Source organism: Collinsella sp. TF09-1AT, from assembly GCF_003436895.1.
Classification (GTDB): domain Bacteria; phylum Actinomycetota; class Coriobacteriia; order Coriobacteriales; family Coriobacteriaceae; genus Collinsella.
In genome coordinates this window covers 230,686-288,356 of record NZ_QSRC01000003.1, presented here as the reverse complement: position 1 = coordinate 288,356, position 57,671 = coordinate 230,686, and the positions used below count along the sequence as shown (strand labels likewise).

54 protein-coding genes (2 of these 54 only partly in view) are annotated in these 57,671 nt (G+C 59.3%); 22 read left to right on the top strand and 32 right to left on the bottom strand.

Annotated features, from left to right (window positions below; translation table 11 throughout):
• The 3 genes from DXC90_RS04440 to DXC90_RS04430 all read right to left on the bottom strand — a co-directional run.
• Positions 1–549, bottom strand: the 5' end (the start) of a protein-coding gene (locus DXC90_RS04440) for a phosphoglucomutase/phosphomannomutase family protein (protein ID WP_117734922.1). 852 nt of this gene lie to the left of the window's left edge; 549 of the gene's 1,401 nt are visible here — the first part of the coding sequence; the start codon lies at positions 547–549; its stop codon lies off the left edge, out of view.
• Positions 550–707: 158 nt separating this feature from the next.
• A complete protein-coding gene (locus DXC90_RS04435) occupies positions 708–1,601 on the bottom strand; it encodes a homocysteine S-methyltransferase family protein (RefSeq protein ID WP_117734921.1) in 894 nt (297 codons plus the stop codon).
• A 10-nt stretch (positions 1,602–1,611) separates the two neighbouring features.
• Positions 1,612–2,034, bottom strand: coding sequence for a metal-dependent transcriptional regulator (locus DXC90_RS04430; RefSeq protein ID WP_035138800.1), 423 nt, complete (start codon positions 2,032–2,034; stop codon positions 1,612–1,614).
• Positions 2,035–2,154: 120 nt separating this feature from the next.
• Here DXC90_RS04430 and pepT point away from each other — a divergent pair, with 120 nt between their 5' ends.
• Positions 2,155–3,402, top strand: a complete 1,248-nt coding sequence (pepT, locus tag DXC90_RS04425) for a peptidase T (RefSeq protein WP_117734920.1) — start codon at positions 2,155–2,157, stop codon at positions 3,400–3,402.
• Positions 3,403–3,653: 251 nt separating this feature from the next.
• Here the strand turns inward: pepT and DXC90_RS04420 are convergent, their stop codons facing one another.
• From DXC90_RS04420 to DXC90_RS04340, 17 genes are all read right to left on the bottom strand, one after another.
• Positions 3,654–4,886 (bottom strand): LCP family protein, encoded by a 1,233-nt coding sequence (locus DXC90_RS04420; protein WP_117734919.1) that lies wholly within the window; start codon positions 4,884–4,886, stop codon positions 3,654–3,656.
• A gap of 12 nt (positions 4,887–4,898) precedes the next feature.
• Positions 4,899–6,182: a UDP-N-acetylglucosamine 1-carboxyvinyltransferase gene (gene murA / locus DXC90_RS04415; protein WP_117734918.1), complete on the bottom strand. Its 1,284-nt coding sequence runs from the start codon at positions 6,180–6,182 to the stop codon at positions 4,899–4,901.
• An 88-nt stretch (positions 6,183–6,270) separates the two neighbouring features.
• On the bottom strand, positions 6,271–6,663 hold the full coding sequence (gene atpC, locus DXC90_RS04410) for an ATP synthase F1 subunit epsilon (RefSeq protein ID WP_006235718.1): 393 nt from the start codon (positions 6,661–6,663) through the stop codon (positions 6,271–6,273).
• A gap of 3 nt (positions 6,664–6,666) precedes the next feature.
• Positions 6,667–8,121 carry a F0F1 ATP synthase subunit beta gene (atpD, locus tag DXC90_RS04405; protein WP_006235717.1) on the bottom strand — a complete coding sequence of 485 codons (1,455 nt, stop codon included), beginning with the start codon at positions 8,119–8,121 and terminating at the stop codon, positions 6,667–6,669.
• Positions 8,121–9,029 (bottom strand): ATP synthase F1 subunit gamma, encoded by a 909-nt coding sequence (gene atpG / locus DXC90_RS04400; RefSeq protein WP_117734917.1) that lies wholly within the window; start codon positions 9,027–9,029, stop codon positions 8,121–8,123. Before atpG ends, atpD begins: the two co-directional genes overlap by 1 nt.
• A gap of 5 nt (positions 9,030–9,034) precedes the next feature.
• Positions 9,035–10,633, bottom strand: coding sequence for a F0F1 ATP synthase subunit alpha (gene atpA, locus DXC90_RS04395; protein ID WP_117734916.1), 1,599 nt, complete (start codon positions 10,631–10,633; stop codon positions 9,035–9,037).
• Positions 10,633–11,109 (bottom strand): FoF1 ATP synthase subunit delta, encoded by a 477-nt coding sequence (locus DXC90_RS04390; RefSeq protein ID WP_006235713.1) that lies wholly within the window; start codon positions 11,107–11,109, stop codon positions 10,633–10,635. The genes atpA and DXC90_RS04390 overlap by 1 nt, the downstream gene beginning before the upstream one ends.
• Positions 11,099–11,701 carry a F0F1 ATP synthase subunit B gene (gene atpF / locus DXC90_RS04385; RefSeq protein WP_117635548.1) on the bottom strand — a complete coding sequence of 201 codons (603 nt, stop codon included), beginning with the start codon at positions 11,699–11,701 and terminating at the stop codon, positions 11,099–11,101. Before atpF ends, DXC90_RS04390 begins: the two co-directional genes overlap by 11 nt.
• 15 nt (positions 11,702–11,716) lie before the next feature.
• Positions 11,717–11,911, bottom strand: a complete 195-nt coding sequence (locus DXC90_RS04380; protein WP_022094262.1) for an ATP synthase subunit C — start codon at positions 11,909–11,911, stop codon at positions 11,717–11,719.
• A gap of 124 nt (positions 11,912–12,035) precedes the next feature.
• Positions 12,036–12,839, bottom strand: a complete 804-nt coding sequence (gene atpB / locus DXC90_RS04375) for a F0F1 ATP synthase subunit A (RefSeq protein WP_022094263.1) — start codon at positions 12,837–12,839, stop codon at positions 12,036–12,038.
• A 3-nt stretch (positions 12,840–12,842) separates the two neighbouring features.
• Positions 12,843–13,154 (bottom strand): hypothetical protein, encoded by a 312-nt coding sequence (locus DXC90_RS04370; protein WP_117734915.1) that lies wholly within the window; start codon positions 13,152–13,154, stop codon positions 12,843–12,845.
• 281 nt (positions 13,155–13,435) lie between these two features.
• Entirely contained in the window at positions 13,436–14,083 is a 648-nt protein-coding gene (upp, locus tag DXC90_RS04365; RefSeq protein ID WP_117734914.1) for a uracil phosphoribosyltransferase, read from the bottom strand.
• A 123-nt stretch (positions 14,084–14,206) separates the two neighbouring features.
• Complete coding sequence (gene glpK, locus DXC90_RS04360) at positions 14,207–15,748, bottom strand: glycerol kinase GlpK (protein ID WP_117734913.1); 1,542 nt, start codon at positions 15,746–15,748, stop codon at positions 14,207–14,209.
• Between the two features lie 13 nt (positions 15,749–15,761).
• Positions 15,762–16,505, bottom strand: coding sequence for an L-threonylcarbamoyladenylate synthase (locus DXC90_RS04355; protein WP_117734912.1), 744 nt, complete (start codon positions 16,503–16,505; stop codon positions 15,762–15,764).
• A 134-nt stretch (positions 16,506–16,639) separates the two neighbouring features.
• Complete coding sequence (locus DXC90_RS04350; protein WP_128620077.1) at positions 16,640–17,131, bottom strand: type II toxin-antitoxin system HicB family antitoxin; 492 nt, start codon at positions 17,129–17,131, stop codon at positions 16,640–16,642.
• Positions 17,098–17,283 carry a type II toxin-antitoxin system HicA family toxin gene (locus DXC90_RS09850; RefSeq protein WP_089573106.1) on the bottom strand — a complete coding sequence of 62 codons (186 nt, stop codon included), beginning with the start codon at positions 17,281–17,283 and terminating at the stop codon, positions 17,098–17,100. The genes DXC90_RS04350 and DXC90_RS09850 overlap by 34 nt, the downstream gene beginning before the upstream one ends.
• A gap of 68 nt (positions 17,284–17,351) precedes the next feature.
• Positions 17,352–18,602, bottom strand: coding sequence for a HemK/PrmC family methyltransferase (locus tag DXC90_RS04340; protein ID WP_117734911.1), 1,251 nt, complete (start codon positions 18,600–18,602; stop codon positions 17,352–17,354).
• 36 nt (positions 18,603–18,638) lie between these two features.
• Here DXC90_RS04340 and DXC90_RS09445 point away from each other — a divergent pair, with 36 nt between their 5' ends.
• Positions 18,639–18,935, top strand: a complete 297-nt coding sequence (locus DXC90_RS09445) for a hypothetical protein (protein WP_147326605.1) — start codon at positions 18,639–18,641, stop codon at positions 18,933–18,935.
• 461 nt (positions 18,936–19,396) lie between these two features.
• Here the strand turns inward: DXC90_RS09445 and prfA are convergent, their stop codons facing one another.
• The 7 genes from prfA to DXC90_RS04305 all read right to left on the bottom strand — a co-directional run bounded on the left by prfA (position 19,397) and on the right by DXC90_RS04305 (position 27,116).
• Complete coding sequence (prfA, locus tag DXC90_RS04335) at positions 19,397–20,464, bottom strand: peptide chain release factor 1 (protein ID WP_006235697.1); 1,068 nt, start codon at positions 20,462–20,464, stop codon at positions 19,397–19,399.
• Between the two features lie 229 nt (positions 20,465–20,693).
• Positions 20,694–22,109 (bottom strand): M20/M25/M40 family metallo-hydrolase, encoded by a 1,416-nt coding sequence (locus DXC90_RS04330; protein WP_117734910.1) that lies wholly within the window; start codon positions 22,107–22,109, stop codon positions 20,694–20,696.
• Positions 22,110–22,181: 72 nt separating this feature from the next.
• On the bottom strand, positions 22,182–22,967 hold the full coding sequence (locus DXC90_RS04325) for an amino acid ABC transporter ATP-binding protein (RefSeq protein ID WP_117734909.1): 786 nt from the start codon (positions 22,965–22,967) through the stop codon (positions 22,182–22,184).
• Positions 22,968–22,989: 22 nt separating this feature from the next.
• On the bottom strand, positions 22,990–24,138 hold the full coding sequence (locus tag DXC90_RS04320) for an amino acid ABC transporter permease (protein ID WP_117734908.1): 1,149 nt from the start codon (positions 24,136–24,138) through the stop codon (positions 22,990–22,992).
• Positions 24,139–24,147: 9 nt separating this feature from the next.
• Entirely contained in the window at positions 24,148–25,074 is a 927-nt protein-coding gene (locus DXC90_RS04315; RefSeq protein WP_117734907.1) for a transporter substrate-binding domain-containing protein, read from the bottom strand.
• 165 nt (positions 25,075–25,239) lie between these two features.
• Complete coding sequence (locus DXC90_RS04310) at positions 25,240–26,133, bottom strand: aldose 1-epimerase family protein (protein ID WP_117734906.1); 894 nt, start codon at positions 26,131–26,133, stop codon at positions 25,240–25,242.
• Positions 26,134–26,246: 113 nt separating this feature from the next.
• A complete protein-coding gene (locus DXC90_RS04305; protein WP_117734905.1) occupies positions 26,247–27,116 on the bottom strand; it encodes a hypothetical protein in 870 nt (289 codons plus the stop codon).
• A gap of 250 nt (positions 27,117–27,366) precedes the next feature.
• Here DXC90_RS04305 and DXC90_RS04300 point away from each other — a divergent pair, with 250 nt between their 5' ends.
• The 4 genes from DXC90_RS04300 (at position 27,367) to DXC90_RS04285 (ending at position 32,650) form a co-directional block, all read left to right on the top strand.
• Entirely contained in the window at positions 27,367–28,605 is a 1,239-nt protein-coding gene (locus DXC90_RS04300; RefSeq protein ID WP_233502154.1) for an MFS transporter, read from the top strand.
• Positions 28,606–28,841: 236 nt separating this feature from the next.
• Positions 28,842–30,167, top strand: a complete 1,326-nt coding sequence (locus DXC90_RS04295) for a 6-phospho-alpha-glucosidase (protein ID WP_117734904.1) — start codon at positions 28,842–28,844, stop codon at positions 30,165–30,167.
• A 24-nt stretch (positions 30,168–30,191) separates the two neighbouring features.
• Positions 30,192–31,772, top strand: a complete 1,581-nt coding sequence (locus DXC90_RS04290; protein ID WP_117734903.1) for a PTS transporter subunit EIIC — start codon at positions 30,192–30,194, stop codon at positions 31,770–31,772.
• Between the two features lie 77 nt (positions 31,773–31,849).
• Positions 31,850–32,650, top strand: coding sequence for a MurR/RpiR family transcriptional regulator (locus DXC90_RS04285; RefSeq protein WP_117734902.1), 801 nt, complete (start codon positions 31,850–31,852; stop codon positions 32,648–32,650).
• A gap of 192 nt (positions 32,651–32,842) precedes the next feature.
• Here the strand turns inward: DXC90_RS04285 and DXC90_RS04280 are convergent, their stop codons facing one another.
• Together DXC90_RS04280 and DXC90_RS04275 are read right to left on the bottom strand one after the other, a co-directional pair.
• Positions 32,843–34,405 (bottom strand): PTS transporter subunit EIIC, encoded by a 1,563-nt coding sequence (locus tag DXC90_RS04280; protein ID WP_117734901.1) that lies wholly within the window; start codon positions 34,403–34,405, stop codon positions 32,843–32,845.
• An 82-nt stretch (positions 34,406–34,487) separates the two neighbouring features.
• Positions 34,488–35,813: a 6-phospho-alpha-glucosidase gene (locus tag DXC90_RS04275; RefSeq protein WP_089573127.1), complete on the bottom strand. Its 1,326-nt coding sequence runs from the start codon at positions 35,811–35,813 to the stop codon at positions 34,488–34,490.
• A gap of 298 nt (positions 35,814–36,111) precedes the next feature.
• On the opposite strand from DXC90_RS04275, the gene DXC90_RS04270 reads away from it, so the two are divergent.
• The 9 genes from DXC90_RS04270 (at position 36,112) to DXC90_RS04230 (ending at position 44,914) form a co-directional block, all read left to right on the top strand.
• The gene (locus DXC90_RS04270; protein WP_158550216.1) at positions 36,112–36,861 is read left to right on the top strand and encodes a MurR/RpiR family transcriptional regulator; all 750 of its coding nucleotides are present in this window, start codon (positions 36,112–36,114) and stop codon (positions 36,859–36,861) included.
• 824 nt (positions 36,862–37,685) lie between these two features.
• Entirely contained in the window at positions 37,686–39,224 is a 1,539-nt protein-coding gene (locus tag DXC90_RS04265) for an ATP-binding cassette domain-containing protein (protein ID WP_117734899.1), read from the top strand.
• 360 nt (positions 39,225–39,584) lie between these two features.
• A complete protein-coding gene (locus DXC90_RS04260; protein WP_117734898.1) occupies positions 39,585–39,908 on the top strand; it encodes a hypothetical protein in 324 nt (107 codons plus the stop codon).
• 154 nt (positions 39,909–40,062) lie between these two features.
• Entirely contained in the window at positions 40,063–40,278 is a 216-nt protein-coding gene (locus tag DXC90_RS04255) for a hypothetical protein (RefSeq protein WP_117743463.1), read from the top strand.
• A 447-nt stretch (positions 40,279–40,725) separates the two neighbouring features.
• A complete protein-coding gene (locus tag DXC90_RS04250; RefSeq protein ID WP_147326604.1) occupies positions 40,726–41,670 on the top strand; it encodes a hypothetical protein in 945 nt (314 codons plus the stop codon).
• 239 nt (positions 41,671–41,909) lie between these two features.
• Positions 41,910–42,359 carry a Rep family protein gene (locus DXC90_RS04245; protein WP_255413363.1) on the top strand — a complete coding sequence of 150 codons (450 nt, stop codon included), beginning with the start codon at positions 41,910–41,912 and terminating at the stop codon, positions 42,357–42,359.
• A 63-nt stretch (positions 42,360–42,422) separates the two neighbouring features.
• Positions 42,423–43,028 (top strand): hypothetical protein, encoded by a 606-nt coding sequence (locus tag DXC90_RS04240; protein WP_117734894.1) that lies wholly within the window; start codon positions 42,423–42,425, stop codon positions 43,026–43,028.
• A gap of 72 nt (positions 43,029–43,100) precedes the next feature.
• Positions 43,101–44,306, top strand: a complete 1,206-nt coding sequence (locus DXC90_RS04235) for a site-specific integrase (protein ID WP_199406611.1) — start codon at positions 43,101–43,103, stop codon at positions 44,304–44,306.
• A gap of 161 nt (positions 44,307–44,467) precedes the next feature.
• The gene (locus DXC90_RS04230) at positions 44,468–44,914 is read left to right on the top strand and encodes a low molecular weight protein-tyrosine-phosphatase (RefSeq protein ID WP_117734892.1); all 447 of its coding nucleotides are present in this window, start codon (positions 44,468–44,470) and stop codon (positions 44,912–44,914) included.
• A 161-nt stretch (positions 44,915–45,075) separates the two neighbouring features.
• Here the strand turns inward: DXC90_RS04230 and DXC90_RS04225 are convergent, their stop codons facing one another.
• Positions 45,076–45,405, bottom strand: coding sequence for a TIGR04076 family protein (locus DXC90_RS04225; protein ID WP_199406610.1), 330 nt, complete (start codon positions 45,403–45,405; stop codon positions 45,076–45,078).
• Complete coding sequence (locus tag DXC90_RS04220; protein ID WP_117734891.1) at positions 45,398–46,222, bottom strand: PfkB family carbohydrate kinase; 825 nt, start codon at positions 46,220–46,222, stop codon at positions 45,398–45,400. The genes DXC90_RS04225 and DXC90_RS04220 overlap by 8 nt, the downstream gene beginning before the upstream one ends.
• Before the next feature lie 548 nt (positions 46,223–46,770).
• On the opposite strand from DXC90_RS04220, the gene DXC90_RS04215 reads away from it, so the two are divergent.
• The 3 genes from DXC90_RS04215 to DXC90_RS04205 are packed head-to-tail and all read left to right on the top strand — an operon-like array spanning position 46,771 to position 51,026.
• Positions 46,771–47,277: a MarR family winged helix-turn-helix transcriptional regulator gene (locus DXC90_RS04215; RefSeq protein WP_117734890.1), complete on the top strand. Its 507-nt coding sequence runs from the start codon at positions 46,771–46,773 to the stop codon at positions 47,275–47,277.
• On the top strand, positions 47,270–49,114 hold the full coding sequence (locus DXC90_RS04210; protein ID WP_233502153.1) for an ABC transporter ATP-binding protein: 1,845 nt from the start codon (positions 47,270–47,272) through the stop codon (positions 49,112–49,114). The genes DXC90_RS04215 and DXC90_RS04210 overlap by 8 nt, the downstream gene beginning before the upstream one ends.
• On the top strand, positions 49,107–51,026 hold the full coding sequence (locus DXC90_RS04205) for an ABC transporter ATP-binding protein (RefSeq protein WP_117734889.1): 1,920 nt from the start codon (positions 49,107–49,109) through the stop codon (positions 51,024–51,026). The genes DXC90_RS04210 and DXC90_RS04205 overlap by 8 nt, the downstream gene beginning before the upstream one ends.
• A 236-nt stretch (positions 51,027–51,262) precedes the next feature.
• Here the strand turns inward: DXC90_RS04205 and DXC90_RS04200 are convergent, their stop codons facing one another.
• Positions 51,263–52,141: a LysR family transcriptional regulator gene (locus DXC90_RS04200; RefSeq protein WP_117734888.1), complete on the bottom strand. Its 879-nt coding sequence runs from the start codon at positions 52,139–52,141 to the stop codon at positions 51,263–51,265.
• Positions 52,142–52,373: 232 nt separating this feature from the next.
• Between DXC90_RS04200 and DXC90_RS04195 the strand changes: the two genes are divergently transcribed.
• From DXC90_RS04195 to DXC90_RS04180, 4 genes are all read left to right on the top strand, one after another.
• Positions 52,374–53,255 (top strand): SDR family NAD(P)-dependent oxidoreductase, encoded by an 882-nt coding sequence (locus DXC90_RS04195; RefSeq protein ID WP_117734887.1) that lies wholly within the window; start codon positions 52,374–52,376, stop codon positions 53,253–53,255.
• A 66-nt stretch (positions 53,256–53,321) separates the two neighbouring features.
• Positions 53,322–54,578 (top strand): MFS transporter, encoded by a 1,257-nt coding sequence (locus DXC90_RS04190; protein WP_117734886.1) that lies wholly within the window; start codon positions 53,322–53,324, stop codon positions 54,576–54,578.
• Positions 54,579–54,645: 67 nt separating this feature from the next.
• The gene (locus tag DXC90_RS04185; RefSeq protein ID WP_117734885.1) at positions 54,646–55,686 is read left to right on the top strand and encodes a Gfo/Idh/MocA family protein; all 1,041 of its coding nucleotides are present in this window, start codon (positions 54,646–54,648) and stop codon (positions 55,684–55,686) included.
• A gap of 411 nt (positions 55,687–56,097) precedes the next feature.
• Positions 56,098–57,671 carry the 5' portion of a Tex family protein gene (locus tag DXC90_RS04180; RefSeq protein WP_117734884.1) on the top strand. It continues 574 nt past the right edge of the window, so only the first 1,574 of its 2,148 coding nucleotides appear in the window; it begins with the start codon at positions 56,098–56,100; the stop codon falls past the right edge of the window.

The following is a 57,671-nucleotide window of genomic DNA, read 5'->3' as shown; positions in this document are numbered from 1 at the left end:
TGCACCGCCCATGGGATCAACCACCACGCGCAGGTGCGCGGCGCGGATGGCTTCGGCATCGACAAACGATGCCACCGCCTGCATATAGTCAGGAATGATATCCGCGGTGCGATATTGCCCCTCGATCCCCATTGGCTCGGGAGCCATGGTCTCTTCGAGCTCTTCGATGACATCCTGGTTGGCGGTCGAGCCGTCACCCATGCGAATCTTGAGGCACAGATAACCCTGCGGATGATGGGACCCCGTCACCATGAGCGCGCCGCACGCCTCACCGTCATACGCCGCCGCCCACGTAAGGGCGGGGGTCGGAACAGGCCGAGATGCGAGCACTGCGTCCAATCCGTGATCGGCAAGCACGCCTGCCGCAAGCTCAGCAAACTCGCGCGCCTGCGGCCGGGTGTCGAACCCTATATATACTGTTTTGCCGGGACTGATCTTTTGCCACAACTCGCCGACGGCATCGGCAATGCGGGCAACGTTGTCGACGGTAAAGTCGTCGTCGACGCGGGCGCGCCAACCGTCAGTTCCAAAATGAATTATCGCGCACACGCGCAGACACCTCACAGTGTTTGGATCATGGTACGCATGAGGTATACCCGCAGCACGCACTCGGCAACCTGTCGGCACCAGCATTCACCATTTGGGCAAATGCTGCCGAGGACATGCAAGCAATAAAAAAACCGCCCCGTATGGAGCGGTTTTGCCCTTTATATATCGAGCGCCTCGGCCATCGCTGCCGTAGTGATTGCCGTGGTTCCACAGCAACTGCCCACCATTGCGGCACCGGCATGTCTCCATTCGATGCATGCGCGCGCGAAAGCTTCTGGGTTCTCGTGCCATACGGGGCCATCCTGAGTCTGGACCGGATCGCCCACGTTGGGACGCACCGTGACGGGAGTAGTCGCCGATGCAACCATCCTGGGCACCGCCGCGTTCGCGGCCGCAAGCGAACAGCAATTAACACCAACCGAGTTTGCGCCGTGTTTTTCGGCGTACAAAACGGCCGCCTCGATGTTGAGGCCATCGCCCAACAGGTCGCCTTTATCGTCAACGACAAAACTCACCAGGACAGGCATGCCGTCGGCGGCATCTCGGGCGCCGGCAAGCATGGGCTGCAAATTACGGATAGACGTCACCGTCTCGATCAGCAGACCGTCAACACCAGCATTGAGCAAGGCGTGCGTCTGTTCGCGCGCAATGCCTCGGATTTCACGATACTCGACAGAGTCTTCGGCAAACCACTCGATACCGATCGGGCCCATCGAGCCCAGTAGCAGCTGAGGGTGCGCCTGGCGGGCATCGTCGACGGCCCCGCGATTGACCTCCGCCACGGACGGCGCAATCTGATCGTGCTTGAGGGCATAGCTTGATGCCTGAAAGGTGTTGGTAATGAGCACCTGCGCGCCGGCGGCGACATACAAGCGATGAATACGAGAAACGGTCTGCGGCTCTGCCAGATTCCAAAACGCCGGTGGAATGTCGGCGGCATCGTACTCACTCAACAGAACACTGCCCATGGGGCCCTGCGCCAACAAGGTCTCGCTCGACAAGCGGCGCGTAAGTTCCTCGGCACCAAAGCGGTTGTAATAACTCGTATCCATATATATCCCGCTATTCCTCGACGCTGATTCCCTGCTTTTCGAGATAGGCGAGCCAGCGGTTCATCGTGTCCTCGGAAAGCGCATGCTCCATCATGCAGGCCTCGGAATCGGCTCGCTCAAATTCGACACCGAGCTCCTGAACCAAAAACGTGCGGATGAGGCGATGACGGTACCAGATAGCCGTACCAACCTCGCGGCCGCGATCGGTCAGGACTACCTTGCCGTAGTGCGATTGCTCGACAAGTTCGGATGCTTTGAGCGCCGAAACCGCTTTATTGACCGATGCCTTGGAGACGCCAAGGCGCTGCGCGATGTCGACCGATCGCACGCCGTTGGTTTCCCCCTCTTCGCTTTCAATGCGAACCATGCACTCCAAGTAGTCTTCGTTCGCCACCGTCAGATGTAGTTCGCGCGAGCTATTTGTCGTATCCATGATCTTCCGTCCCTTCTGCATTCATTGGCTGATTCTACCCCATCCAAGCGTCGCGGTATGCCGTGGCATACCGTGCTAGAGTTCTTGTTGCACACGACGACCAAGATTGGAGCGGTCTTTATGGAAAACACCACCACGAACCCCGATGTCCTCGAGCGCTTTTTGCGCTACGTCCAGATCAACACGCAGTCCGAGGATGCAAACTGCGACCAGGTACCCTCGAGCGCCGTTCAGTTTGACCTTGCCAACGTGCTGGCTGAAGAGCTGCGCGAGCTTGGTGCGGAAGATGCCCACGTGACCGAGCACGCCTATGTCTGCGCACATATCCCCGCAAGTGTGGGCGCTGAGGACAAGCCTGCCCTGGGCCTGATCGCCCATCTCGACACCACCGAAGTTGCACCGGGCGCCGGCGTGAAGCCGCACATCGTGCACTACGAAGGCGGCGACCTGGTCTGCGGCACGGTTGACGGTAAGCCCGTTGCCATGAGTACCGCCAAGCTTCCCGCCCTGAACGACCTCGCGGGTGAGGACCTGGTCTGCAGCGATGGCACCACGCTGCTGGGCGCGGACGACAAGGCAGGTGTCGCCGAGATCATGTCGCTTGTCGCGCGTATCGCTCAGGACCCTTCTCTGCCCCATCCCGCACTCGGCATTTGCTTCTGCCCTGACGAGGAGATCGGCCACGGAGCCGAGCTGTTGGATATCGATACCTTTGGCTGCAAGTACGCCTACACGGTCGACGGTGGCCCCATCGGCGAGCTGGAGTGGGAGTGCTTTAACGCCGCTGAGGCGACCGTCCGCTTTGAGGGCCAGTCCATCCACCCGGGCGACGCCAAAGGCCGTATGGTCAACGCAGGCAATCTGTTCTGCGACTTCAACGCGTTGCTCCCCTACGTGCAGCGCCCGGAGTATACGGAAGGCTACGAGGGCTTTTATCACCTTGAGGGTGTATCTGCAACCGTCGATCACGCCACAGCGCGCTATATCGTCCGCGACCATGACGCCGCCAAGTTCCAGCAGAAACTCGACCTTATTGATGCAGCCGCCTCGATGCTCAACCAGCGCCTGGGTGAGGAGCGCGTGACGGTCGAGATTCAGCAGCAGTATCGAAATATGGCCGAGATCGTTCGTGACTATCCCGAGCTTATTGATGTTGCCAAGGAAGCCTACCTTGCCTGCGGCGTTGAGCCCCAAGTGCTGCCGATTCGCGGCGGCACCGACGGCGCGCAGCTGTCGTTCCGCGGTCTGCCCTGCCCCAACCTTTCCACCGGCGGCTATTGCTACCACGGCGTCAACGAGTTTGTCCCGGTCAGTTCGCTCGTCAAGATGACCGACGTTTTGCAGGAGCTCGTCGCCCGCTTCGCATAAGCCTGGCTGCATAAGCCCAAAAGACGAACCGCCCCGTCCTCTACAGAGAACGGGGCGGTTTTTGATACAAGGGAAGTAGTCAACATCGCAGGTTGAGCCAACGTCAGCGAGCGACGTCCAAGGCGAACAAGTTGGCATGAAAAAGGCAGGGCATTGACCTTCTGGTCATGCCCTGCCTTTTGAATGACAAATTGTCGCCTTGGGCGGCGCGCAGCGTCGAGCCGTTACGGCGTTTGGTAAAACGCCGTAACTTAGTAGTTGGCTTCGTAGCCGTTACCGTCGCCGGTGGGCTCTTCGTAGTAGTCCGAATCGCTCGAATCGCTTGAGTCATCGGAATCGTCAGAGCTGACCGATGAGGTTGCGGTACCGTTTGCGTAGTCGTCAGACGTGTTGTTGTTCAGGTCGCCGATCGTAGAGCTGGAACCGTCGGAAAGACCCATGGTGTTGGGACCCTTGGGATCCTTGCCGGCATCGACACGCTCCATCATTTCCTTGAGCTCGTCCTCGTAGACAAAGACGTAGCTCACACCGTCGATCATGGTGCTGTCGTCGGCGTACGAGGGCAGGTTGGCCGAGTAGATACCGTCGACGTCCATACCGCGCATGGCGTTGACCGTAGACACGATATCCTGAACGCTCATATCGGTTACGAGCATATCGGACAGCGAATTAACCAGGCCAAAGATCTTCGTGGCATCGAAGTTATTGAGAATCTGGTTGGCAAGGGCGCCAAGCACCTGACGCTGGTGGCGCATGCGCGTGTAATCGCCGTCGGCATAGATGTAGCGGCAGCGGGCATAGGTAAGGGCGGTAGCTCCGTCCATATGCTGCTGACCAGCGGTAATCTTAATATCCAGGTGCTCGGGGTCGTCAACATCATCGGTTGCGTTAATGTCGATACCGCCAACCGAATCAATCAGCGCCTGCATACCGTCGAAGCTGACCTCGGCATAGTGGGAAATCTGAACACCGCACAGCTCGTTGACCGCCTCGACCATGGCTTCGGCGCCGCCAACGGTATGGCAGGCGTTGATCTTCATGGTCTCGCCCTTGTACACGACCCTGGTATCGCGCGGAACGGAAATGAGCGTCGCCTGCTTTTGCGTGGGGTCGATGCGTGCCAAGATAATCGAGTCGGCACGATACGTATCCTCGCCCGGACGGCCGTCGGTGCCAAGAAGCAGCACGTAGAACGGATCCTTTGCCTCATCGGTGTCAACCAGAACCCGACGCAGATTGTCGGTAATGACATTAGAATCGCCGAGCTTGCCCATAATGGTGGCAAACCACAGGCCGGCAGCGGTAGTGGCACTCAGCAGCACGCCAAGCACGACAATGAGCGCGACGTGACGAATCGTGTGGCTACGACGGCGCTGGCGGGCGCGCTCGGAATAGCGAGCGACGTTGTCGCGGCTGTAGATCTTGGCCTGCGCACCAGTCGAGGGTCTTCGGGTGTTATCCGCCAGGGGCTTCTTGTTAAACATAGGCAACCTGCATTAGTAGATGACGGGATCGGGGACGGTGGCATGTTCGACATGCGCGCCAAGCGCCTGCAGCTTTTCGACAAACTGCTCGTAGCCACGTTTGATGTGATGGATGGCAGAGACCTCGGTAACGCCGTCGGCGATAAGACCGGCAACCACAAGCGCCGCGCCGCCACGAAGGTCGGGCGAGGTGACCTGTGCACCCGAGAAGCCCTTGACGCCATGAATCATGGCATGATGGCTCTCGATACGAATGTCGGCACCCATGCGCACCAGCTCAGAGGCAAACATAAAGCGATTCTCGAAGATGTTCTCGGTAATAACGGAACTGCCGTCGGCGAGGGCGGAGAGCACCATAATTTGTGCCTGCATGTCGGTCGGGAAGCCGGGGAACGGAAGCGTCTGGATGTCGACCGGCTTGATGCGCTCGGCGCGATTCACGTGAACGCCGTCGTCAGTACGCTCGCAATCGATGCCCATGAGCTCCATCTTCTTGAGCACCATGCCCAGATGGATGGGGCAAAAACCCGTGACGTCGACACCGCGATCGTCAGCCATCAGCGCACCGGCGACGATAAAGGTACCGGCCTCGATGCGGTCGCCCACCACGCGATGGGTAACGGGATGGAGCTCTTCCACGCCCTCGATGGTCACGACAGGCGTACCGGCGCCGACAATCTTGGCGCCCATTTCGTTGAGCATGTTGGCGAGATCGACGATCTCGGGCTCGCGGGCGGCATTGTCGATAACCGTGGTGCCCTGTGCGCGCACAGAGGCCATGATGAGGTTCTCGGTCGCACCGACACTGGCAAACTCGAGCGTGACGGTGGTGCCGCGCAGGCCCTGAGGCGCGCTGGCGTTGATGTAGCCGTGGGCGGTATCAAACTCTACGCCCAGGGCCTCAAGACCCAGAATGTGCATATCGATCTTGCGAGCACCCAGGTTGCAGCCGCCCGGCATGGCGATCTTGGCGCGATGGAAGCGACCCAGCAGGGGTCCCATGACGGCGGTGGAAGCACGCATCTTGGCAACGAGCTCGTAGGGGGCCTCCCAAGAATCGGCCTGAGAGGTATCGATCTCGAGCGTGTGCTCGTCGAGAACATCGATCGTAGCGCCCATGCCCTTGAGCACCTTGCCCATCACGTGGACATCGGAAATATCGGGCACGTTCTGCAGCGTCGTCTTGCCCGGCGCCAGAAGCGTTGCCGCCATGAGTTTGAGCGCGGAGTTCTTGGCACCCGAAACGGGCACGGAGCCTCCGATGGCATGGCCACCCTCAACGCGGATAATATCCAAGGTCTACCCTTTCAAAAAGCATGCCCGGGGTGGCTGGGCCATCCCGGGCATGATGTGTTCGCAAATGGTCGAACGTTAAATCGTTTGACTATTGGGCAAGCTTGAGCTTACACCATGCGATTTCATTATAGAGGTAGGCGCGGCGTGCATCATCCTCCGACAAATTACCCAGCTTCTCTTCAAAACCTTGAATATCAGCTTTAAGCTTGTCGGCATCGACGGTCGCCAGATCGCAAGCGCGCTCGGCGAGAACGGTCACGACATCGTCCGCAACCTGGGCATAGCCGCCGGCCACGGCAAACGTGTGGTCGACAGTGCCCATGGCCTTATCGGAAACGCGAACGTAACCGCGGTCGATCGTGCAGATCTCGCTGGAGTGAGCAGGCAGAACGCCAAACTCGCCATCCGTGGACGGAATCGACACAAACGCAGCGTCGCCCTCATAGGCGCAGCTCACGGGGCACACGATGCGGATACGCATAACCTACTTCTCCCCCATCTTGCGGGCGCGCTCGCGCACGTCCTCAATCGTGGAAGCATAGCGGAAAGCCTGCTCGGGCAGGTCATCGGCCTTGCCGTCGACAATCTCGGCGAAGGAGCGGACGGTATCCTCGACGCGGACGTAGACACCGGGGTTGCCGGTGAACTTCTCGGCGACGTGGAAGGACTGCGAGAGGAACTGCTGAATCTTACGAGCGCGGTTGACCGTAAGGCGCTGCTCCTCGGACAGCTCGTCCATACCCAGAATGGCGATGATGTCCTGAAGGTCGGAGTACTCCTGTAGGAGCTCCTGGACCTTGACGGCGACACGGTAGTGCTCCTCGCCGACGATCGAGGGATCGAGAGCGTCGGAGGAAGACGCGAGCGGGTCGATAGCCGGGAACAGGCCGAGCGACGAAATGCTACGCGAAAGAACCGTGGTGGCGTCGAGGTGCGTAAACGTCGTGGCAGGCGCCGGGTCGGTCAGGTCGTCTGCGGGGACGTAGACAGCCTGGACGGAGGTAATGGAGCCCGTCTTGGTCGAGGTAATGCGCTCCTGGAGGTCGCCCATCTCGGTTGCCAGCGTGGGCTGGTAACCAACGGCGGACGGCATACGGCCCAGCAGTGCGGAAACCTCGGAACCTGCCTGGGAGAAGCGGAAGATGTTGTCGATGAACAGCAGAACGTCCTGGCCGCGATCGCGGAAGTACTCAGCGGTGGTAAGGCCGGCCAGACCGATGCGAAGACGCGCTCCGGGCGGCTCGTTCATCTGACCATAGACCAAGCAGGTCTTGTCGATAACGCCAGACTCGCTCATCTCGAGGAACAGGTCGGTGCCCTCGCGGGTACGCTCGCCGACGCCGGTGAACACCGAGGTGCCGCCGTGCTCCTGGGCGAGGTTGTTGATGAGCTCCTGAATCAGAACGGTCTTGCCGACGCCGGCGCCGCCGAACAGGCCCGTCTTGCCGCCACGGATGTAGGGCTCAAGCAGGTCGACGGCCTTGATGCCGGTCTCGAAGATCTCGGTCTTGGTGGTGAGCTCGTCAAAGCGGGGCGCTGCATGGTGGATGGGGTAGAACTCCTCCACCTCGGGCATGGGCTTGCCGTCGACGGGCTTGCCCATGACGTTCCAAATGCGGCCGAGCGTCTTGGGACCAACGGGCATCTTCATGGGCTCACCGGTATCGGTGGCGATGAGGCCGCGCTGCAGGCCGTCGGTCGAGGACATGGCGACCGTGCGGACGACGCCGCCCGGAAGCTGACTCTCGACCTCGAGGATCGTGCTCAGATGACCGATCGGGGTCTCGGCCTCGACCGTGAGCGCGTTGTAGATCGGGGGCACCGCGCCGTCAAACTTGACGTCGACGACAGGGCCGATGATACGCACGATGCGACCATCACCGGCAGTCGTCTTCTTGGTGGCTTCCTCGACCGCAAGCTTTACGGTGTTATTAGCCATTACTGTTCCTCCAATGCTGAGGCTCCGCCGACGATCTCGTTAATCTCGGTCGTGATCGAAGCCTGGCGCACGCGACTATACGTGCGGGTAAGGGTCGAGATGATCGCGGTGGCGTTTTCCGTCGCGGAGTGCATGGCCTTGCGGCGTGCACCCTGCTCGGCAGCCGCCGAATCGATCAGGGCCTGGTAGATGACCGTCAGGATATACGACGGTACAAGCTTGCCGAGAACATGCTCGGGAGAGGGCACGAACTCGAACGTGGACGAGATGCGCTTAGGGGCGTCGGTCTCGTTCTTACGCGGACCGTGGGCCATAGCGATCATCTCGGGGTCGAGCGGCAACAGATGCTCGACGCGAAGCTCCTGATCCACGCGGTTCTTTGCGTGGTGGTAGACAAGCTCGACACGGTCAAGCTCACCGGCACGATACGCATCGCAGATATGAGAGGAGATCATGCGGGCCTGATTGAAATCGGGCTCAGAGGAGTTGCCCTCAAAGTGCATGATGACGTTTGCGCGGTCGCAAAAATACGTGGCCGGCTTGCGCCCGCACGCGATGATCTCGCACTCGATGCCGTCGTTCGCCCAAGAAGCGGCGAGCTTTTCGGCCGTACGCTCCACTGTCGTATTGAAACCGCCGGCAAGGCCGCGGTCCGAGGCAATGACGACAATCAGGCCATGCTTGACGTTCTCATGCTTCTGCAGCATGGGATCGGTGCCCGAACAGGAGGCGTCGCCGGCGACCGTCAACATGACGTCGGTCAGCGCCTCCTTATAGGGCTCGGCCTGCTTGGAGCGATCGAGGGCACGACGGATCTTGGCCGTAGAGACCATCTCCATCGTGCGCGTGATCTGCTTGGTCGTGGTAACCGAGGAGATTCGCTTCTTAATGTCGCGAAGGTTGGCCATAGGGCTTAGTTCTCCTCTGATCCAGAAACATCCGAATGGTGCTTGGCCATGAACTGCTGCTTAAAGTCGCCGATGACGCGCAAGAGCTCAGCCTTGGTGTCATCATCGATCTTCTTGGCGCGAACCTTGTCGAGCAGCAAGCCAAAGCCATTGTCCATGTACTCGATGAGCTCGGCACGGAAAGGCAGCACGTCGGCGATCTCCAGGTCGTCCAGGAAGCCCTCGTTGCCAGCGAACAGCGCAACGATCTGCTCGCCAACCTCAAATGGTTTATAACGCGGCTGCTTCAGGAGCTCGGTCATGCGGGCACCATGGGTCAGCTGCTTCTGAGTAGCCTCGTCAAGGTCGGAGCCGAACTGCGTAAAGCCGGCGAGCTCCTGATACGAAGCGAGGTCCAGACGGAGGTTGCCGGCGACCTGCTTCATGGCCTTGGTCTGCGCGTCGCCACCAACGCGGGACACGGAAATGCCCACGTCGACTGCCGGGCGCTGACCCTGGAAGAAGAGCTCGGACTGCAGGTAGATCTGACCATCGGTAATGGAAATGACGTTGGTCGGAATGTAGGCCGAGACATCGCCGTCCTGGGTCTCGATGATCGGCAGGGCCGTCATGGAGCCGTAACCGTTCTTCTTGGACATCTTGACGGCACGCTCGAGCAGACGAGAGTGCAGGTAGAAGATGTCGCCAGGATAGGCCTCGCGTCCGGGCGGACGATGCAGCGTCAGCGACATCTGACGGTAGGCCACAGCCTGCTTGGACAGGTCGTCGTAGATGACGAGCACGTGACCGCCGGGGTTGGTCTCGTTGGCGGGCTTACCATCCTCGCCGTTGTACATAAAGAATTCGCCGATAGCGGCACCGGCCATAGGCGCGATGTACTGCATAGGGGCGGAATCGGCAGCGGTGGCCGAAACGATGATGGTGTAGTCGAGCGCACCGTGCTGAGCGAGGGTCTCGCGGATGTTGGCAACCGTGGAGGCCTTCTGGCCGATGGCGACATAGATGCAGACCATGCCCTTGCCGCTCTGATTGAGGATAGCGTCGATGGCAATGGCGGTCTTACCGGTCTTTCGGTCGCCGATGATGAGCTCACGCTGACCACGGCCGATAGGCACCATGGAGTCGATAGCCAACAGGCCGGTCTGAACCGGCTCGCACACCGGGGTACGGTCGATGACACCGGGGGCCTTGAACTCGATGGGACGACGGTGCGTGGCGACGATGTCACCCAGGCCGTCGATAGGCTGGCCGAGCGGATTGACGACGCGGCCAAGCATAGCACGGCTCACAGGGATATCCATAATGCGGCCAGTGGTGCGGCACTCGTCGCCTTCCTTGATGGAGTCGACGGCACCAAACAGAACGGCGCCGACCTCGTCACGGTCAAGGTTTTGGGCAAGGCCGAAGACGGTCTCACCGGTATCGGAGCTCTTGAACTCCAGAAGCTCGCCTGCCATGGCGCTCTTGAGGCCGGAGACGCGCGCGATGCCGTCGCCTACCTCGTCGACCGTTGAAACCTCATGCGTATCGACCGTCGCGGAGAGACTCGTGAGCTGCTCCTGCAGTTTCTTGGCGATATCCTGGGCATTGAGGGTTTCGGACATTAGGCTTCACCTCCGTACGAATTAGCAGAGTTTGCGAGGGTCTCCTGCGCGATGCGCAGCTGCGTCTTGACGGAAATGTCACGACGCTCGCCGCGGGCCTCGAGCACCAGGCCGCCCACGATAGACGGGTCGACCTGCTCGATAAGGAATACCTTGCGGCCGAAGTCCTGCTCGCATTTCTTAGTGATGGTTTGACGCAGCTCGTCGTCGAGCGGGATCGCCGTGGTGACGGTCACGCCCACTACATCCTCGTCTTCCTCGGCAACATACTTAAAGGCAGCTGCCACCTTGGGAAGAAGGTCGAGCTGGTCGCGCTTGGACATGGTGTCGAGCACGGCGATGATCTCGGGGCTGGCAGAAGCCAAGCGCTCGATCATCTCGAGGTCCTCGAACACATGGTTCTCGGCCTTGGCGGCTTCCAGAAGGGAGCGCGCATAGGTCTCGAGCACCTTGTCCTGATAGCGGCTAGTCGGCATTCAGGCTACCTGCTTCCTGGATGTAGCGCTCGATGAGCTTCTTCTGCTCGGCCTCGTCCTCGAGTGCCTCGCCCACGATCTTGGTGGCGACGGCAACGGACAGGTCGGCGATGGAGCTCGCGGCACCGGCGTAGATGGACTTGCGCTCGTCCTCGACAGTCGTATGGGCCTTGGCGATGATCTCCTCTGCCTCCTTGTGAGCAGCCTCGATGATACGGGCGCGCTCGGACTCGGCGTCCTTACGGGCCTCGAGAACGATGTCGGCAGCCTGACGACGGGCGTCGGTGACGATCGAGTCGGACTCAGCACGCTTGGCGATAGCCTCCTGCTTGGTCTTCTCGGCCTCGTCGAGGCTCTCCTCGATCTTCTTGCCGCGCTCCTCCATGGTTTTCATGATGCCCGGCAGGGCGACCTTGGCCAGCACGATCCAGATAATCAGGAAGGCGATAAGCGCCGGGATGAACTCCGCCATCTTAGGGATGAGGATGTCCGCACCGGCAGCGCCGTCCTCGGCGAACGCGGAAACCGGCATGAGCAGCGCGGCCGCGGACGCGGAGAGTGCGATCGCGCTCTTCTGGGATGAAAGATTCATACTTGACGCTCCGTGCTATTTAACGATCAGCGCGACAACGAAGCCGATCAGAGCCAGAGCCTCGCCGAAGGCGGAGCCCATGATGAAGACGGTGAACACGCGGCCCTGGACCTCAGGCTGACGGGCCATAGCACCCGTAGCACCCAGAGCAGACAGGCCGATAGCAAGACCAGCGCCGATAACACCGAGACCGTAACCGATAACTCCCACGATTCCTCCTTTGTCGTGCGTGTCTTATTTCACGCAGGATAACCTTTTTATAACTGCCGGGCTCCATGGGTACGGGCACCGGCGGTTTAACGAATTGCCTTACCTTTAAGACGCGAACGGAAGACTACTCCTCCTCCGCGACCTCCTCTGCCTCAGAGACATACACGGCGGTAAGGACTGTGAAGACGTAAGCCTGGATGGCGCCGACCACAAGCTCGATCGCATAGATCAGGATGAGGATAGCAAGCCAGGCCAGCGAAGGCAGGGCACCGACGGCGTGGGCCGCGGAAACCTGCTGAAGCAGCGGCTGCATGAACATGCTCGCCATGATGGCGAACGAGCCCATGACCACGTGTCCTGCGAACATGTTGCAGAACAGACGGACGGCGAGTGTGATGAGGCGCAGGAAGGTCGAGAAAAGCTCGACGACCCACACAAGCACGTTCATCGGGAAGCTCACGCCCTGCGGGGCGAGGCTCTTGATGTAGCCGATCACGCCGTGAGCCTTGCATCCGTAGTAGATGAAGTACACGAAGGCGAAGATGGCGAGCGCGGCGGTGGAGCCGATTGCGCCGGTGCCGGGCTTCATTCCCGGGATCAGGCCGATCATGTTATTGATCAGGATGAACAGGAAAAGCGAGCACAGGAACGGGAAGTGCTTCTTCCAGTTCTCACCCACGACGCCCTTGCCGATATCGTTCTCGACGTACTCGATGATGTACTCGAAACCGTTGACGAAGAAGCCCTTGGGAACTAGGGTCTGCTTCTTCTTGAACACGGCCAGGACGATCAGGAGCACGATCGTGGAGACGATCAGCCAAAACGAGTACTGCGTGATGCCGCAGCTCAGATCGCCCACGACAGGAGTGGAGCTGAACTCGCTAACCAGATGATTAATCTCATCAGGCAGCTTTTCAAAAATTTCCACGACTTACCTTTCGACCTCATGAGGATCTCGCAGCGCCTTGGCGACGCGAACCGTGCAGGCGGCCATAAAGGCCACGAAGCCGATCGCCTCGCCCAGGAGGAACATGCGAAATGCCTCTCCGAACAACACAAACACAACCAAGGTAAAGACGAGCAGGGCGATTGCCGAGACCGCCAGACTCACCATGCCCTTGAGCATGTCCGCATTCTGCTTATCGTCAAGAACCGGCTTGAGCGTAAAAACAAAGGGAAGAAAGGCGACCGCGCCCGCGATGACGCCTGCAACGATAGCAAGCAGATCGGCTATCTGAAACACTGGCGTCCTCACTTTCCTTCTTTAACGCTTCCCAGAACAGTTCCCGCCAAACATTGGTGACTATTGTACGAGCCAATGGCTAAAGTACAACCGAAAAAGCATCGGTTAATACTCACCTGTTCGTTTTCTTAAGACCTTCTTTATGTCGCAGGTAGGTAATACGTTTTTCTCGAACCCCTCTGGGCTAAACGTCCGTTAACAGGAGTGCGCGTGGACGTCTTTTGCTCGCCCGCGCGCACCATTTCTTCGTATTTGTGACCGTAGCCGACAAGGCCCGACGACTAGAGCGTGCCGTAGATGCGGTCGCCGGCGTCGCCCAGGCCGGGAACGATGTAGGCTGCCTCGTTGAGATGATCGTCGATGGCGCACGTATAAATATGTACGCCGGAGTCCTTTTCGGTCAGCGACTTGAGACCCTCGGGCGCGGCGACGATGCACAGCATGCGGATGTCCTTGACACCGCGCTCGCGCAGGTAGCTGATGGCCATCTCGGCCGAACCGCCCGTGGCGAGCATGGGGTCGACGACCAGGCAGGTGCGCTGGTCGATATCCTTGGGCATCTTGCAGTAATACTCGTGCGGCTCGTGGGTAACCTCGTCGCGCTCCATGCCGATGTGGCCCACGCGAGCGGAGGGCACCAGGTCGAGGATGCCGTCGACCATGCCAAGGCCCGCACGCAGGATGGGCACGATGGCGAGTTTCTTGCCGGCGAGTTGTTTGAACGTGGCGGTAGTGATGGGGGTCTCGACCTCGACGTCTTCCATAGGCAGGTCGCGCATGGCCTCGTAGCCGTCAAAAAGCGCGAGTTCGCGCACGAGCTGGCGGAACTGGTTGGTGCCGGTGTTTTTGTCGCGCAGGATCGACAGCTTGTGCTGGACGAGCGGGTGATCGACAAGCGTCACACGGGACGCGTCGTAGGTGACGGTCATGGGTTGATTGCCCCTTTCGTTGCGGCCGCAAAACGGCCTTGCTGACAAGGCGCGCAGCAATGTTGCCGCCGAACGCCAAGCATTAGTTTAGCGGTTTATTGTATCGAGCAGCCCATCGCAGCCCTACTGTGCGGTACTGAGCGAGCGCTTGACTGCATCACGCCAGCCCGCAAGGTTTTGCTCGCGGCGCTCGGCAGACATGTGGGGAAGGAAGGTCCTAACGATCTGGGCATTTTGCTCCAGCTCTTCTAGGTCTTCCCAATAGCCGACGGCAAGACCCGCCAAGTACGCGGCACCGATTGCCGTGGTCTCCACCGTCTCGCATTGCAGCACGGGGATATCCAGCAGGTCGGCCTGGAATTGCATGATGAACTCGTTGCGCGAGGCACCGCCATCGACAGACAGGCGCTCGATCGAAAGCCCCACGTCCTGCTCCATGGCGCGCAGCACGTCGTAGCTCTGATATGCCATGGATTCGCAGGCGGCACGTACGATGGTCGCACGGCTCGAGGCGCCGGTCAGACCGCACACGATACCGCGAGCATGCGGGTCCCACCAGGGAGCACCCAAACCCGCAAAGGCGGGAACGAAGTAGCAGCCCTCGTTGTCGTTAATCGAAGCGGCGAGTTGTGCCGACTCGCTCGCGCTCGAGATGATGCCCATGTTGTTGCGAAGCCAGTTCATGGTGGAGCCGGCAGCGAAGATGGAGCCCTCGAGTGCATAGCTGATCTTCCCGTTCGCAGCGATACCGATGGTGGAGACCAGGCCGTTCTTGGATTCGACGATCTCGTCGCCGGTGTTCATGAGCATAAAGCAACCCGTGCCATAGGTGTTTTTGGTCTGGCCGGGACGGAAACAGCAGTGACCGAACAGCGACGCCTGCTGGTCGCCCGCCACGCCCATGATGGGCGGCGTGTTGGTCATGATGTCGCTCGCGACGCGGCCGTAGTCGCCCGAGCTCCAGCGAACCTCGGGCATCATGGAACGTGGAACGTCAAAGAGCGCCAGCAGGTCGTCGTCCCAATCGAGCGTATGGATATTAAAGAGCGCCGTGCGGCTGGCATTGGTGTAGTCGGTGGCAAAGACCTGGCCGCCGGTGAGGTTGTAGATGAGCCAGGTGTCGATGGTGCCAAACATGAGGTCGCCCGCCGCCGCGCTCTCGCGTGCGCCGTCGACGTTGTCGAGAATCCACTGCACCTTGGAGGCCGAGAAATACGGGTCGAGCGTGAGTCCCGTGCGGGAGCGCACCAACTCCTCGCAACCCTGTTCAACCAACGCGTCGATTGCCGGCGCGGTACGGCGGCACTGCCATACGATGGCGTTATAGATCGGCTGACCGCTCACGCGGTCCCAGACCACCGTGGTCTCGCGCTGGTTGGAGATGCCGATGGCGGCAATGCGGTCGGAGTGGATACCGCTCTTAAACTGGACTTCCATCATGACGGCGATTTGACTGGCGAGGACCGCCATGGGGTCTTGCTCTACCCAACCGGGACGCGGAAAACTGGTTTTGACGCTGCGACGCGCCTGCGCGACGATGCATCCGTACTCGTCGACGATGGTCGCAAGTACCGAGGTGGTGCCGCAGTCGAGCGCCATGATGTAGGAACCGCCAAAGTTAAACGAGGCATCTTCCATGCCCAGGCTGCCCAGATTCAACGACATCGCTTACACCTTTCTATTGCATCGGGTCGGACAGGACCCGTTCGATCTCTGATGCGGGAAGTGCGCCTTGGCGCAGGATCTGGAGCCCGCCGTGCTGGAACGACACGATGGTCGAGACGTCGCGACACGGGGTCTCACCGGCGTCGACGGCAACATCGACCCCCTCCAGGATGCGACCCTCGACGGCGGCAAAGCTTGCCGGCGAGGGCGCGCCGTGCGTATTGGCGCTCGTGCAGGCAAGGGGACTGCCGCAGGCGCGGATGAGCGCCTGGACCACGGGAGAGGCCGAAGCGCGCAGGGCCACGGTGTCGTCGGCAGCGCGCATAAAGGTCGGCACGCAGGGGGCTGCCTTAATCACGATAGTCAGGGCTCCCGGCCAGCATCGTCGCGCGAGTACGCGGGCATCTTCCGGGATATCCACGCCATAGCGGTCGAGCGCTTCGACGCCATCGACCAGCCAAGCGACGGTTTGCGTGAGTTCACGTTGCTTGAGAGTGAAGATGCGGCGGTAGCCGGTACCGAGCGCAGGGACCGCGGCGCCATTGACGGTGGCTTGCGGGTCGCATGACCACGACGGGAACTCGCTTGTATCTTGGGGGACGGCATCGGAGAAGGCTTTAACTGCCACGGCGACACCGTAGACGGTCTCGGTCGGGATCAAAGCCAGGCCGCCGCGGCCGAGCACCTCGGCAGTGCGCTCGACGGCAAGCCGATGCGGCTCGCGCGTTCCCTCGTATACCCGATAGACCGTCTGCATGTGTATGCCAGCCCCTTACGCTCTGGTGCAAGTTTGTTTACTGTGGGGCATTCTCGCACGAAACGTTCAACCTATTTGCCCAGAGCGCATGTTGGTTTGGTGAGCGGCTCTAGTAGTCGGTGAAAGTGAGGGGGTTATTGGACTGCGACGAACTTCTTTGGCCTGCCGGCGTGGCGTTCTTGGGCGGCGTAGCGCTCGATGCTGTCTATCGTTATCATCCGACGGCCGTCGACGAGTTCAACATCGAGCTTTCCGGCTTTGACCAGCGCGGTAATCCGCGGAGCGGAGACTTTGAGGTCCAGCGCTGCGTCTTTAAATGTTCGGCACGCCGCTTCCCGAGCGTCCTCGTGGTCGATTTCGACTGAAAGGGCCACGACCTCGGCCGAGCGTTCGTACCCTGCCGGAGTCAAACCGTTGTTGAGGTCGTCGGCCAAAAACGCCATCAGTGCCTCGGTGGCATGGGCAATCGCTTCTTCGCGCGTATCGCCATCGGCAAAGGCGCCGGGAATCTGCGGGAAGCTGGCGCAGTAACCGTCGTCTTCTTTTATGAGAACGCAGTCATAGGTAAATCGCTGCCTCATTTTGCCTCCAACTACCATCCAGCTTGGCGACGAATACTTGCCCACGTGCCCTTCTTTGGTCGATCGCCACCAGAGCCGTTCACGGTGACAACACGGTCACCAGAAACATACTTAGCATGACTACCGACTTGCGCGACCTTCACGAATCCATCGTGCTTGAGTAGGGCAATGATTTCCCGAAAGGTAGGAGGTTGCATGGGCCGACCTCTTTCAGCCGTCCTAATTATAAACTAATTTATAATTTTTGCTAACCAGTTAATAAATATTACTGGCGCTGTTTGGGCTCGGTGACGATGGCTCGGACGATGCGGGGGCGATCGGTGAGGTCGTGGACGATGCGCACGTCCGACAGGCCCGCTTGGCGGCAGAGCTCGGCCGCAGCGTCGAGCGCGCCCTCGTAGAGCTCGCAGGCAAAGAGGCCGCCGGCGCGCAACATGTAGGGCGCCGCGTTGAGCAGGCGGCGGAAGATATCGAGGCCGTCGGCGCCACCCTCGAGCGCCAGATCGGGCTCAAAGTCCTTGACCTCGTGCGGCAGCGAGCGCATGACATCGGTGGGGATGTAGGGCGGGTTGGAGACGAGTACGTCAAAGGTGCCCCACTCTTCACGGGGAATGGAGCTCACCAGGTTTGTGAGGCTGAAGGCGACCTCATCTGCCGTGAGCCCGAGCGCATCGCGGTTTTTGGTGGCCAGATCGATGGCGCGCAGCTCGATATCGGTAGCGGTGCAGGTAACGTGGCCGCGTCGCTCCCAGGCAAGCGAGAGCGAGATGCAGCCCGTGCCGCAGCCGACCTCGAGAACGCGGGCGATGCGGGGCTCGGTTGGAGCAGGCGCAGCGGCATCCTGAGCTGAAGCCATCTTCTGATCGGCACCCTCGATGGCGATGCCGTATTCGTCGAGCTCGGGCTCGGCGGCTTTTGCGGCTTCGGCTTCTGCTGCCTGCGCGGCGGCTTCCTCGGCCTCGCGATCGGCTAGTTCCTCGGCATAGGCACGGCTACCCAGCACGTCGCTGCCTAGCGCCGCCTCATCGGCAGCCGTCAGGTTAGCGGCACGGCGCTCGGCGGTCGCGCGTTCGTCTGCCAGCGCGGCCTCGGCTTTGCGGGCCTGCTCGACCTCATCGTTCCAAGGCAGCTCAACACGCTGACGGGCGGCGGCCTCGGGGCTCAGCACCTCGGCATCCAGATAATTGAGGACTTCCTCGACGAGCATCTCGGTCTCGGGGCGCGGAATGAGCACACCGGGGGCGCACGCGACGTCGATCATGCGAAACTGCGTGCTGCCCGTGATGTATTGCAGCGGCTCGCCCTTAGCGCGGCGGACAACGGCCGCGTGCATGGTCTCGAGCTGGGCCGCGTTAAGCGTCTCGTCCATGCGCATATATAAGTCGATGCGTGCCAAACCCGTGGCAGCGCACAGCAGCCACTCAGCAGAAAGACGGGGGTGCTCCTCACCACGCTCGGCTAGGTACTCCTTGGTCCACTCAAGACAACGCTTGATGGTCCAGATCTCGTTTGCCATGGGGCCCTCCCCTCTTAAGCGCCGGGCGGCGCGCGAATGTCGGAGCAGATTGTACGCGAGGCCAGCGTTTGGCAAGGGACGATTGAAGGCGATTATCGACAATCAGCCCAGATTTTTACTTGGAACCTGCCCGAAGTGTTCATTCGTCGACGTCTAAATCTGCATCCGTCAAGTTTTTGGCAAGGTTGCCCCAAAACTGACCAATATCTAACCAAGAACTTGCCAAATCACTTGACGCGCGACGCATCAAAAAATGCACTGCAGCTTCTTGGACGATTTTTTGAGCAATATTTTCGGCAGAAGATGCACGACGCAATTTCTTTGAGCAGGTAGCTGGCTTAATGGCCATCAAAGCCGATTGAATAACATCTCAAAGCAATGTGCCCAACCCAGTCATTGGGGACGTTCTTATACGACTAGCTATCGGGGACAGTCTTCGTAGCCAGCCGCGAAGGACCGTCCCCATCTGCCGGCCTTTAGGGACAGTCCCCAACTGCCGGCACAAAAGGAGCGTCCCCAACTGCCAGGTGCCGCAAGAATATCCCTTTTGACTAGTCATTTAAGAACGTCCCCAATGACTACCTTGGAAACCCCGCAGGTTGAGCATACCGCATCCGGAGCAAGGCAACGCTGCAGGTAGAGGACGGACAGCGAGCGACGTCCAGGGCGAACAAGTTGGCATGAAAAAGGCAAGGCATAGACCTTCTGGTCATGCCTTGCCTTTTGAATGACAAATTGTCGCCCTGGGCGGCGCGCAGCGTCGGCTGGCCCGCCGTTCGGTAGAACGGCGGAACCTACACAGCTTGTGCCAGCTTCTCGGCTCGCTCGGCGGCGGCGAGCGCCTCGATGACGGTGCCGAGCTGATCGCCCAGAAGGACGCCGTTGTAGGTGGAGTTGAAACCGATGCGGTGATCGGTCACGCGGTCCTGGGGCTGGTTGTAGGTACGGATCTTCTCGGAACGGTTGCCGTGGCCGATCTGGCTCTGGCGCTCGGCACCGAGCTCTGCCTGCTGCTTCTCGAGCTCCATCTCGTACAGACGGGCACGCAGCATCTGCATGCAAACCTCGCGGTTCTGGATTTGGGAACGCTGCTCCTGCGACTGCACCACGGTGTTGGTGGGCAGGTGGGTGATGCGCACGGCGGAGTAAGTAGTGTTAACGCACTGACCGCCAGGGCCGGAGGCGCAGTAGGTGTCGATGCGCAGGTCGGACTGGTTGATCTGGACGTCGATCTCCTCGGCCTCGGGGAGTACGGCGACGGTCGCCGTGGAGGTCTGGATACGGCCCTGGGACTCGGTCTTGGGAACGCGCTGGACGCGGTGCACGCCGGACTCGAACTTCATGACGGAGTAGACGCGGTCGCCCTCGACCTTGAACTCAATGGACTTAAAGCCGCCGGCCTCGCTGGGACTAGAGTCGAGCACGGTGGTCTTCCAGCCGCGCGACTCGCAGAAGCGCTGGTACATCTTGTACAGGTCGCCGGCGAAGATGGCGGCCTCGTCGCCACCGGCGGCGGAGCGGATCTCGACGATAGTGTTCTTGTCGTCGTTGGGGTCACTCGGGATGAGCATGTACTTGATGTCTTCCTCGAGCTGGGGAAGCTTCTCCTCGTTCTCGGAGATGTCCATCTGGAGCATCTCCTTCTCGTCCGCGTCGGTCGTGTCGCGGAGCATTTCCTTGGCAGCCTCGATGTCATCGAGCGCACCGATGTACTCGCGCGAGGCGGCGATGAGGTCGGACTGGTGCGCATACTCCTTGTTGAGACGCGTGAACTCCTTAATATCGGAGGCGACGGCCGGGTCGGAGAGTTTCTTCTCGAGCTCCTCGTAGGCCTTGATAATCTTTTCGAGCTTGTCGCGCATGGCGGGACTCCTTTATATGCGTGAAGGTGAAAATCGGCAGAATTGATGGGGCGCGGGGCGCCGCTGCGGGGGTAAGCCCGGCTAGAACATGTCGATCTTCAGATACATGCGCATCCCTTCGCGTATGGGGTACATAGTTGCGGTCTAACCCATACATGATAGCGTGCGCAGGCAAACCTGCATATAACCCGCACGGAATGTGACAAAGGGACAGTCCCTTTGTCACATTCTAGAGTGTTTGAAGCAGAGCAATGAGAAAACGAATGCCCTGGAGGTAGGCTCGGTGGGTAATGCGTTCGTTGGTACCGTGGACGCCGCGATCGCACTCGTCATCGTCGACCACAAAGGCCGAGATGCGAATGCACTCAGGGCAAATGCGCTGGTAGTTGGCAGCGTCGGTCGCGCCAATCACGGTCGAGGGCACAATTGCCACTGGCTCGAATGATCCGTTTTCCTCCGTCCCCTTTGGATCACGGAAATAGCGGGCGGCGATGGTGCGAACGGCCTCGAGGCCCGGCCCGCCGACGCGCGGGGACGGCGAGGGCTCGGAGCTGCCGGGGCCAAGTTCGACCTCCACACGCTCGGCAAGACCCGACGCGGCAACGGCGTCGCGGCAACGGGCAACGACATCGGCCACGCCCGTGCCCTCGAGCATGCGGAAGTTGATATTGGCCCACATATCCTGCGGCATCACGTTAGCACCGGTGCTACCGCCCTCAATTTGAGTCGGTGCACAAGTGGTGGTCACGAGCGGATAAAGCTTGTTGCTGGCGAGGCACTCGCGCACGATGGCGTCCTTGTTGGCGGCAATTTCATCGGCCGTGTAGAGCCCCAACTCGACGAGCTGGGCGGCAAGCAAGTCGGTCACACGCGTCGGCCATTCGATATCGCAAATTGCGGCGATGGCGCGGCTCAGCACCTCGAGTGACGTGCCGCCGTAGGGGTTGGAAGAATGCCCACCCGCGCTCTTTGTCTTGAGCACAATGTCGGCATAACCTTTCTCAGCCAGGTCGGCGTGCATGAGCCAACCCTCGCCCGCGCTGTACTCGGCAGCCGGAGCGATGCGGTAATCGCCCTCGTCGATCAGGTACTCAAGCCCAATGCCGCGCTCCTCGAGCACGCGACTGATCGCCCCCGCGCCGCACTGCGTCGTTTCCTCGTCCTGGCCAAAGGCCAGGAGCAGCGTGCGCTCGTGCTCCCAGCCGTGCGCCAGCGCATACTCAACCGCCTCGAGAATGCCTGCGACCTGGTCCTTCATGTCGATCGCGCCGCGGCCCCAGATGTAGGTATCGTCCACGTGCCCGCTAAAGGGGGCGTGCGTCCAGTCGGCCTCGGTGCCGGGCACCACGGGAACCACGTCCATGTGGCCCATGAGCATAACGGGCTTAAGAGCAGGGTCGGAGCCGCCAAGCGTCACCAACAGCGAATGGTCAATAAGCTCGACCTCGCCCGCCGCAAACACGCGCGGCCACGCCTGTTGCATATAGGTGCGTAGGTCGTCGAACGGTTGCCAGTCCACCGCCTCGGCATCCATGCTCGAGATAGTCGGAAACGACAGCACGCGGCCCAAGCGCTCGCACGCGCCGGCCTCGTCTATATCGGCAAAATCATCCTCATGCGCAAAGAAGCGCCAAACCTCGGCCATGACATCCTTTCGATTGTGATGACGAGGGCCGCCCCACCGGAGCGGCCCTGCCACATAAGCGTTTGCGATCGATTATTTGTCCTCGAGATAGCGCGAGAGGAACTCGCGGGTGCGCTGGTGTCTGGGGTTGCCAAAGAGCTCGGCCGGTGCCGCATCCTCGAGCACCACGCCCTTGTCCATAAAGACCACGCGGTCGGACACCGTGCGGGCAAAGGCCATCTCGTGCGTGACGACGACCATGGTCATGCCGTCGGCAGCGAGCTTGCGCATGACCTCGAGCACCTCTCCCACGATCTCGGGGTCGAGTGCGGAGGTCGGCTCGTCGAACAGCATGATCTGCGGATTCATGCACAGGGCACGGGCGATGGCCACGCGCTGTTTTTGACCACCGGACAGGCGGCCCACGGCGGCGTGCGCGAACTTTTCGAGCCCCACGCTGGTCAGGTGCCCCATCGCGACTTTCTCGGCCTCGGTCTTGCTCATCTTTTTGAGCGTGACGGGCGCGAGCGTGCAGTTGTCGAGCACATCCATGTTGCTGAACAGGTTAAAGCCCTGGAACACCATGCCGATGTCCTCGCGCAGCTTGTTGATGTTGCAGCGCTCGGCCGTGAGGTCCTGGCCGTGGAACCAGATATGGCCCGCGTCCGGGGTCTCGAGCAGGTTGAGGCAGCGCAGGAAGGTCGACTTACCCGAACCCGAGGCGCCGATGATGGTGACGACCTCGCCGGGATTAACGGACAGGTCGATGCCCTTGAGCACCTCGAGCGAGCCGAAGCTCTTGCGCAGGCCCTCGACGCGGATAAGCGGCTCATTTGTCTGTGCGGCGGCCGCAACGCCGGTAGTGGCGGTATCTGCCATGATGATTCTCCTCGTCTTGAGCCTAGTTGGAGCTGGGCAGCGTTGCCGGGGCCTCGGCGCCGAGCTTTTTGCCAAAGGCCTCGAGCAGGCGGCTCGCCACGAGCGTCAGGATCAGGTAGACCACAAGCGCCACGCAGTAGACCTCCATCTGGCGGTAGTACACGCCGGCGACGGTAGTGGTGGCGTACATGAGGTCGAACACGCCGATGACCGAGAGCACCGACGAGTCCTTGATGTTGATGATGAGCTCGTTGGTGAGCGCCGGGATCGCGTTTTTAATGCCCTGGGGAAACACAACTTTGCGCATGGCCTGCCACTGCGACAGACCCAGCGAGCGCGCCGCCTCGGCCTGACCGGGATCGATCGACTCGATGCCGCCGCGCAGGACCTCCATCATATAGGCGGTAGAGTTGAGCGAGATGGTGACGAGGCCAGCGGTAAAGGTACTCCAGATCTGGTTGGCTTGGGCGGTCTCGAAGCCCATGCCGCGCAAAACGGTGAAGCCCGCGTAATAGATAAGCAGGCCCTGGACCATCATGGGCGTGCCGCGCACGATGGTGGAGTAGACGGTCGTAAAGCCGCGGCCGATGCTCTTAAAGAAGCGCACCAGGTCGTTATCCACGCGATCGAACGTCTGAATACGCAGGAACACAAAGAGCAGTGCCAGGAAAAAGGCAATGACGGTGCCGAAGGTGGCAAGCGCGATGGTGATCTCGATACCGCGGATAAAGAAGTCGCCGCTCTTGTAGGTCATGTAGACCAAGCTCGACAGAAAGTCGCTGGGATTGGAGTCCGAGACAATGCTCACCTGCACCAGGTCGATAAACGACATGACGCAGCGGTCGATAAAGAAAATCGCCGCGATGGCAACCACGACATAACTGCCCAGGCGCGCGCCGCGACGGCAACGCTCGGATGCAAACGGCGACTTTTGGCGATAGTCGTTCCAATGCATAAGCTTGGTGACGAGTGCTGCCGCCGACACGACAATCCAAGCCCACAGAATCGCCCAGAGGCAGTCCTGGAACACGCCCGTGGGTGCCAAGAAGCTCAGCGGCGTGGGGTTGCGCTGACTAAACGCCAGACCGAGCGCCGCGATAGCGCTCGTGCCCAGATACATATAACGGTGGTCGGCCTTGATAAAGGAGGCCAGACGATTGATGGCTTTCATGCTGCCTCCCTATGCCGGCTGACGGTCGAGGCACGCGTCCCACATCTGGTCGCGTTCCTCTTGGCTAACGCCCTTGAGCGTCTTATTGATAAGTTTGAGCAGCTTGTCCGAGCCCTTGCGGCAGCCGACGTTTGACGTGACCTCCTGCTTAAAGCCCTCGCCCTCCGCAAAGCGAATGGGCACAATGCCCGGGTTTTGGGCCATATAGCCCTTCTCGTTTTCGGTGTTGTAGGTCACGGCGTCGCAGGTGCCCTGCAGCAGGTTCGAAAACACCGTGGGCACCGAATCGACCGGATTCTTGTGAACGACGCCCGGGATCTCGTCGATGACGGTATCGAGCATCGTGTCCTTTTGGCCGAGCACCGTGGCGCCGCTAAAGTCGCTGAGCTTGGTCGCGCTTTGGTAGGGCGAGCCCTCTTTTACGAACAGGCCAAAGTAGCCGATAAAGTACGGATCGGAAAAGCCGACGGACTCCTCGCGCTCGGGCGTGGCGCTCATGCCGGCAATAATGAGGTCGATCTGGCCGTTGTTGAGCGAATCGATGAGACCCGAGAAGCTCTGTTTGACGGCAACGGGCTCGCCGCCGAGGGCCTTGCAGACGATCTTGGCGATCTGCACATCGTAGCCATCGGCGTAAGCGCCCTGCACGTTGTCGATGGGGATGGTGTACTCGCTGGCCTCGGAGACCTGCCAGTTGTATGGGGCGTAGGCCGCCTCCATGCCGATGCGGATCTTGTCCTTGCCGATCACAGAATCGGACAGGTCTTCGCGACCGCCGCCCGTGGTGGGCTGGACCACCTTGAGCGTGGACGGGCGCTGGCAGCCGACAAGCGCGCCGGCGACGACGGAAGCGCTCGCAGCGAGGGCGCTACCCAGGAAGATGCGACGACTGCACACCGGCTGGGTCTGCGCGTCACGCTGTAGTCGAGGTTGCATCTGATGCCTTTCCTATATTGTTTAATCAACAACAGAACGGGATAGTATAGCAGCGGCACCGATGGGGCATTCGCAGAAGATTAACCGAAGAAAAAAGCCCCCTGCCGGGTGTGGCAGAGGACTTTCGCTACGGAATGTGCCAAAGGGACCGTCCCTTCGTCACATTTAGAGCAGGGTAACGCTAAAGGAGCGCTCGTCGGTGGCGCCGGGGGCCACGACGATGGTGTTGACCTTGTGCTCAAAGACGTCGTCCTCGGTGTCCATGGTGGTGTGGCCGGTCCAAGGCTCAAGCGCCACAAACGGGGCGTCGTTGGCGGCAGACCACACGCCGATGTACTTAAAGCCCTCAAAGTCGATCTTGACGCCGTGACCCGACTTGCAACCGCGCAGCGTGAGCGTGGAGCCCGGGGTATCGGTGAACATGATGGCGTCGTTATCGAAGCTGCGGTGCGTGATGGGCAGCACGTCCGAGTTATCGGGGGCCTTGTAGCTGCCCTCGAACGTCATAAGGCCATCGGGCGTGATGACGGGGGCCTCGTTAGTCCAGGCCTTGGTAAACGCCAGCTCGTAATCCTCGAACGCCTCGTCCTCGGCACCGGGGGCGGGCACGTTAAATGCGGGGTGGCCGCCCACCGAGAACGGCAGGTCCACGTCGCCGGTGTTGGTGACGGCAAAGGTCTGCGTGAGGGTGGCGTCGCCGGTCAGGGCATAGGTCATGTTGAGCTTAAAGTGGAACGGGAACGCCTTGAGCGACTCGGGCGTGTCGGTAATCTCGTAGGTGACAGACGAGCCATCCTCAGAGACCTCGACCAGCTTGTGCTCGACAATGCGCGCGAGTCCGTGGCGCGGCATCTCGCAGGTGCCGGCCGCAGACGTTGCCGTGTTGTTGCGCAGCGAGCCCACAATGGGGAACAGGATGGGCGCATGCTTGCCCCAAAAGGCGGGGTCGCCCTGCCACAGATACTCGTTGCCGTCGAGAGCAAGGCTCGTGAGCTGGGCTCCCATGGAATCGATGGCCGCGGTGAGGCCGCCGCGCTTGATGGTAGTGACGGTGGACATGCTACTTCCTCCAAAAATAAACAATAGTGTCGAGGGCTATTGTCCCACTCTTGGCGGCGGGACGGGACGGCAGGCGATTATTGAGTAGCCATAGCGGAATGAGCGGCAAACGCCTACTGGGTATCCACGTAAAGGTCGAACCCGCCCTGCGGCGTGGTGTCGACCGTATCGGGCGCCTGCGAGTTAAAGCTCACGGGAACCATGCGCTTTGAGGCGCGGAAACGCGTACCGTCGGTGGCGACGGGCGGCTCATCGACCGTGAGCTCGTAGTCACCAGGCTTGAGCTCGATACCGTCACCTTCGGAATTGACGTATTGGTACTCGTCGACCGCTTGCCCCTTGAGCGTGCGACCCACAATATGGACGAGCATCTGGCTGTCGCCGCGCGCAGTGTCCCACGTCGCGCCGTCCTTGACCTCGACCGACACATGTACCGAGCGCGTGCGGCCGAGCGATTGCTCGACAGACATCTCGACCTTGGCGGCGTCTCTTCGCTGTTGTTCAACATGGCTCCAAACGCTACCAATTACCGAGCATGCGATAACGCCGGCCATAAAGGCGATAAGGATGGGGCCGAGCGGCGAGCGACGTCCCGCATCTTCCTCGTGAGACAGATTGGGGCGACGTGTGGGCGCGAGCGCCTGGGCACCCTGCGAGGGCACGTCGAGAATGCTGAAGGATGCCGTGCTGTCGGGGTCGATGGTGTGGCGCGGCTGCGGGGTCTTTGCCGGCGAGATCGACATGTCGGCTGGCTCGCCGAGCGTGGCCGTAGCATCGGCTTTGGCCTCGTCTGCCTCGGCCTGGGCCCAAGCTTGTTCGAAGGTCAGGGGATCGACAGGGCCGAGGGCGGCGTCCGAGTCGGCGGCGACGTCGTTGCCAGTCTCGTCCTCGTCGATCGACACGTCACGCGGCGCAGGCTCGTCCCACCCCTCGTCCGGAGCCTCACCCTCGCTGTACCACCATTCAAAGTTATCGATATCCATACGGGGCGCCCCTTAGGCCTCGCAAATAAACACTTGCTAGTTTTATACCCCCAGACGGCACGGCGGCTCGCCGGCACAGATAGGAAAACCATCACAACATTCGACGCTTTTCCTCGTTTTCGAGCTTTTCATCGAATGTTGTGACGGTTTGGGCGGCAGCCACGCCGCGAATGTGACAAAGGGACTGTCCCTTTGTCACATTCTGTTAGAGTTGCAGGGATTGAATCCCGCTTATTCATGCGACATTGGAGTGACAACCTTGATCGCCGCAACCACGCCTAAAAGCAAGTCAACCGCCGCCGCGCTCTCCCCTGCGCGCACCAAGCTCTGTCTGGCGTTACTCGTGTTGTTAGGCTTTTCGCTCGGCTGTTCCGAATTCGTGGTCATCGGCATCGAAAGCGACTTGGCAACGGAACTCGGCGTATCGCTTGCCACCGCAGGCCAACTTATTAGCGTGTTCGCGCTCGTCTACGCTATCGCCACACCGGTGCTCGCGCTCAGCACGGGACGCTTCCGGCGCTACCAGCTGCTCGTGTGCTACAGCATCGTCTTTGTGCTCGGCAACCTGGTCATGGCGTTGGCGCCCAACTTCCAGGTGCTGTTTATCTCGCGCATTGTCCTGGGCTCCGTCTCGGGCGCGCTGCTCGCCGTGGGCGTAACGTACATCCCCGAGCTGCTGTCTCCGCAGCAAACTTCACTTGCCATCTCGGTGGTATATGGTGCGTTTTCCGTGGCAATGGTCTTTGTCACTTCGATCGGCAAGTTTGTGGCCGACACGCTCGATTGGCACGTGGCCATGTACAGCACGCTGACCTTTGCCGTTTTGATCTGCGGAGCGCTTGTGGCGTTTATGCCGCGCTCCGGTCAGACCGATGAGCCCGCCACCTTCCGCGAGCAGGCGGGGCTGCTACGCGAGCCGAGCATCATCACCGGCATGCTCATCTTTTTGTTTGGCGTGGGGTCGGTCTACGTTTTCTACGGCTATGTGACGCCTTATCTTGAGCAGGTGCTGGGCATGGGCACGGTCGAAGCCAGTACCACGCTTATGGCCTACGGCGTGTTCTGCCTGATCTCGAACATCCTGGGCGGATGGATCGACGCGCGTTTTGGCATGAAGGCACTGCTGGTTACGTTCGCGCTGCAGGCGGCGGCATTGTTTGGGCTGTTTGCCGCGGGCGCTGCCATGCCGCTCGCACTTGTCTTTGTCTTTAGTCTGGCAATGCTCATGTACCTGTTCTCGGTGTCGTGCATCACGCACTTTATGGACGTGGCACGCAGCCGCCATCCCAAGTCGATGGTACTTGCAAGTTCGGTTGAGCCCATGGCGTTTAACGTCGGCATCTCGTTTGGCACCGCGGTAGGCGGCGCCGTTGTAAGCAGCGCTGGCATTGCGTACGTGGGTGCCGTGGGCGCCGCGTTCTCGCTTGTGGCCTGGGCGCTTACGCTGGTGACGATTAAGTTGGCTCGCTGGGAGCGTCGTCGCGGGTAGCGCAATTGCAGCCAAAAGCCGCAGCACCGCCCACCATCTTTTGACCGCCTGGCGTTCGCTCCCGCAGCCATGCAACACGTCGCCCAAGTCAGCATCTTTCCCGGCGCTATTTAACCACGCAAAACGCATCCTGTTAAGATTACCGCTATCGTTTTTCGCAATCTGAAAATCGGTAGAATCGCAGGTAAAGCTTTCGTAGTCTGAAGTGGTCAATCCACACGAAAGGGGTTTACCACATGGACAAGAAAGCAGTTGTAATCGCCGGGGCCGGCAGCACCCACACTCCCGGCATCATCCAGAGCCTATTGCAGAAGAAAAACGAATTGCCGCTGCGCAAACTCGCCCTGTACGACATCGACGAGAAGCGCATGCATCTCGTCTACGACATCATGAAGCAGTTCATCGAGCAGGAAGCTCCTGACATCGAAGTTGTCGTGACAACCGATCCCGAAAAGGCATTCACCGATGTCGACTTCGTCTTCGCGCAAATCCGCCAGGGTGGCCTTCAGATGCGTCGCCAGGACGAGCGCATCCCTCTCAAGTACGGTTGCGTGGGACAGGAAACCTGCGGCGCCGGCGGTTCGATCTCCTATGGCATCAGGTCCATCCCCGGCGTCTTCGACCTCGTACGCTACGCCAAGAAATACAGTCCAGACGCCTGGATCCTCAACTATTCCAACCCCGCCGCAGTTGTCGCCGAGGCCACACGTCGCGAGTTTGACAACGACCATATCCTTAACATCTGCGATATGCCCACGGCTATCTTGCTCTCGTACTCTAAGATGCTCGGACTTCCCAGCTGGCGCGATATCGACCCCATGTATTTTGGACTCAATCACTTTGGCTGGTTTACCAAAATCTACGACAAGCAGGGACGCGATCGTCTGCCGGAGCTCCGTCAGATGATTCTCGAGCACGGCATGGCCGTGAGCGACAAGCATCACAAGGACAAGGACTGGATGCACACCTGGGGTCAATACGTCAAGATTGTGAAGGACTATCCCGAGTATCTGCCCAACAGCTACCTGCAGTACTACCTGTACTCCAAAGACATGGCAGATGACATGGACCCCAACTGGACGCGCGCCGACAACGTCATCAACGGACGCGAGAAGGAGATGTTTGCCGAGCACGACAAGTACCTGGCAGATCCCGCCAATTACAAGAGCCCCGTACAGAGCTTCACGGTCTTTGGCGACTTTATCGTCGACGCAGCCGCCTCTATCGCCTACAACAAGTGCGAACGTTATCTCGTAATCGTCGAGAATAACGGTGCCATCCCCAATCTGCCCGATGACGCCATGGTCGAGGTCCCCGCCTACCTGCGCTCTTGGGGCCCTGAACCCATCAGCCAGCCTGCTATCCCCACCTTTTACAAGGGGCTTATCGAAGAGCAGAATGCCAGCGAGAAGCTCGCCGTCGACGCATATTACGAGCATTCCTACCAGAAGGCGCTCGAAGCCATCGCGATCAACAAGACCGTCCCTTCGACTACCGTCGCGCGCCAAATCCTCGACGACCTGATCGAAGCGAACGGCGATTATTGGCCGACCCTGTCCTAACTCCCCGCGCATCGAAGGAACATCATGAAAGAAAGCAAGCTCTACAGCGAGTTCCAGAGACTCGGCAAGGTGCTCATGGCGCCGGTCCTCCTCCTGCCCGTTTCCGGCATTTTGGTCGGTCTGGGCTCCGCCCTTTCCAATGCTAACCTCATCTCGCTCTGCCCGCTTTTGGGCACCGAGCCGATGGTGATCTTTAGCACACTCATCAAAGCAGCCGGCAACGTTATCAATGGTAACATCTCGGTTCTCTTTGCAATCTGCATCGCCTACGGTTACGCCAAGGCCGAGAAGGCGACCGCCGCACTCTCAGGCTTCATCGGCTATATGACCATGAACACAATCATGGGTCAGCTGCTTATCCTGCTGGGCACCATCGATCCCGCCAACCTGCAGACCGGTCAGAACGCCATCCTGGGCGTAACCACACTCGACACCGGCGTATTCGGCGGCATCATCATCGGCTTGGTAGTCGCGTGGATCCACAACCGATTCTATAAGGTGCAGCTTCCGCCGGTGCTCGGCATCTTCAACGGCACACGCTGCGTCCCCGCCCTCACCGTCGTTTTCGCGAGCCTGGTGGGCGTTGCACTCGCCTTCGTGTTCCCATTTGTGCAAACCGGCCTAAAGGCCGCCTCGACACTCATCGATTCCACCGGGGTGTTTGGCGCGTTCATCTATGGCTTCTCCGAGCGCATGCTTCTGCCCTTCGGCCTGCATCATTTCATCTACCTGCCGTTTTTCTTCACTTCTCTGGGCGGTAGCATCCAGGTTGACGGCCAGACCGTCGAAGGTGCTGTCAACATCTACAACGCCATGCTCAACACGCCCGGCATGATGTACGACATCGACATCTCAAAATACGTCATGAACGGCAAGGTGCTGTTCGCCATGTGCGGCCTGCCCGCGGCGGCACTCGCCATCTACCACTGTGCCCGTCCCGAGAATAAAAAGAAGGTCGGCTCCCTCATGATCGCCGCCGTTATCCCGGCCGCCATCATGGGCATAACCGAACCGCTCGAGTACTCCTTCCTCTTTGTAGCACCCGTACTCTATGTGGTCCACGCCCTGCTATGCGGCATCGCGTATGTACTCACCTACCTGGTACAGTTCAATGTGCCCGGGCCTTCCGCCTTCGGCGGACCGCTCCTCTCGTGGATCTTCAACGGCATCATGAACGCCGACAAAGGCTCCAACTGGTTCTGGCTTATTCCGCTCGGCATCGCTTACTTCGGGATCTATTACGTGCTGTTCCGCGCCTTTATCAAGAAATTTGACCTCAAAACCCCGGGCCGCGAGGATGATGACACGCAGGCAGCGGATGACACGTCGGCCATCGACTCCAAAGCACCTGTCCAGGTAAGCGAGCTCATCCCACAGATCGTGGAAGCCGTGGGCGGCGCCGATAACATCTCGGGTGTCAACGCCTGCTTCACTCGCCTGAGGCTCAGCCTCAAAGACACCGCCCTAGTCAAGGACGATAGCGTCTTCACCAAAGACCTCGGCGCCAGCGCCATCGTGCACGTTGGCGGCGGTGTTCAGATCGTTTACGGCAATAAAGCTTCTGTCTACAAAGTCGAAATGAGAGAATACTTGGGCATGGAATAAATCCGTCCCATAGCTTCACCACAATGCTCCGGAGATGGCATATCCGCTCCGGGGCATTATTGTTTGGAGTGATTTGAATGTCGATGTATGAGGTCTATTCGAACCTCAGGTCTTGTATCGAAGACGTCGAGAAGGGCGGCAGCCTTGACGCCCACATCGCACTCTACGCCCTTTCCCATCACGACGAGGTCCCAGAGCTCTCAATAGAAGAACTTGCCCGCGCGTGCAATACATCGCCCGCGACCATCTCACGCTTCTGCAGGCGCGTAAACGGCTCGAGCTTTCGATCGTTCAAAGAGCAAGTTGACGACTTCAACGCTTGGCTCCAGCGTGAGACAACCGAGGCAAGGGCTCATAAGCAAATCGATATACCCTGGTATTTCGATATCGTAGAGACCTCTTTGCTTGAAACAAAACGCCTGCTCACTGAGGATCGACTCGAGCAGGCCGTTGACTGGCTTCTCGATGCGCAAAATGTCTACGTATACGGAAGCTCATTCTCCAATCTCGCCGCCCGCTCACTCTGCGAAAAGCTGAGCCGCGTAAACCGACTGTGCTTCTCATTTGGCTCCGTCAAGGGACAGGAGACATCACTCTGTCTGCTCCAACCCGACGATCTAACCATCTTTGTATCGTTCTCAGGAAAGACGAGCTATATCTTCAATCTTTACGTTGAGGCCAAGCGGCGAGGCTGCCGCGTTATTTGGATATCGAGCAACATGGCATTCGATAACAACGGGGCGCGTGAGCTCTTGCTACCCGTGAGCGCGGAGTCACTCAGCGAGTACTCGACCGCCTTGGTTGAGGGCATGAGCCTACAAAGCGCGGTTAACGCTCTATATATCAGCTGTGCAAATCGACTTCGGGCGCAGCGCTAGCCGCAAACACGCTAGAACTGAAAAGAACGCACCTCACCGTCGCAAGGCGTCCGAATACACGATAGGCAGTGCCAAAAGAGAGCAGCGAGCACGTCATGTACTTGCCCATTCGCCCCAAAACAGCACAGGTCGGCGCCCGATTGAAGAATCGGACGCCGACCTGTATTAATCTTGATCGTGTGGTTGAGTCGTTTACTCCATACCCAGCAGCTCGCGCATCTGAGTTGCGTAGTTAGATGCCATGTTGCCGTAGACAATCTGCACGCCGCCGTTGACATGCACGATGCCACGCGCTTCAAGCTTTTCGGTAAACTCAGCGTCATCAACCACCTTGTCACAGTCATTGAGCTGGATGCGCAGACGGGTGAAACAGGCCTCGACAGACTTAATATTGTTGTCGCCGCCCACTGCCTCAACGATGGCGGGAATGAGGTCGCTGATCACGGTCTTGGGAGCCTTTTCGGCCTCGTCGTCGGACTCTTCCTCGCGGCCAGGGGTCTTAAGGTCCTTCTTAAGAATGATGAACTTGAAGACGAAGTAGTACACCACGAAGTAGATGGGGCCAAGGAACAGGATAACCTGCCAGTTGGAGCCCTTGGCTGCACCCATAATGCCGTTAAAGATCAACGACAAGAGCGGGCCACCGAAGGACGCGGAACCAGCCACGTTGAACTGCAGGACATAGGTCAGCGCATAGGCAAGACCAGCCATGAGAGCGTGGAACACGTAGAGGATGGGCGCGATAAACAGGAAGGAGTACTCGAGCGGCTCGGTAATGCCGGAGAGGATGCAAGGCACCACAATGGCAATCATGAGCGCTGCGGTCTTCTTCTTGTTCTTGGGAAGCGCCGTCTTGTAGAAGGCGAGTGCAGCGCCGGGCAGGCCGAACATGGCGAAGATAACCTTGCCGTTCATGACAAAACGGCTGACCTCGATGTTAAACGGCGTGCTGGGAGAGCCTAGGATCGCGTTGTAGATATTGATAGCGCCCTGAACAGTCTGGCCGTCGATGGTCTCGACGCCACCAAGCGACGTGAAGAAGAACGGCAAATAGACAAAGTGATGCAGGCCAAAAGGCAGGAGCATGCGCTCGCCGGCGCCGTAGACAAATGCACCAAAGGCACCCGTAGTCTTGATGAACTCGGACAGCGCGCCGAGAGCGTTCTGAATAAACGGGAAAACAAAGGACATGACCAATGCGAGGATGCTGCATGAGAGCAGCGTCACCGCCGGGATAAAGCGCGTACCGTTGAAGATGGAGAACACGGCAGGCAGCTCAATCTTGTAGTAACGGTTATGCAACCATGCGACGATTGCACCCACCAGAAGACCGCCGATAACACCAGTGTCGAGCGTGGTGATACCGAGAATCGTGCTCTGGCCCGTCGTAAGATTCGCGGGATCGATAACGCCAGTCGCCGTAAGGAACGTGCCCATCACGGAATTCATGCACATGTAGCCCAAAAAGCCACAAAGCGCCGCGGTAGCCTTCTCGGACTTGGCGAAGCCATAGGCGAGACAAATCGAGAAGATAACCGGGATGTTGTTCATAACGATGCCGGCTGCGGCCTTGAGAATCGAAAAGAAAATCGCAAAGCCCGGAGCAGCAAGCCAGGGAACAGCTGCCGTAAGGGTGGGGCTGGTAAAGGCATTGCCAAAGCCCTGGAGGATGCCGGCAATTGGCAGAATCAGCACGGGCGTCATGAGGACTTTGCCCAGGCGCTGGAACTTTGCCAGCAGCTCATCTTTGTTCATGGGATACCCCTCTTAAAGAAACGGGGCGCGCGGCTCTACAATCCACACGCCCCATAACAGTTATCAAGCGATATGGAACTAGTTACTTAAGCTCCGGCCAATAATCCTTGTTCGCCTCGATGAGCTTGTCGAGCACCTTACGAGCCTTCTTAGCATCACCGACCAGACGATTAAGCGTGAGTGCCTGCAAAGCCTTCTCGTAGGAACCCTCCATCCAAGCCTCAACAGTCAGGCGCTCATAGGCGTACTGGTTCTCCATAAGGCCGCGATAGAATGTACCGATTTTGCCAACAGCATAGGGCTGCGGGCCATTGGCGCCCACGCTTGCCGCGACCTCGACCATGGCGTCATCGGGCATCCCCTCGATAATGCCGTTGTTGGGCACGATGACAATGAAGGTCTTGTTGGTGTTGCGATAAATGGCCGAGGTGATTTCCACGATCATATCGCCATGAGCGTCGTTTTGCACAACCGAGGAGTTCTTTGCGGTGCCGACTTTGGCAACACGCTCGCACTCGGCGAACACGCGCTTCTCACGGCCGTTGATAACCTCATCGGAGCGTGTGTAGTCGGGGTCGAGGTGAGCGACCTTGTACTCGGGATACAGATAGTACTGCAGATAAGTGTTGGGCAGATAGTCGGGGAAGTCCTCGAGCATGTCCTTGACCATGGCGTAGGTATCAAGCCAGGACTGGTCACGCTGCTCGGCATCGGCAGGAAGGAAGCCGTTCTTCTCCGTGTACTCCTTAATCTGCGGGACGAGGTCATGACCCTCTTCATCGTAGATGTGCTTGAACCAACCGAAGTGATTGAGGCCAAAGTACACGGGCTCCGTCTTGCTCATATCGCGACCGAGCAGGCGACCGTAAGAGCGCATGAGGTTGACAGGCTGGTCGCAGATGTTGAGGACGCGATGCTCATCGGGCAGAACGCGCTCGAGACCATATGCCACAATAGCAGCCGGGTTGGTGTAGTTGATAATCCACGCCTCCGGGCTATGAGCGCGAACGTCGTTGACGATCTCAACCATGTCATGCATGGAGCGCATACCGTAAGCCATGCCGCCGGGGCCCACCGTTTCCTGGCCGATGATTCCCATATGCAGCGGAATCTTCTCATCCTTGCTGCGCATCTCGTAGCCGCCGGTACGAATCTGGCAGAGCACAAAGTCAACGTCAGTGTATGCCTCGTCCTTATCGGTGGTGTAACCAAACTCCACACCGGGCTCCTCCTCGGCGAAGAGGATCTTACCAAACTCGCCGATCGGACGCTGGCGCTCGGCATCGATGTCATAGAGCATCACGCGGTTCAGCGGCAGAATGTCCATGTGCTTGGTCAGGGCTTTAAGAATGCCAGGGCACCACGTGGAGCCGCCGCCAACGATCACAATATTGAGCTTATCCTTCATGTTCCGTCCCTCCAGGGTTGGCTGATCGGTGTTCTCGAAGACCTTGGGCTCCGCGGTTGTCCTCGGCTTGCTTCGTTTCGATTGATATTTTGCGACTTGAGCTCATTTGCAAGCCCCTGCGCAGGTCAATGCGAAACGGGGACACATGATTTCGTTCACGACACAGATATGTGTAGGCCGACACGTACGTTTGCCCAGCTCATGGGTAATAGGCAATCTTGACCGATTACCGATTTCTCACCTGGCAACACAAAGCGGTACCATATATACGACGAGGTGCGAGGGGCTGAAACATCTTATGAAAGATCAAGAATCTTTTTATGATCATGTGCGAGCTGGCGAGAGCAAGCTCAACGATCTCGAAAGCAAGATCATGCGCTACATCATCGAGCTGCGTGACGATATTGACGATGTCACGCTTAAGAGCGTTGCTGAACGGTTCTTTGTCGCTCCCAACACGATCGTAAGGCTTGCCCATAAGCTTGGCTTCTCGGGGTTTACGGAGCTCAAACAATCGTATTCCGCCTCGCTCGACCGCAATCGATTCACTATCGAGACACTTCCGCTCGACACCCAGCTCGTACAAACCAAAGACCTGCTTAACGACCGGGTCATCGACTCGGTCGTGAGCCTTATCCAGGACGCCTCGCATATCGTGTTCTTCTGCTCGGGCTTTTCGAAATACCCGTGCCTCGAGATGGCTGAAAAGCTCAAAATAATGGGCAAGAATACCGATACGCTCAGTGAACGCCACGTCATGAGGCACTACGCAGAACTGCTTGGCAAAAACGACCTGGTCTTCAGCGTTTCCGTAAGCGGCGAGACGCAGGTGTCTATTGACGCTACATCGATAGCCAAAACGCGCGGATGCAAGGTCGTCACACTCACCGGCTTTTCTCGAAATTCTCTCTCGAAACTAGCCGACTACCCTATCTACACCGTGCAAAAAGAAATCCGCTTGGGCAGCATGGACCTCGACAGTCGATTAATGTTCTATTACGTTTTCGAATTGATATTTGAGCGCTATTTCAAACTGGCCAGGAAATAAAACTTGGCATGCGCCCGGCTTCGGCTCTTTAGCAGCCTCCTATATGAAAGGTATCGTTCTATGCAACACGTACTGTTTATCTGTCATGGGAATATCTGCAGATTCAGAAAAATGCCTAGCTAGTTAGGATCCCGGCGAACCATATCGCGTACCTTACGACGTTTTTACGACTTTGAGCCCCAATGCGATATTGCCGTGATGGAGAAAAGCAACTCCTTTCGCCTTTCCCCAGTAGCTGAAGAACGGAGAATCGAGCATAAGCATTCCTTTCCGGTCGTCTCAAACCTCTGCAATTTGGAGGGTAAATCGCGAAAGCTAATATCTCAAACACCAGAAAAATCAAGTCGATGACCTCGCTCAACATTCACGACGACCACCATCGCATGCTAGTTACAAGAAGCGGATGCACTAGTATTCTTTCAATCGACTTGCAAACCCCTTCAAGCGTCCAACGCAATGGCGTGCTTTCAGACGCAACGCCTCCTTGCGTCCGCATTATTGCTTTGTTAGACTCTACGGAAGAATTCAGCGCAGGCCCATATGCCAAGCCAGCGCCCCGGAAAGGAAAAGGATTCGTGAAGCTGTAGACGATACATATCGACGCCAATTTGCAAATTGCCATCTATCCAAGAATAAATCTGGCTGCACATTTGTCGTATCGTCTTTTCACTGATCCTCGTATATCCTAAACACTACCTTTGCGAGCATTGCCGTCGACTCATTTTCTTTCAGCTTGACTCGAGTCGACGGGCGTTCACGTTGGTCGGAACGAGCCAATCAGAGCATATGCGGCAAAACGCGGCCTCCCATGCCGAGGAGGCACAATGTCAAGAACCAATTTGAACAGCTCCACCACCCTCGTTCTTTCCCATATTACTTATGCATATCCTGGCAGCGCAATGCCCGCACTCGACAACGTGTCGGCGACATTTGCCCCCGGCTGGCACGGCATCGTCGGAGACAACGGGTGCGGGAAATCAACTTTCGTCCGCATTGCGTGCGGACTTCTGATTCCAGATCGCGGCGTCGTTTCACCGCGTCTCGTCTCCGCATATTGCGCGCAAGAAGCCGGAGTCGAACCGCCCATGCTCTTCGATTTTGCGTGCGACTTCGCCCCGGCGACCACGCACCTCAGAAGGATGCTCCGCATCACCGATGATATGCTCTGGCGTTTTTCCGAGCTCTCCGGTGGCGAGCAGAAGAAAATTCAAATAGCCGTCGCGCTTTGGCAGAATCCCGATCTTCTGGCAATGGATGAACCGACTAACCATGTGGACGCAGAATGCAGAAGGCAGATTTGCAAAGCACTCGCCGAGTACAAGGGTATTGGCCTCCTCGTCTCGCACGACCGTGCGTTGCTCGACTCCTTGGCAAAGGACTGCCTGTGCTTTGAGTCGGGGCACGTCACCATGCGCCCCGGCAACTACTCCCAAGCTCGCTCGCAGGCGAATCTGGAGCGCGAAAGCGCGGCGCGGGCCAAATCGATTGCGCGATCCGAAGAAAAGCGCATGAGGGCTGAGTATATCAGGCGCGTTGAAAACGCCTCACGGTCCGCATCCAAGAGAAGCGCCCGTCATGTCGATCCGAAGGATCACGACGCGAAAGCACGAATCAAACTCGCCATTCTCACTGGCAGAGACGGCGTTGCGGGCAAGCTCGCTTCGCGCATGGACTCCCGAATCCAGCGCGCGCAAGCCGCCGTCGACGCCCACCATGTCGAAAAGCGCTACGAAAGCACCTTGTGGATGGAAGCGCAACCCAGCCCGCGCAAAACACTGATTCACGTCAGCTCAGATTGCATACCGTGCGGCCCGAGGCAATCTTTGCGGGTTCCCGAGATTTATCTGGGAAATACCGATCATCTGGGCATAAGCGGCCCCAACGGAGCGGGGAAAACAACACTGGTCAAGCATATCCTGGAGATATTGGAAGGCCGCAAGGCCACGGGATTGGACATTCGCACGCTGTATATCCCTCAGGAAGTCGACGATTCATCCTCAATTGAATTCCTCTCGGAAATCAAGGACCTGCCCCAAGCCGAACGTGGAGCCCTGCTTTCGATCGTTGCGCAACTCAATTCGGATCCCGAACGAATATTGTCCGGCGAGAACATCAGCCCGGGGGAGCTGCGGAAGCTCATGCTCGCCCGCGGTATACTAGATGCCCCCGAAATCATCGTCATGGACGAACCCACGAATCACCTGGACCTGCACTCGGTGGAGGCACTCGAGCGAGCGCTTTCCGCCTTTCCCGGCGCGCTTGTTTTGGTGAGCCATGACGAGCAGTTCCTCTCGGCCTCATGCCCCCTCCGCTTGGATTTGGCCCCAGAAGAGGAGCACACTATTGGTCAGCCCCTCCTCTAGCGCTCAGGCATGTCTTCTGCAAGCCGCCTTCTTCTGATATCCCCTCCCCCGTTTTGCAAGCAACTCAGCGCAAATGGCCCATCCCCTCAGCCTGAAGGCTCAGCGACACCAACGATACCGACGATTCAATATCTGGATGTCCATATTTGCCCCATCTGGGTGATTATTAAATTGTGTTTGTTCCGTGATTGAATACTTTGTCATCATTACGCCCCACTTCTTCTCATCAGAGGACGTCGAGAACGACAGGTCCTTGCGAAATAATCCCAGCTCAGAAGCTTATGGCATGATGTGCTCACCGAGTGCTCGATGACGATTGACGAATCGTCGGTAATATCCAATTTTAGGAAAGAGGTGTGTATGACCCGACCGAAGATCATGCGCGGACCGTTTGAATGCGGCTCCATCTCAACAACCAGTACGGCAATGTCGTCTATAAAGGAGTCTTCGGCGAGCATGCCGACTTGTTCTGAACGAGCTGTTCGACATGCCCTGAAGGCCGAAGAGATGTTCTCTCGCGTCATGTATCGCCAGATTCTTTGTGCCCACACGAAGCTCCATGGGGCAATGTTTGGGGACGATGATCTTCATGCCGCAACAAGAAATGTCGAGGAGATCTTGCGCAACGTCCTGCGCCTCTATCTCGATGTCCACGGCGAGCCGCAACGCGGAGTCAGCAAATAATTGGATTGAGAGGAGTTCGAGTATGAGGAAATTGAATCAGTTTATGAAGTTCGATTGGGAAGCTTTTGCGAAAGGCAAGCGTTTCCTTTGTGTCGGAGGTGGTAAATGGGTTGATTAAAACACCAAAGAGCATCGCGGCACCAAGATCGACGTGGTGATCACAACCGATAACACGCAGTATCACCAAAACGAAGGCGAGGTGGTCAGCAATCGTTTCGAGAAGCTTTCCATCAAGGTTTCGAACGATATCGAGATTCCCGTCAATCAGCACGTCATTCCCACCGGCGTGGTCGCAAAGGTTTACGGTGATTATCGCAACCAGTTGTCCATCACGGCGGACGGCATTACCGTCATCCCCGCGAAGGGCTAGGTGATTGTGGTGCGTTACTCCAGTGGCGCACCGGCGATCGTGTATTCGACCCCCAGCGCAAAGCTTTGTGTGCTGGGGGTCGCTTTATTTGCGGTCGCCGCGTGCGTTTATTGCATCGGGCTATTCGTGAACACCATTCTTGCGCCCATCACCATAGAGTCCAGTACGGTGGTGGCGTTTGGCGGCAACCTTACCTCCGCAGCGGCCACTCTTAGCCTCGCTGGGACCATGTTGTTTGCGGGAGGGATCACACATTACGTCATGCTATCTGAATCAACACGGTTGCATGCACGCATTAGGAAGGGGCTCTTTGATCCACGTTACGGGAATCCTCTACACCTGCGAGAAGGCGAGCTTCTTCCCGACATCTCTTGCAAAGAGACGGCTCCTGGACAGTTCGAGCTCGCCATCTCAACCTCATCCTCAACGGCAGAAGAAATATCGAAGATGGGACCTAGCATTAGCTCCCGACTTCGCGGAAGGTTCTCCCGCTACGCCGTCGTACTTGCCGAAGCAGACGTCGCATGCAATCAAGTGACCTTCTTTCTTGAAGATGTGACGTTGCATCGAGAGATCAAGGCATCGCGTGTCGAGGATTTGTGCCCGGCGAACGCCTACGAATTCCGCGTTCAAAACGGCACGAGCATCGACCTCCGCACCTCCGGTTCCATGCTCATCGCTGGAAAGACCACGGGCGTGATCGCCCTCTTGCTCCAAGCCCTGTTGGCTGGTCCTGACGGACACGGATCGCAAGTCCTCATCATAGACCCCAAGCAGGCCGAGCTCTCCCGACTTCCTCGCGTGGTTTCACTGAATGCTGACGGGGACGCTCGCGCAATCCTGTCTGCGTTATCACGGTTCGCCGACAGCATCAAAGAGCGACAGAGCTTCCTCAACGACAGGTCGACAGAGACGGGAGACGCCGTGCACTGGTGGGATGCGGGGCTTCACGTTTCGCTTCTCTTCATGGATGAGTACGTGGCACTCCGCACGCTGTTTCCCAAGCGCGTGAGCAAGGAGGACCCCGATTACTGCCTCGCGACGTTTGATGGGCTGGTGAAGCGCATCGTAACGATGGGGGCGAGCGCGGGCTGCTACGCCATCATCTCGATCGCCGAGGCGTCTGTTGAGGAGGGGGGCTTGCCGTCGATGCTGCGCTCGGCGTGCAGCACCCGCGTCCTCTTCAAGCCGACGCTTCCCGAGGCGCGGCTCATATGGGGCGCGGAACGCCTGCTCGACCTCGGTGCACCTCGCACCTTCTCCCCGGGCGACGCTTGGTTCAGCAGTACGGACGGGGCGCACGACCGCATCGGCTTTGTGCATTTTCCGATCATGGACTTCCCCGTGTACCGCGAGCTTGGGCGGCTCCTTGACCTGCACTTCAGAGAATAACCACCGCGGGGTCCGCTTCGCGCAGCAAAAGCGGACCCCGTCGATTGTTCCATTACTTGAAATTCTGCTCATTTATGCGCCTTGGGGGGCTTGTTATCCCAAGGCGCACCCTCGGGCGCGTTCCAAAATCGTCCCGAAATAGCTCATTTACGAGAAAGGACTCGGAACCATGACCAATTCTCTGCCCATGAAGACCCGCGCGATGATGTACGAGCAGCAGCTCGATCACCTGCCCCGTCTTGTGGACGAAATGTACCGAAGAATCGAAACACTCGCCCCGGAGCGCTACGGGCATCGTGCACGACAGCGACACGACGGACGCGGGACGTCCGGTAGCCGCGCATCTTCACGTGATGATGGAGTTCCAGAATCCGCGCTCGCTCAATAGCATCGCGAAGCTCCTTGGAGATAAACCTGAGCGCATCGAGGCTTGGAAGGCAGGTGTGGAAAACGGTTTTTCCTACCTGTGCCACAGAACGGATGGCGCACGATCCAAGCATCAGTACGACCCCAAAATCGTGCGCTCCAATTTCGATTACCCAGCGCTACTTGCTTCTATTGAGTCGCGCGTTGCTCGAACGAGGTCCCATAGCAGCGTCAAAGTCCTTCTCGATGACCTTCTCGAAGGTCGTATCGACAAGGAGTCCTTGATCTCTCAGCTCTCCGGATCCGAATATGCCCGGACATAGCGTCAGATCGAAGACGTTTATGCACGCCGCCTTCAGGTTCAGGCCCGGAAATGGCGGGGGTTGATGCTCAAGGGCGAAAGAAGGGTGGAATCAGTTTGGATCTTCGGGCCTGCTGGAACGGGGAAGTCCACCCTCGCAAAGCTCTATGCGAAGCGGAAGGGCGAACCGTTCTTCGTCTCTGGATCTACGAGAGACATCTTTCAGGGGTATGAGGGCAAGCACACGGTGATTCTTGACGAACTTCGTCCCTCATCCATCCCCTACGCCGACCTGCTTCGCATCACGGATCCCTATGCGATGGAGCATGAGGTGATGGCACCGTCCCGATATTCCGACAAAGCGATAGCCGCCGATCTCGTAATCGTCACGACGCCCTACAGCCCTTTGGAATTCTATGGAGAACAGATGCGCCGATCCGCGACTTATCGTCCGCAAAACGATGTCGACGGATTTGGTCAACTTGAGAGGCGCCTCTCCGTCGTTGCGGAGATGCAGACGAGGGAGATCTGTCTCTCTGAGTTTAGGCACGATCTCGACGGATACTGGCCGGTCGAAGGTTCCTCTCGTACAAACCCATATTCGAGTTATGCGCGAGGACTCGCCCCCTCGTCCTGCGCCAACGCTCTTTATAAAGAGCTTCTCGACACCGTTTCGCACTTGACAGCTTAACCAATCGGGCCCCGTGCGATAATCTTGAAATATCGCATCGGGGCTCTTTTCTGAACAGGAAGGAGCCTGCTAGTGACTGTGAGAAAAGACAGCAAAGGGCGAATCCTCAGACGCGGGGAAAGCCAGAGAAAAAACGGCCGTTACTGCTTCAAGTATGTGGATGCAAGAGGTAAAACGCGGAGCGTCTACTCGTGGACCTTGACAACTCATGATCTAACTCCGAAGGGGAAGAAAGCCAGTCCGTGCTTGCGCGCGTTGGAGCATGAGATCCAGCGCGATCTGCTTGATAAGGTCGCGCCGAACAATATGACAGTCTACGAACTCGCATCTCGTTACACTGAAACAAAGACTGCCGTGAAACAATCCACTCGAGCCGCCTACAAGACAATCCTCAATTTTCTTGCTACAGATGAATTCGGCTCGCGACGAATATGCGGTGTCACCTCCCTTGATGCCAAGGAATGGCTCATCAACCTGCAAAAAATCCACGGCAAGCGCTATAGCACAATCCATAGCATCCGTGGTGTTCTGAGACCGGCGTTTCAACTGGCAGAGGAGAACAGCCTGATTCGCCGAAATCCCTTCTATTTCGAGCTCGCAACGATACTGACAAACGACATGGTTACACGCAAGGCCTTGGCCACTAACCAAGAACGCAGATTTCTTGCTTTCGTGGAGGGCGATGAACACTTTCACCGCTATCGTGACGCCATCTACATCCTTCTAAATACGGGCCTGCGCATTTCTGAATTCTGCGGTCTTACCGTCGAAGACCTTGATTTCAAAAACGGAAGCATTCGGGTAAACAAGCAACTTCAGCGGACCAGCAACATGCGATACTACATCGAACGTCCCAAGACGGAGAGCGGGATCCGCTATGTTCCCATAACTCAAGCCGTGACAGAGTGTTTCAGGAGTATCCTTGCGCAACGTCTAAAGCCTTCGAGTGAGCCGGTCGTTGACGGTGTTAGCGGTTTTCTGTTTCTTGATAAAAACGAGATGCCGCGTGTTGCCCTGCACTGGGAGAAGTACTTCCACCACGCGATAGAGAAACATAATCGCATCTACAAGGATGAGCTTCCCAAAATCACACCACATGTCTGCCGACATACCTTCTGCTCGAAGATGGCACGCAGGGGAATGAACCCTGCGAAGCTAAAATGCATCATGGGCCACTCCGACATCAACGTGACTTTTAACACATACACCCATCTTGATTTCGACGACGTCAGAGAGGATATGCTGAAAATTGGATGCAAAGGACGGTCAACATTGTGACAACAAGTCGTAAACCCTCGTTCTTTACGACAATTCTTACGACGCTGGAAAGAAGAATAATCCGCTCATTTATGAATCAATTTGATATTCTGTCCTTGACGAGGAATCAAAAAGCAGTGCGATTATCTGCGAAAACTCTGATATTCGAGAGGTTTTAGCCAATGCGCAAAATCCTATTTGTCTGTCATGGGAACATCTGTCGCTCGACGATGGCTGAGTCGGTGCTTACCGAGCTCGTGCGCCGCGCTGGGCGCGAGGCGGAGTTTGTCATCGATTCCGCAGCGACCTCAACCGAGGAGATCGGCAACCCGCCGCATCATGGCACGGTCGCCAAGCTGCGCGAAGTCGGGATTCCCGTCGTTGCCCACCGCGCGCGTCAGGTGCGCCGCGCGGAGTATGGCGACTGGGATCACATTGTCTATATGGATGCTGAGAACGCGCGCGGCCTGCGTCGCATCTTTGGCGACGACCCCGACGACAAGATTACGCGCTTGCTCGATTGGACCGAGCGCCCCGGCGACGTGGCCGATCCCTGGTACACCGGCAACTTCGATGCCACCTACCGCGACGTGCTCGACGGTTGCACTGCTATGCTCGAACAACTGTAGGCTCGCGAGCACACGAACCGCACCATCGACATGCAGCGAGCGAGGATTTTCTCCCGCATATAAATCGAGCGTGGACTTTCTCCCACTTTGAGCGTTCAAGTGCGCTCTAAACGGGAGAAAATCCACGCTCATTATCTCGGCGGGAGAAAATCCACGCTCGATTACTCGTCGACGATCTCGGCGAGCCAGACGTTGAGGGTGTCGACCTCGGGGCAGCAGAACTTTGCCGTACCAGGCTCGTTGCCAGGCACGGTTCCGCCATAGCGCAGGATATCAATATAGGGAAAGCCCACATGGCAGGCCATGGCGCACATCTTGCCGCGGTCTCGGTCAAAGTCAAAGACGTCGCCCGGCTTGTGACCATGGTGGCAGCGGCACGCACCCAGCTGGTCCACGCAGCTCACGCGGATACGCGGACGCTTGCCACGCGGCGCGCCGAGCGGCTTGTTCTCGCCCGCAGGCTTGACGCCGTCCTCGCCAGCGTTACTCATGGTCGATCACGTCCAAGCAGGCCTCGATGGGCAGGCCGGCCGACTTGTCCTCTTGGTCGGCATTGCGCTCGATAAGCTCAGCCACCACACGCATGGCATCGGACGTCGCGCGCTGCAGACTCCAGCCTGCCATAACGCGGCCGACGAGCACCGCCGAGAACGTGTCGCCCGTGCCCGGGAAATAGACCGGAATGAGCTCAAAGGGAATCGTGAAGTACTCCCCCGCCACATGGTCGTAACCGATAACCGCGTTCGTGCCATTGACCACGGCGCTCGTAATGACCACCGACTTGGCACCCAGCTCGCGCACGGCGTCCACAAGGGTGCGGCCCTCATCCGGCGTGATTTGCTCGGCAATGGGCGTATCGGTGAGCAGACAGGCCTCGGTGTAGTTGGGCACCGCGTAGTCGGCGCACTCAAGCAGGTGCCGCATAAGGCCAATCGTGGACTCGGGCACACCGGCATAGAGCTTGCCGTTGTCGCCCATGATGGGGTCGACGAATACCTTGGTGCCCTTTTGCGCGCGGCGGTGGCAAAAGTCCGAGATGATACGCGTCTCTTCCTCGGTCACGATAAAGCCGGTCGAGATGGCGTCGAACTCAAAGCCGAGCTCCTCCCAGATAGCGAGGCTTTGGCGCACGTACTCGGTGGTGTCGTGGATGTAGAACTTGGGGTAGTTGAGCGTGTCGGAAACGAGCGCCGTCGGCAGGTTATGGATACGGTAGCCCATGTGCGACAGTACCGGCAGCATGGCGGAAAGCGCGACCTTGCCGTAGCCGCACATATCGTTAATCAGCAGCAGCTGAGTATTCTTCATGAGGGTCTCCCTTGTTTCGGGTGCGGCGCAGCAGCGCCACAGTGCGACTAAGTGTAGCGCAGGGAACGCTACGGACGAAAGCTTGCGCCGTGGAGGACAGTTTGTTGCGGAAAGGTTTCGGAAACGAGGGGCTAGCCTGCTTCATTGCGGCCCATTCGCCGCCACTCATTCAGTGCCATTTCAAAACTACACCGGATTACGGGGCTGAACCTGAATGAGTCAACCACACCCTCTATTTTCAAATCATAGCAAGCCTTCTACCTGCGGTTTTCTTTTTACCAATTTCGGTATGGTCGACAATCCGCAGTTCAGCCCCGTAATCCGGCATAGTTTTGAAGTTAGTCATTGGGGACGTTCTTAAATGACTAGTCAAACAAGAACGTCCCCAACGACTAGTCGTTTAAGAACGTCCCCAACGACTACCCCGATGTTTTGCGGCGCCGTAACTAAATAAGTTTGGTACCTTGACATTCTTGTGTGGCACTCCTAGATTAGTTAGGCACAAAACAATTCCACTACCTAACTAAAGAAAGGAGCGATACGAATTCATGTGCGATGAACCCCTTAACCTTCGCCCGCATGAGCCCGGCGGCGATCCTTCGGAGCCGGCAGACGTGCCCGAAGCAGTTAACGGCGAAGACAAGCTCGCCAAGCGCATCCTGAGCGGCCTGGGTTTTTGCGGCCATTACATGCATTTTCATGGCGGAGGCGTGTCCGGCAAGGCGCCCATCATCTGCCTGCTGGCCAAGCAGCCCGGCGGCGAGATGTCGCAGCAGGAACTCGGCATGCACTTTGACCTCAAGCCGGGGTCGCTTTCCGAGATCCTGTCCAAGCTCGAGCTCAACGGCCTCATTGAACGCAGCCGTAACCCCAAGGATCGACGGCAACTCACCATTCGTCTGACCGAAACCGGCCGGGAAAACGCCCGCATCGACCAGGCGGCCCGCATCCGCTTTAGAGAACGGGCCTTTAGCGCGCTCACCCATGACGAGCGCGAGGACCTCGCCGAAATGCTCGAGAAAATCCGTGTAACCTGGGAGGAACTGGATGATTAAAACCCTCATGGGAAGCATCCGCGACTATATGAAAGTCACCGTTGCCACGCCGCTGCTCGTGCTTGGCGAGGTGCTCTGCGAGATGCTGATTCCTTTTATCACCGCCAACCTGATCGACGCCATCAAAGACGGTGCCACCGTAGCCGAGATGCTTCCCACCGCAGGCTTTTTGGTGCTCATCGCGCTGACGTCGCTTGCTTTTGGCGCCGCTGCCGGCGTCACCTGCAGCCATGCGAGCTGCGGGTTCGCCAAGAACCTGCGTCACGACCTGTTCTACAAGATCCAGACGTTCAGCTTTGCCAACATCGATGAGTTCTCGAGCTCCTCGCTCGTCACGCGCCTGACCACCGATATCAACAACGTGCAGCAGGCCTTTATGATGATCATCCGTATCGCCGTGCGCGCGCCGCTGGTATTGATCTTCGCCTTTACCATGGCGTTTATCATGGGCGGCAGCGTTGCCATGGTCTACCTGGTCATCATTCCGCTGCTGGGCTTTGGGCTGTTCTTTATCATCTTTAAGGTGCGCCCCATCTTCTCGCGCGTGTTCCACAAGTACGACGCCCTTAACGAGTCCGTCGAGGAAAACGTCACCGGCATGCGCGTGGTCAAGAGCTATGTGCGCGAAGACTTTGAGAAGGAGAAGTTCGCGACCGCCGCGCGCGACGTCCAGATGGACTTCACCCGCGCCGAGAAGCTGCTCGCCTTTAACAACCCCATGATGAACATCTGCGTCAACGGCGCGTTTGTCGTCATCATCTACCTGGGCTCCAAGCTCATCATCACGAGCCAGGGCACGCTGTTCGACGTGGGCCAGCTCTCCTCGACCTTTACCTATGGTTTCCAGATTCTCATGAGCCTGATGCAGCTGTCGATGATCTTTGTCATGGTGACCATGGCCGACGAATCGGCACACCGCATTGCCGAGGTGCTGGCCGCCGAGCCCACGATCGCCGATCCCGCCGAGCCCGTGCTCGAGGTTGCCGACGGTTCCATCGACTTTGACCACGTGAGCTTTAAGTATTCCAAGCATGCGAAGCGCCAGGCGCTCGACGATATCGACCTGCACATTAAGAGCGGCGAGACCATCGGCATCATCGGCGGCACCGGCTCGGCCAAGTCCACGCTCGTAAACCTCATCGCCCGCCTGTACGACGCCACCGAGGGCACCGTGCGCGTGGGCGGCATGGACGTGCGCGACTACGACTTGGACGCCCTGCGCCACCAGGTCGCCATGGTGCTGCAGAAAAACGTGCTGTTTAGCGGCACCATCGCCGAGAACCTGCGTTGGGGCGACCCGAACGCCACCGACGAGGAAGTCCGCGAGGCAGCGCATCTGGCCTGCGCCGACGAATTTGTCGACGGTTTCCCCAAGGGCTACGACACCTGGATCGAACAGGGCGGCTCTAATGTTTCGGGCGGTCAGAAGCAGCGCCTGTGCATTGCGCGTGCCCTGCTGCGCCGCCCCAAGATCTTGATCCTGGACGACTCCACCAGCGCCGTCGACACCAAGACCGACGCCAAAATCCGCGCAGGCCTGGCAAGCTATCTGCCCAACACGACCAAGCTCATCATCGCCCAGCGCATCAGCTCCGTGCAGGACGCAGACCGCATCATCGTCATGGAGGGTGGCCGCATCGCACAGATCGGCAACCACGAAGAGCTGCTCAAGACGAGCGAGATCTACCGAGAGACCTTTACCTCGCAAAACAAGATGTCTGCCGAAGGTACGCAAGACGCCGACAACGTCTCTGGCGACGCGAACACGGCGGCAGACAACACCGACATGACCGCAACGCAAGCTCAGACCCAGGAAGGAGGCGAGGCACATGAGTAAGGCAACGACCGCCGAGCGCGCGCTCAACCGCAAGGGCGGCACCATGTCGCGCCTCATCAAGACGCTCTTTGGCTTCTATCCTGTGCTTTTGCCCCTCGTCGTCGCCGGCGTGGTGCTCTGCGCCATCATCAACTCCATCGGCGCGACCTTCCTGCAGAGCGCCCTGCAAATTATTAGCGAATCGTGGCAGTCGGGCGATTGGGAAGCCGCGCAGCCCAAGATCGCACAGCTCGTGACCACCCTCGCCTGCATCTACGGCGTCGGCGTCCTGTCCTCGCTCTTCTGGAACCGCGCCATGGCTATCGTCACACAAGGCTCGCTCGAGAAGCTGCGCGAGATGATGTTCAACCGCATGCAGGACCTGCCGATCCGCTACTTCGACACGCACCAGCGCGGCGATATCATGAGCCACTACACCAACGACATCGACACGCTGCGTCAGATGATCAGCCAGTCGCTGCCCAACCTGCTCATGACGATCATCATCATCGTCACGGTGTTCTTTATCATGCTGTACTACAGCGTGTGGATGTGCCTGGTCATCATCGCCGGCGTCGCCTTTATGACCTTTATGACCAAGCTGCTCGGCTCCAACTCCGCGCGCTTCTTCATTGCACAGCAGACCGAGCTCGGCGTGGTCGAGGGCCATATCGAGGAGGTCATGAACGGCCAGAAGGTCGTCAAGGCGTTCTGCCACGAGTCTGCCGCCGAGGCCGATTTTGACGAGCGCAACGAAAAGCTCTTCGAGGTCTCCCAGAAGGCCAACATGTACGCCAACATCCTCATGCCCATCCTTATGAACCTGGGCAACCTGCTCTACGTGCTGGTCGCACTGGCGGGCGGCATTTTCCTGGCACTGGGCGTGCCCAACCTGAGCATCTCGGGCATGGCGCTGTCCATCGCCGTCGTGGTGCCGTTCCTTAACATGACCAAGCAGTTCTGCGGACAGATCGGCCAGATCTCGCAGCAGATCAACGCCGTGGTCATGGGCCTCGCCGGCGCCGACCGCATCTTTGAGCTCATCGACGAGGAACCCGAAGCCGACGAAGGCTACGTGACGCTCGTCAACGCGCAGGTGAACCCCGACACCTGGCAGCTCGAGGAGGCCGACCACCACACCGGCATGTGGGCGTGGAAGCATCCGCACCGCGCGACCGGCGAGATCGACTACGTACCACTGCGCGGCGACCTGGTCATGGACAACGTCGACTTTGGCTACACGCCCGACCACGAGGTGCTGCACGGCGTGTCCGTGTTTGCCAAGCCGGGCCAGAAGGTCGCGTTTGTCGGCGCCACCGGTGCCGGCAAGACGACCATCACCAACCTCATCAACCGCTTCTATGACATCGCCGACGGCAAGATTCGCTACGACGGCATCAACGTCAACAAGATCCGCAAGGCCGACCTGCGCCGTTCGCTGGGCGTCGTACTACAGGATGTAAACCTGTTCTCCGGCACCGTGATGGACAACATCCGCTACGGCAACCTGAGCGCCACCGATGACGAATGCATCGCGGCGGCAAAGCTCGCAGGTGCGGACGACTTTATCACCCGCTTGCCCGACGGCTACGACACCATGCTCACCGGCAATGGCGCCCAGCTTTCGCAGGGCCAGCGCCAGCTGATTTCAATCGCACGTGCCGCCGTCGCCGACCCGCCGGCGATGATTCTGGACGAGGCCACCTCGAGCATCGACACTCGCACCGAGGCCATCGTGCAGGAGGGCATGGACAAGCTCATGGAGGGTCGCACGACGTTTGTCATCGCGCACCGTCTCTCCACCGTGCGCAACTCCGACGCGATCATCTGCCTGGACCACGGCCGCATCATCGAGCGCGGCAACCATGACGAGCTGATTGCCAAGCGCGGGTATTACTATCAGCTGTATACGGGTGCGTTTGAGCTCGAGTAGGACCGGCTACTGACGGAGGGTGCCCCGGGGCGGGCGGGGTAATTCCTCCGTGCTCAAACATTCTCGCTGCGCTGCGAAACTGCGCGCGGAGGAAATACACCGCCGTCCACGGGGCACCCTCCTACGCGTGATCAGCCCGTCGTTTAAAACGGAATAAAGGTTAGTGAGGCCCTGGCCGTTTGGCCAGGGCCTCGTTTTGTGTGACAAAGGGACTGTCCCTTTGTCACACAAATTAACTACTTGAGGAGTTGGGCCATGGCGTTGACGAATTTTTGTACTTGGAGGGTGGGCTCGAGCGGGTAGTGCAGATAGACCGGCACCTCGCGGCCGCACAGGAACGGCACGCCCACAAAGGCCGGATGCACGCCCGACCACGCGCCGCAGGTGAGTACCGCGTCGCCTTTCTCCTCGGCCTCGTTAAAGAGTGCGAAGTCGAAGCTGTCCACGTCGATCACGTCCACGCCGCCGTCGGCCAAAAGGTCGATGCGCAGATTGTCCATGGCGTCGTTGCCGTGGCGCAGCACGCGCAGGCGCATGCCCTCCAAGTCGGCAACTGTGATGCGGCTCTTACGCGCAAGCGGGCTCGTGCGAGGCACATCGATATAAAACGGCACGTTGACGATGAGGAGCTTTTGGCACGCATCGCCCCAGCGCGGGGTCGAAAAGCTCGACTGCACCACATCGACCTCGCGGCCCAAGCTGCGCATAACGGTCTCGCGCTCGTCGTACAGGTCGCTCACCGGCACGATCTCAAAGCGCAACGACGGCTCCAACTCGTGCACGCCCGTCCACATCGAAAGCGTCTGACGGCCTGGGCACATCATCGATACGCCCAGGCGCACCGCGCCGCCATCGCCCGCTGCGCGTCGGGCACGGCGCAGGGCATCCTCGGACTGGCGCATGATCGAGCGTGCATCGTCGACCAGCAGCGCCCCCGCCGGCGTCACCTTGACGCCCGAATGCGAACGCTCGAACAGCGTAATGCCGAACTCAGCCTCGAACCCCGATACCTGCTTGACGAGCGCCGGCGTCGACACGCGCAGCTTTGCCGCGGCGCGCGAGAAACTTCCCAGCTCCGCGGCGGCCGAAATGGCCTCAAGTCGTCGATCGTACACGTCGTCTCTCCGTTTTCGCTCGTACGGCCACACGGTGCCGCAGGGGGTCGTTTTCGCAGGTCACATGCTCAGCACAGGCAAATTGCGGCACACGGTGTGAACCTACGGTTAACGCCATTCTAACAAATATGCAATTCACCTGCGCAAATGCAAAACATACGATAACCAGCGAAAACCACGTGGGTCGGTTAATGGGAGCGACCCACCGGGAGGCACAAGAAGGGAAGTTCCTATGAGCAACTGGCTTAAGCTCGAGGGCGATGTCTGCGCCGTGACCGGCGCACTCGGCGGTATGGGCGTCGAGATTTGCCGCGAGTTCGCCCGCAACGGCGCCAACGTCGTCCTGCTCGATCTGGACGAGGAAAAGGTCAAGGCCGCAGCTGCCGACCTCGCCGCCGAGTTTGGCATCCACGCCGAGGGTTACAAGATGAACGCCACCGACGAGGCCGAGGTTCAGGCCGCCGTCGACGCCACCATCGCCAACTTCGGCCGCGTCGACGTCCTCGTCAACACCGCCGGCATCCTGCGCTTCGCCGCTATGGAGGACCTGCCGCTGAGCGACTGGGAGCAGGTACTCAACGTCAACCTCACCGGCTACTTCATCACCTCGCAGCGCTTTGGTCGCGAGATGATCAAGGCCGGCCAGGGCCGCCTGGTGCACATCTCGACCGTCGCCAGCCACTCCCCCGAGACGTTCTCGGGCGTGTACAGCTCCACCAAGGCCGGCGTCAACATGATGTCCAAGATGCTGGCAGCCGAGTGGGGCCCTTACGGCGTGCGCTCCAACTGCGTCGAGCCCTGCTTTGTTAAGACCCCCATGTCGGCGAGCTTTTACGCCGACCCCGAGGTCGAGAAGAGCCGCAGCCGCCTCATCGCCACGCGCCGCATCGGCGAGGTCAGCGATATCGCCAACGCCGTCATGTTCCTGGCGTCCAAGCGCTCGGACTTTACCACCGGCGACGCCATCAAGGTCGATGGCGGCTTCTCCAACATGATGGGCGACCTCACCGCCAAGCCCGGCGGCCGCCGCGCCTTTGCCGACAACTACCTTAAGAACAAGGGTGTCGAGCTTTGGTCCGACGAGTCCGGCGTCGCAAAGCCGACTGACCAGTAAAGCAGCCCGACAGGGAGGACCCGCGGACACGCCTGTTCCTCCCCCGTATCGATTAGAAAGAGTCCAATGGCTTCCACCAACTCCAACAAGGGTCGCGCCGTCGTGCTTTCCGCCGCGTGCGTCACCATGTTCTTCATCAGCTCCATCGCGCTGTATTCCGTCGTGAGCAAGAACCTGCTCGCCGTCTACCCCGAGTGGTCCAGCGCTCTTACCTGGGCCTTCCCGGTCTTTCAGACCATCATGGCCGTGACGGGCATCTTCGCCGGCCGTATCTCCGATAAGATCGGCCCGCGCAACGTCGTGATCGCTGCCGCCGTGTGCTACGGCCTGGGCTGGTTCATGTCCGGCACCGTCACCGAGCCGTGGCAGTTCTACCTGTGGTTCTCGCTCGTCGCCGCCATCGGCAACGGCCTGGGTTACAACCCCGCGCTCACCACCGGCCAAAAGTGGTTCATCGACAAGAAGGGTCTCGCCTCCGGCATCACCCTTGCCGCTTCGACCGCCGGCCCCGCCGTGCTATCCCCGGTGCTCGCCTCGCTGCTCATCCCGAGCCTGGGCATCTTTGGCGCCCTCAAGGCGCTCGGCGTCATCTTCTTTGTGATGATTGCCGCCTCCGCCCTGTTCCTGAAGGCCCCCGAGGCCGGTTGGCTGCCCGAGGGCTTCGAGGCCCCCAAGGGCGGCGCGCACGCCGGCACCTTCGGTGACCTCACCCCGGGCGAGATGGTCAAGACCCCGCGCTTCTGGGTCCTCATCGTCACCTTCGCCTGCGCCGCCACTGCGGGCACCCTGCTCGTGGGCAAGGTTGCCTCCATCGCCGCCGTCCAGCTCTTCGCCGACCCCACGAGCGCCGCAGCCGTCGCCCTCGGCGGTGTGGTGGTTTCCGTCAACACCTGCGCCAACCTGGTCGGTCGCCTGTCCTTTGGCCAGATCATCGACAAGCTCGGCGCCTACAAGTCGCTGCTCATCAGCCTTGTCGTCACCATCGTCGCGCTCGTCATCATGTCGATGAGCTTTACGCAGAGCATGTTCTTTGTGGCACTCGCCCTGCTCGGCTTTAGCTTTGGCGCCCTGCTCGTCATCTACCCGCCGCTCACCGGTGGCGCCTTTGGCACCAGCAACATCGGCGTCAACTACGGCATCATGTTTTTGGGCTACGCCGCTTCTACCTGGATCAGCCAGCCCATCACCGCCGTGCTGTATCACGCCGAGGCCGGCAGCGCCGCCTACCAGCAGTCCTTCTACGGCGCCATCGTGATTGCCGCCATCGCCGTCGTACTCACCGTCTACATGATGGTCTCCGACAGCAAGAAGAAGTCCGCCTAGTTATACCGATGTGACAAAGGGGCTGTCCCTTTGTCACATTCCAAGCCACCAGCATTAAGGAGTCGAAATGTCTGAGCTCAACCCCGTCCGCATTGCCGTCATCGGCGCCGGCGCCATGGGCCGCAACCACATCCGCTTTGTCACCGAGGAGCCCGAGGCCGAACTCGTCGCCATCGCCGACGCCTTTGAGGGCGCCCGCGCCACGGCCGAGGCCGCCGGCGTGCCGTTCTTTACCGATCCTGCCCAGATGATGGACGAGGTCAAGCCCGAGGCCGTCATCATCGCCACCCCCAACGACCTGCACCTGGGCGTTGCCCGCGAGGCCATCAAGCGCAACATCGTGCCGCTGGTCGAAAAGCCGATCTCCAACGATCTTGAGGATGCCCAGGCCTTCGCCGCCGAGGCCGAGACCGCCGGCGTGCCCGTGCTCGTGGGTCAGCACCGTCGCCACAACCCGTTTGTGAACAAGGCCAAGAAGATCATCGAGTCTGGCGAGCTGGGCAAGCTCACCGTGTCGAGCTTCCACTACATGATCTATAAGAATGACGAGTACTTCGATGTCGAGTGGCGCCGCAAGAAGGGTGCCGGCCCGATCCTGGTTAACCTGGTTCACGACGTCGACCTGCTCCGCTATCTGCTGGGCGAGCCCGTTGCCGTCCAGGGTATGCAGTCCAGCGCCGCCCGCGGTTTTGAGACCGAGGACTCCGCCGTGGTCAACGTCCGTTTTGCCGATGGCGCGCTCGCAAGCATGACCATCTCCGATGCCACCGCCAGCCCCTGGAACTGGGAGGCGACTGCTCGCGAGGACCCGCAGTACCGCCCCTTCGACGCCGACGCCTACTTTATCGGCGGCACCAAGGGCGCCCTGTCGCTGCCCCGCCTGCACCAGTTCTCCTACGACGGCGCCTCCAACTGGCACAAGCCGCTGCAGATGGAGATTCCGGCTGTCGACCCGGCACTGCCGCACAAGATGCAGCTCAAGCACTTTGTGAAGGTCGTCCGCCGCGAGGTCGAGCCCGTCGTGACCCCCGCCGATAACGTCAAGACGCTCACGCTTCTCAACGCCATCAAGGAGGCCGCCGAGACCGGCCAGCTCGTCGAGCTGTAATGCCTTAAGAGCGACCGCGGCAGAAACCCCATGCCGGACCCCTCGGTCCGCCACCAACAAGTCCCTCTTCTTTGCCCCGCGAGCAGCCTCCTGCCCGCGGGGCATTTTGCTACCTTGCCGACGATTATTCTGGAGCGAGGCTATTTTGCGCCTCAGCTTAGTTCGTTCGCCACGAAATGGGCCTATCTACTACGTTCAGCCGACCACCCTCAACCATGCCGAATTTCGCGAAATAAAAACCGCAGGTAGACGGCTTGCGTATTTTCGGAAAACCGGGGGATGGTCGACCCATACGGTTCAAACGTAGTAGATAGACCGTTTTCGTGGCGCGGCCCCAAAAACAGTCTTTTGGGACGGGTGGTATCCTTGGTAGCCCTGTGCTGCAAACGCACCTTAAACGCAAGGAGTCCCATGGATCTTATCGCCCAGCTCGCCCGCGAGCTCAACCTTAAGGCCGTCAACATCGAGGCAGCCGTCAAGCTCATCGACGAGGGCAACACCATCCCCTTTATCTCGCGCTACCGCAAAGAAGCCACGGGCGGCATGGACGACGTCGCCCTGCGCGCACTCGACGAGCGCCTGTCCTACCTGCGCAATCTTGAGCAGCGTAAAGAGGACGTCATCCTACTCATCGACGCGCAGGGCAAACTCACGCCCGAACTCGAGCAGCAGATTCGCGAGGCCACGCAGCTCCAGCGTGTCGAGGACCTCTACAAGCCCTTCCGCAAAAAGCGCATGACTCGCGCGCAGAAGGCCCGCGAGGCCGGCCTGGAGCCACTCGCCAACATGATCATCATGCAGGCCTCGGCCAAGGGCAGCGCGCTCGACACCGCCGCGGCATACGTCAACGAGGAGGCCGGCTTCGACACGCCCGAGAAAGCGCTCGCCGGCGCCGCCGACATCGTGGCCGAGACGGTGGCCGAGGACCCCGAGAACGTCGCCGACCTGCGCGCCTTTACGCAAAACACCGCCGACATCGTCGTCGAGGCCACCGACCCTGCCGAGAAGACCCCCTATGAGCCGTACTACAACTTTGACGAGCCGCTGCGCCATATTCCCAACCACCGCGTGCTGGCTATCGACCGCGGTGAGCGCGAGGGCAAGCTCCGCGTGCGCGTGAACGTCGACGGCGCTGCCGCCACGGCACGCCTCGGCAGCCGTTGGCCCCGACGCCAGGGCGTGTTTGCTCCCATCTTCGATGCCGCCATCGCTGACGGTTACAAGCGCCTCATGGCCCCCTCGCTGGAGCGCGAGGCCCGCGCCAAACTCACCGTTCGTGCCCAGACCGAGGCCATCAACGTCTTTGCCAAGAATCTTGAGGGCCTGCTCTCGGCACGCCCCGTCCGCGGCGCCCGTGTGCTCGCGCTCGATCCGGGCTACCGCACCGGCTGCAAGGTCGCCGTCATGGACGAGACCGGCAAGCTGCTCGACCACAGCGTAGTCTACCCCACCAAGCCGCGCCACGACGTCGCCGGCACTAAGCGCGAGCTCGCCCGCCTCGTCAAGAAGGACGGCGTCAACACCATCGTCATCGGCAACGGCACCGCCAGCCGCGAGACCGAGGAAGTCGTCTCGGAGCTCATCGCCGAGCAGGCGCCTGGGCTGCGATACACCATCGTCAACGAGGCCGGCGCGTCGGTGTACTCCGCCTCCGAGCTCGCCAGCCAGGAGTATCCCGACCTGGACGTCACCGTGCGTGGCGCCATGAGCCTGGGCCGCCGCCTGCAGGACCCGTTGGCAGAGCTCGTCAAGATTCCGCCCCAGTCCATCGGCGTGGGCCAGTACCAGCACGACCTTGACCAGGCCGAGCTCTCGCGCGCCCTGGGCCACGTGGTGGAGGACGTCGTCAACCGCGTGGGCGTCGACGTGAACACCGCGAGCGCGAGCCTGCTGGGATACGTATCGGGCATCACGCCGAGCGTGGCCAAGAACATCGTGGCGTACCGCGAGGAAAACGGCGCCTTTACCGATCGCCGCCAGCTCAA

Coding starts and splice junctions, on each gene's coding strand:
- DXC90_RS04435 (WP_117734921.1), bottom strand. CDS start 1,601: ATGGATACGAGTTATTACAACCGCTTTGGTGCCGAGGAACTTACGCGC.
- DXC90_RS04430 (WP_035138800.1), bottom strand. CDS start 2,034: ATGGATACGACAAATAGCTCGCGCGAACTACATCTGACGGTGGCGAAC.
- pepT (WP_117734920.1), top strand. CDS start 2,155: ATGGAAAACACCACCACGAACCCCGATGTCCTCGAGCGCTTTTTGCGC.
- DXC90_RS04420 (WP_117734919.1), bottom strand. CDS start 4,886: ATGTTTAACAAGAAGCCCCTGGCGGATAACACCCGAAGACCCTCGACT.
- atpC (WP_006235718.1), bottom strand. CDS start 6,663: ATGCGTATCCGCATCGTGTGCCCCGTGAGCTGCGCCTATGAGGGCGAC.
- atpD (WP_006235717.1), bottom strand. CDS start 8,121: ATGGCTAATAACACCGTAAAGCTTGCGGTCGAGGAAGCCACCAAGAAG.
- atpG (WP_117734917.1), bottom strand. CDS start 9,029: ATGGCCAACCTTCGCGACATTAAGAAGCGAATCTCCTCGGTTACCACG.
- atpA (WP_117734916.1), bottom strand. CDS start 10,633: ATGTCCGAAACCCTCAATGCCCAGGATATCGCCAAGAAACTGCAGGAG.
- DXC90_RS04390 (WP_006235713.1), bottom strand. CDS start 11,109: ATGCCGACTAGCCGCTATCAGGACAAGGTGCTCGAGACCTATGCGCGC.
- atpF (WP_117635548.1), bottom strand. CDS start 11,701: ATGAATCTTTCATCCCAGAAGAGCGCGATCGCACTCTCCGCGTCCGCG.
- upp (WP_117734914.1), bottom strand. CDS start 14,083: ATGACCGTCACCTACGACGCGTCCCGTGTGACGCTTGTCGATCACCCG.
- glpK (WP_117734913.1), bottom strand. CDS start 15,748: ATGTCGTTGAATCTGGGCAGCCTGGGCATGGAAGATGCCTCGTTTAAC.
- DXC90_RS04355 (WP_117734912.1), bottom strand. CDS start 16,505: ATGCAGACGGTCTATCGGGTATACGAGGGAACGCGCGAGCCGCATCGG.
- DXC90_RS09850 (WP_089573106.1), bottom strand. CDS start 17,283: ATGCAACCTCCTACCTTTCGGGAAATCATTGCCCTACTCAAGCACGAT.
- DXC90_RS04340 (WP_117734911.1), bottom strand. CDS start 18,602: ATGGCAAACGAGATCTGGACCATCAAGCGTTGTCTTGAGTGGACCAAG.
- DXC90_RS09445 (WP_147326605.1), top strand. CDS start 18,639: ATGTCGGAGCAGATTGTACGCGAGGCCAGCGTTTGGCAAGGGACGATT.
- prfA (WP_006235697.1), bottom strand. CDS start 20,464: ATGCGCGACAAGCTCGAAAAGATTATCAAGGCCTACGAGGAGCTCGAG.
- DXC90_RS04330 (WP_117734910.1), bottom strand. CDS start 22,109: ATGGCCGAGGTTTGGCGCTTCTTTGCGCATGAGGATGATTTTGCCGAT.
- DXC90_RS04325 (WP_117734909.1), bottom strand. CDS start 22,967: ATGGCAGATACCGCCACTACCGGCGTTGCGGCCGCCGCACAGACAAAT.
- DXC90_RS04320 (WP_117734908.1), bottom strand. CDS start 24,138: ATGAAAGCCATCAATCGTCTGGCCTCCTTTATCAAGGCCGACCACCGT.
- DXC90_RS04315 (WP_117734907.1), bottom strand. CDS start 25,074: ATGCAACCTCGACTACAGCGTGACGCGCAGACCCAGCCGGTGTGCAGT.
- DXC90_RS04310 (WP_117734906.1), bottom strand. CDS start 26,133: ATGTCCACCGTCACTACCATCAAGCGCGGCGGCCTCACCGCGGCCATC.
- DXC90_RS04305 (WP_117734905.1), bottom strand. CDS start 27,116: ATGGATATCGATAACTTTGAATGGTGGTACAGCGAGGGTGAGGCTCCG.
- DXC90_RS04295 (WP_117734904.1), top strand. CDS start 28,842: ATGGACAAGAAAGCAGTTGTAATCGCCGGGGCCGGCAGCACCCACACT.
- DXC90_RS04290 (WP_117734903.1), top strand. CDS start 30,192: ATGAAAGAAAGCAAGCTCTACAGCGAGTTCCAGAGACTCGGCAAGGTG.
- DXC90_RS04285 (WP_117734902.1), top strand. CDS start 31,850: ATGTCGATGTATGAGGTCTATTCGAACCTCAGGTCTTGTATCGAAGAC.
- DXC90_RS04280 (WP_117734901.1), bottom strand. CDS start 34,405: ATGAACAAAGATGAGCTGCTGGCAAAGTTCCAGCGCCTGGGCAAAGTC.
- DXC90_RS04275 (WP_089573127.1), bottom strand. CDS start 35,813: ATGAAGGATAAGCTCAATATTGTGATCGTTGGCGGCGGCTCCACGTGG.
- DXC90_RS04270 (WP_158550216.1), top strand. CDS start 36,112: ATGAAAGATCAAGAATCTTTTTATGATCATGTGCGAGCTGGCGAGAGC.
- DXC90_RS04265 (WP_117734899.1), top strand. CDS start 37,686: ATGTCAAGAACCAATTTGAACAGCTCCACCACCCTCGTTCTTTCCCAT.
- DXC90_RS04260 (WP_117734898.1), top strand. CDS start 39,585: ATGACCCGACCGAAGATCATGCGCGGACCGTTTGAATGCGGCTCCATC.
- DXC90_RS04250 (WP_147326604.1), top strand. CDS start 40,726: ATGGGACCTAGCATTAGCTCCCGACTTCGCGGAAGGTTCTCCCGCTAC.
- DXC90_RS04240 (WP_117734894.1), top strand. CDS start 42,423: ATGCTCAAGGGCGAAAGAAGGGTGGAATCAGTTTGGATCTTCGGGCCT.
- DXC90_RS04230 (WP_117734892.1), top strand. CDS start 44,468: ATGCGCAAAATCCTATTTGTCTGTCATGGGAACATCTGTCGCTCGACG.
- DXC90_RS04225 (WP_199406610.1), bottom strand. CDS start 45,405: ATGAGTAACGCTGGCGAGGACGGCGTCAAGCCTGCGGGCGAGAACAAG.
- DXC90_RS04220 (WP_117734891.1), bottom strand. CDS start 46,222: ATGAAGAATACTCAGCTGCTGCTGATTAACGATATGTGCGGCTACGGC.
- DXC90_RS04215 (WP_117734890.1), top strand. CDS start 46,771: ATGTGCGATGAACCCCTTAACCTTCGCCCGCATGAGCCCGGCGGCGAT.
- DXC90_RS04210 (WP_233502153.1), top strand. CDS start 47,270: ATGATTAAAACCCTCATGGGAAGCATCCGCGACTATATGAAAGTCACC.
- DXC90_RS04205 (WP_117734889.1), top strand. CDS start 49,107: ATGAGTAAGGCAACGACCGCCGAGCGCGCGCTCAACCGCAAGGGCGGC.
- DXC90_RS04195 (WP_117734887.1), top strand. CDS start 52,374: ATGAGCAACTGGCTTAAGCTCGAGGGCGATGTCTGCGCCGTGACCGGC.
- DXC90_RS04190 (WP_117734886.1), top strand. CDS start 53,322: ATGGCTTCCACCAACTCCAACAAGGGTCGCGCCGTCGTGCTTTCCGCC.
- DXC90_RS04185 (WP_117734885.1), top strand. CDS start 54,646: ATGTCTGAGCTCAACCCCGTCCGCATTGCCGTCATCGGCGCCGGCGCC.